At 69.2% G+C, this 45,721-nt stretch carries 44 protein-coding genes; 28 read left to right on the top strand and 16 right to left on the bottom strand.

Going from position 1 to position 45,721, the window contains the following annotated elements:
- Positions 1–288 precede the first annotated feature (288 nt).
- Positions 289–1,347 (top strand): bifunctional DNA-binding transcriptional regulator/O6-methylguanine-DNA methyltransferase Ada, encoded by a 1,059-nt coding sequence (gene ada / locus ABD767_RS08775; RefSeq protein WP_103044910.1) that lies wholly within the window; start codon positions 289–291, stop codon positions 1,345–1,347.
- 221 nt (positions 1,348–1,568) lie between these two features.
- On the opposite strand, the gene ABD767_RS08770 is transcribed toward ada, so the two are convergent.
- The 4 genes from ABD767_RS08770 to ABD767_RS08755 form a co-directional block, all read right to left on the bottom strand.
- Positions 1,569–2,318, bottom strand: coding sequence for an ATP-binding cassette domain-containing protein (locus ABD767_RS08770; RefSeq protein ID WP_103044911.1), 750 nt, complete (start codon positions 2,316–2,318; stop codon positions 1,569–1,571).
- Positions 2,315–2,995, bottom strand: coding sequence for an ABC transporter permease subunit (locus ABD767_RS08765; protein WP_103044912.1), 681 nt, complete (start codon positions 2,993–2,995; stop codon positions 2,315–2,317). Before ABD767_RS08765 ends, ABD767_RS08770 begins: the two co-directional genes overlap by 4 nt.
- A gap of 27 nt (positions 2,996–3,022) precedes the next feature.
- Positions 3,023–3,826: a transporter substrate-binding domain-containing protein gene (locus tag ABD767_RS08760; protein ID WP_103044913.1), complete on the bottom strand. Its 804-nt coding sequence runs from the start codon at positions 3,824–3,826 to the stop codon at positions 3,023–3,025.
- Positions 3,827–3,967: 141 nt separating this feature from the next.
- Positions 3,968–4,915: an inositol monophosphatase family protein gene (locus ABD767_RS08755; RefSeq protein WP_344869272.1), complete on the bottom strand. Its 948-nt coding sequence runs from the start codon at positions 4,913–4,915 to the stop codon at positions 3,968–3,970.
- A gap of 125 nt (positions 4,916–5,040) precedes the next feature.
- Between ABD767_RS08755 and ABD767_RS08750 the strand changes: the two genes are divergently transcribed.
- The 3 genes from ABD767_RS08750 to ABD767_RS08740 are packed head-to-tail and all read left to right on the top strand — an operon-like array spanning position 5,041 to position 7,392.
- Positions 5,041–5,847 (top strand): RNA methyltransferase, encoded by an 807-nt coding sequence (locus tag ABD767_RS08750; protein WP_344869270.1) that lies wholly within the window; start codon positions 5,041–5,043, stop codon positions 5,845–5,847.
- A gap of 36 nt (positions 5,848–5,883) precedes the next feature.
- Positions 5,884–6,675, top strand: a complete 792-nt coding sequence (gene cysE / locus ABD767_RS08745; protein ID WP_103044916.1) for a serine O-acetyltransferase — start codon at positions 5,884–5,886, stop codon at positions 6,673–6,675.
- A gap of 54 nt (positions 6,676–6,729) precedes the next feature.
- Positions 6,730–7,392: a nitroreductase gene (locus tag ABD767_RS08740; protein WP_344869268.1), complete on the top strand. Its 663-nt coding sequence runs from the start codon at positions 6,730–6,732 to the stop codon at positions 7,390–7,392.
- A 27-nt stretch (positions 7,393–7,419) separates the two neighbouring features.
- Here ABD767_RS08740 and mog read toward each other — a convergent pair whose 3' ends face one another.
- Positions 7,420–8,013, bottom strand: a complete 594-nt coding sequence (gene mog / locus ABD767_RS08735) for a molybdopterin adenylyltransferase (protein ID WP_344869266.1) — start codon at positions 8,011–8,013, stop codon at positions 7,420–7,422.
- Positions 8,014–8,034: 21 nt separating this feature from the next.
- The gene (gene yjgA / locus ABD767_RS08730; protein WP_344869264.1) at positions 8,035–8,664 is read right to left on the bottom strand and encodes a ribosome biogenesis factor YjgA; all 630 of its coding nucleotides are present in this window, start codon (positions 8,662–8,664) and stop codon (positions 8,035–8,037) included.
- An 85-nt stretch (positions 8,665–8,749) separates the two neighbouring features.
- On the opposite strand from yjgA, the gene pmbA reads away from it, so the two are divergent.
- Together pmbA and ABD767_RS08720 are read left to right on the top strand one after the other, a co-directional pair.
- Entirely contained in the window at positions 8,750–10,183 is a 1,434-nt protein-coding gene (pmbA, locus tag ABD767_RS08725; protein WP_344869262.1) for a metalloprotease PmbA, read from the top strand.
- The gene (locus ABD767_RS08720; protein WP_103044921.1) at positions 10,180–11,088 is read left to right on the top strand and encodes an EamA family transporter; all 909 of its coding nucleotides are present in this window, start codon (positions 10,180–10,182) and stop codon (positions 11,086–11,088) included. Before pmbA ends, ABD767_RS08720 begins: the two co-directional genes overlap by 4 nt.
- Before the next feature lie 35 nt (positions 11,089–11,123).
- On the opposite strand, the gene ABD767_RS08715 is transcribed toward ABD767_RS08720, so the two are convergent.
- The 8 genes from ABD767_RS08715 to ABD767_RS08680 all read right to left on the bottom strand — a co-directional run bounded on the left by ABD767_RS08715 (position 11,124) and on the right by ABD767_RS08680 (position 21,863).
- Complete coding sequence (locus ABD767_RS08715) at positions 11,124–12,215, bottom strand: tartrate dehydrogenase (protein ID WP_103044922.1); 1,092 nt, start codon at positions 12,213–12,215, stop codon at positions 11,124–11,126.
- 42 nt (positions 12,216–12,257) lie between these two features.
- A complete protein-coding gene (locus ABD767_RS08710; RefSeq protein ID WP_103044923.1) occupies positions 12,258–12,704 on the bottom strand; it encodes a GatB/YqeY domain-containing protein in 447 nt (148 codons plus the stop codon).
- Positions 12,705–12,796: 92 nt separating this feature from the next.
- On the bottom strand, positions 12,797–13,009 hold the full coding sequence (rpsU, locus tag ABD767_RS08705) for a 30S ribosomal protein S21 (RefSeq protein ID WP_103044924.1): 213 nt from the start codon (positions 13,007–13,009) through the stop codon (positions 12,797–12,799).
- Between the two features lie 145 nt (positions 13,010–13,154).
- On the bottom strand, positions 13,155–14,384 hold the full coding sequence (locus tag ABD767_RS08700; protein WP_103044925.1) for an aminoacetone oxidase family FAD-binding enzyme: 1,230 nt from the start codon (positions 14,382–14,384) through the stop codon (positions 13,155–13,157).
- Positions 14,381–15,772 carry a sodium-dependent transporter gene (locus tag ABD767_RS08695; RefSeq protein ID WP_103044926.1) on the bottom strand — a complete coding sequence of 464 codons (1,392 nt, stop codon included), beginning with the start codon at positions 15,770–15,772 and terminating at the stop codon, positions 14,381–14,383. Before ABD767_RS08695 ends, ABD767_RS08700 begins: the two co-directional genes overlap by 4 nt.
- A gap of 110 nt (positions 15,773–15,882) precedes the next feature.
- Entirely contained in the window at positions 15,883–17,439 is a 1,557-nt protein-coding gene (locus ABD767_RS08690; protein ID WP_103044927.1) for an efflux transporter outer membrane subunit, read from the bottom strand.
- The gene (locus ABD767_RS08685; protein WP_103044928.1) at positions 17,436–20,594 is read right to left on the bottom strand and encodes an efflux RND transporter permease subunit; all 3,159 of its coding nucleotides are present in this window, start codon (positions 20,592–20,594) and stop codon (positions 17,436–17,438) included. The genes ABD767_RS08690 and ABD767_RS08685 overlap by 4 nt, the downstream gene beginning before the upstream one ends.
- 15 nt (positions 20,595–20,609) lie before the next feature.
- On the bottom strand, positions 20,610–21,863 hold the full coding sequence (locus ABD767_RS08680; RefSeq protein WP_103044929.1) for an efflux RND transporter periplasmic adaptor subunit: 1,254 nt from the start codon (positions 21,861–21,863) through the stop codon (positions 20,610–20,612).
- 352 nt (positions 21,864–22,215) lie between these two features.
- On the opposite strand from ABD767_RS08680, the gene ABD767_RS08675 reads away from it, so the two are divergent.
- On the top strand, positions 22,216–22,890 hold the full coding sequence (locus tag ABD767_RS08675; protein WP_103044930.1) for a DUF937 domain-containing protein: 675 nt from the start codon (positions 22,216–22,218) through the stop codon (positions 22,888–22,890).
- A 96-nt stretch (positions 22,891–22,986) separates the two neighbouring features.
- Positions 22,987–23,433 carry a CBS domain-containing protein gene (locus ABD767_RS08670; protein ID WP_103044931.1) on the top strand — a complete coding sequence of 149 codons (447 nt, stop codon included), beginning with the start codon at positions 22,987–22,989 and terminating at the stop codon, positions 23,431–23,433.
- 44 nt (positions 23,434–23,477) lie between these two features.
- On the opposite strand, the gene ABD767_RS08665 is transcribed toward ABD767_RS08670, so the two are convergent.
- Together ABD767_RS08665 and ABD767_RS08660 are read right to left on the bottom strand one after the other, a co-directional pair.
- Entirely contained in the window at positions 23,478–25,013 is a 1,536-nt protein-coding gene (locus ABD767_RS08665; protein ID WP_103044932.1) for a diguanylate cyclase, read from the bottom strand.
- A gap of 87 nt (positions 25,014–25,100) precedes the next feature.
- Positions 25,101–26,075, bottom strand: coding sequence for a zinc-binding dehydrogenase (locus ABD767_RS08660; protein ID WP_103044933.1), 975 nt, complete (start codon positions 26,073–26,075; stop codon positions 25,101–25,103).
- Between the two features lie 168 nt (positions 26,076–26,243).
- Between ABD767_RS08660 and surE the strand changes: the two genes are divergently transcribed.
- The 20 genes from surE to ABD767_RS08560 all read left to right on the top strand — a co-directional run bounded on the left by surE (position 26,244) and on the right by ABD767_RS08560 (position 45,683).
- A complete protein-coding gene (gene surE, locus ABD767_RS08655; RefSeq protein ID WP_103044934.1) occupies positions 26,244–27,020 on the top strand; it encodes a 5'/3'-nucleotidase SurE in 777 nt (258 codons plus the stop codon).
- 14 nt (positions 27,021–27,034) lie between these two features.
- Complete coding sequence (locus ABD767_RS08650; protein ID WP_103044935.1) at positions 27,035–27,838, top strand: protein-L-isoaspartate(D-aspartate) O-methyltransferase; 804 nt, start codon at positions 27,035–27,037, stop codon at positions 27,836–27,838.
- 11 nt (positions 27,839–27,849) lie between these two features.
- Positions 27,850–28,779, top strand: a complete 930-nt coding sequence (locus tag ABD767_RS08645; RefSeq protein WP_103044936.1) for a peptidoglycan DD-metalloendopeptidase family protein — start codon at positions 27,850–27,852, stop codon at positions 28,777–28,779.
- Positions 28,779–29,807 carry an RluA family pseudouridine synthase gene (locus ABD767_RS08640; protein WP_103044937.1) on the top strand — a complete coding sequence of 343 codons (1,029 nt, stop codon included), beginning with the start codon at positions 28,779–28,781 and terminating at the stop codon, positions 29,805–29,807. The genes ABD767_RS08645 and ABD767_RS08640 overlap by 1 nt, the downstream gene beginning before the upstream one ends.
- A 160-nt stretch (positions 29,808–29,967) precedes the next feature.
- A complete protein-coding gene (gene scpB / locus ABD767_RS08635) occupies positions 29,968–30,732 on the top strand; it encodes an SMC-Scp complex subunit ScpB (RefSeq protein WP_103044938.1) in 765 nt (254 codons plus the stop codon).
- Positions 30,716–32,071 carry a pseudouridine synthase gene (locus ABD767_RS08630; protein ID WP_344869249.1) on the top strand — a complete coding sequence of 452 codons (1,356 nt, stop codon included), beginning with the start codon at positions 30,716–30,718 and terminating at the stop codon, positions 32,069–32,071. Before scpB ends, ABD767_RS08630 begins: the two co-directional genes overlap by 17 nt.
- A gap of 101 nt (positions 32,072–32,172) precedes the next feature.
- Positions 32,173–32,598, top strand: a complete 426-nt coding sequence (gene ndk, locus ABD767_RS08625) for a nucleoside-diphosphate kinase (RefSeq protein ID WP_103043828.1) — start codon at positions 32,173–32,175, stop codon at positions 32,596–32,598.
- Positions 32,599–32,655: 57 nt separating this feature from the next.
- Positions 32,656–33,777 (top strand): dual-specificity RNA methyltransferase RlmN, encoded by a 1,122-nt coding sequence (gene rlmN / locus ABD767_RS08620; RefSeq protein WP_103043829.1) that lies wholly within the window; start codon positions 32,656–32,658, stop codon positions 33,775–33,777.
- A gap of 31 nt (positions 33,778–33,808) precedes the next feature.
- A complete protein-coding gene (gene pilW, locus ABD767_RS08615) occupies positions 33,809–34,624 on the top strand; it encodes a type IV pilus biogenesis/stability protein PilW (protein WP_103043830.1) in 816 nt (271 codons plus the stop codon).
- Entirely contained in the window at positions 34,617–35,651 is a 1,035-nt protein-coding gene (locus ABD767_RS08610; protein ID WP_103043831.1) for a RodZ domain-containing protein, read from the top strand. Before pilW ends, ABD767_RS08610 begins: the two co-directional genes overlap by 8 nt.
- Positions 35,652–35,699: 48 nt before the next feature.
- Positions 35,700–36,935, top strand: coding sequence for a flavodoxin-dependent (E)-4-hydroxy-3-methylbut-2-enyl-diphosphate synthase (ispG, locus tag ABD767_RS08605; protein ID WP_425549907.1), 1,236 nt, complete (start codon positions 35,700–35,702; stop codon positions 36,933–36,935).
- A 120-nt stretch (positions 36,936–37,055) separates the two neighbouring features.
- Complete coding sequence (hisS, locus tag ABD767_RS08600; RefSeq protein ID WP_103043833.1) at positions 37,056–38,351, top strand: histidine--tRNA ligase; 1,296 nt, start codon at positions 37,056–37,058, stop codon at positions 38,349–38,351.
- Between the two features lie 14 nt (positions 38,352–38,365).
- Complete coding sequence (locus ABD767_RS08595) at positions 38,366–39,022, top strand: tetratricopeptide repeat protein (protein WP_103043834.1); 657 nt, start codon at positions 38,366–38,368, stop codon at positions 39,020–39,022.
- Positions 39,023–39,051: 29 nt separating this feature from the next.
- Positions 39,052–40,191, top strand: coding sequence for an outer membrane protein assembly factor BamB (bamB, locus tag ABD767_RS08590; protein WP_344869278.1), 1,140 nt, complete (start codon positions 39,052–39,054; stop codon positions 40,189–40,191).
- Positions 40,192–40,202: 11 nt separating this feature from the next.
- On the top strand, positions 40,203–41,549 hold the full coding sequence (der, locus tag ABD767_RS08585; protein ID WP_103043836.1) for a ribosome biogenesis GTPase Der: 1,347 nt from the start codon (positions 40,203–40,205) through the stop codon (positions 41,547–41,549).
- A gap of 97 nt (positions 41,550–41,646) precedes the next feature.
- Positions 41,647–41,892, top strand: a complete 246-nt coding sequence (gene hfq / locus ABD767_RS08580) for an RNA chaperone Hfq (protein WP_103043837.1) — start codon at positions 41,647–41,649, stop codon at positions 41,890–41,892.
- Positions 41,893–41,940: 48 nt separating this feature from the next.
- On the top strand, positions 41,941–43,113 hold the full coding sequence (hflX, locus tag ABD767_RS08575) for a GTPase HflX (RefSeq protein ID WP_103043838.1): 1,173 nt from the start codon (positions 41,941–41,943) through the stop codon (positions 43,111–43,113).
- Positions 43,114–43,169: 56 nt separating this feature from the next.
- Positions 43,170–44,558, top strand: coding sequence for an FtsH protease activity modulator HflK (gene hflK / locus ABD767_RS08570; protein ID WP_103043839.1), 1,389 nt, complete (start codon positions 43,170–43,172; stop codon positions 44,556–44,558).
- Positions 44,559–44,567: 9 nt separating this feature from the next.
- The gene (hflC, locus tag ABD767_RS08565; RefSeq protein WP_103043840.1) at positions 44,568–45,464 is read left to right on the top strand and encodes a protease modulator HflC; all 897 of its coding nucleotides are present in this window, start codon (positions 44,568–44,570) and stop codon (positions 45,462–45,464) included.
- A gap of 24 nt (positions 45,465–45,488) precedes the next feature.
- Positions 45,489–45,683 (top strand): DUF2065 family protein, encoded by a 195-nt coding sequence (locus tag ABD767_RS08560; protein WP_103043841.1) that lies wholly within the window; start codon positions 45,489–45,491, stop codon positions 45,681–45,683.
- Positions 45,684–45,721: the final 38 nt, after the last annotated feature.

The following is a 45,721-nucleotide window of genomic DNA, read 5'->3' as shown; positions in this document are numbered from 1 at the left end:
GTTGATGCAGCAGCAAGGAGCACGGGGATGAGTGCGCCCGAAAGCAGGGCGCGGGCCGCCAAAAGGGGCAAAACGCCCCGATCGGCGGGCAAAAAAATAGTTGCCCCTGCCGAAGTCAACTCAAATTGCATCATCTGAAAAATAGCCCAGACGTAGCACGCCTGGAGGTGAGTTATTCAGAGCATCCTTAACAGGCCCTAGAAGAATTCAGCCGCAAGAATCAGAGTGCTTGCGGTCGAACTCCGGCCTATCCTGACTCCCAGGATGCAAGATTGCAGGACACATGACATGAACACCCAGACCTACGACACCGCTGAAGCACGCTGGGCCGCAGTACAAGCACGCGACGTCGCTGCCGACGGCTGGGTCTACGCTACGCGCACCACGGGCGTGTACCGGCAACCTGGCTCCGCGGCGCGCCTGCCCAAGCGCGAGAACGTGGAATTCTTCGACTCGGCCGAGGCTGCCGAGGAAGCAGGCTACCGCAGGAGCCACCGAGCCCATGGTGATCAGGTCAGCGCCGCGGCTGAGCGCGCAGCACGAGTGGCCTGCGCCTGCCGCCTGATCGAGACCGCGCAGACACCACTTCCCCTGGCCGATCTGGCGGCCGAGATCGGTATGAGCCCATACCACTTTCATCGCATGTTCAAGGCCGAGACCGGATTGACGCCCAGTGCCTACGGCGCCGCCTGGCGCGCCCGCAGACTGCGTGAGGAATTGAGCAGCCCGCATGCATCAATTACCGACGCCATCTACGGCGCGGGGTTCAACTCCGACAGCCGGTTTTACGAGGCCTCCGGTCAGCGGCTGGGCATGCGCCCGCGGGACTGGCGCGAGGGTGGCGTCGGTGCGGTCATCCGCTTTGCCGTGGGCCAGTGCGCGCTGGGGGCGATCCTGGTGGCGCAGAGCCAGCGCGGCATCTGCGCCATCCTGCTGGGTGACGATCCGGATCGGCTCGTGCGCGAACTGCAGGACCAGTTTCCCAAGGCCGAGATCATCGGCGGCGATGCCGAGTTTGAGCAATTGGTGGCCGAAGTCGTGGGCTTCGTCGAAGCGCCGTCCATGGGGCTGCACCTGCCGCTGGACGTGCGCGGCACGGCGTTTCAGGAGCGCGTGTGGCGTGCCCTGCGCGAGATTCCGCCGGGCACGACGGTGAGCTACGCCGACGTTGCCGCGCGCATCGGCGCACCCAAAGCAACGCGCGCCGTGGCACAGGCTTGCGGGGCAAACCACATCGCCGTCGCCATCCCGTGCCGCCGCGTCGTGCGGCGCGACGGCCAACTGGGCGGCTACCGCTGGGGCGTGGAGCGCAAGCGCGAACTGCTGCGCCGGGAGTCAATTGACTGATGGCGCATCGGCCCATGACCCCATTCGGCGCCAAGCTCGACCGTCTGGACTGGGAAGACATCAACGTGCAACTCGATGCCGAGGGCCATGCCGTGCTGTCCGCGCCCGGCACCCTCGGCGGCCACCGCGGCAACGGACTGTACGGCCGCCTCGACTGCCGCGCGGCGCTGCAGGCCATTGCGCGCGGCGGCGTGATTTCTCCTGCGGATTGGAGACCGGGCTCAGCCCTGGGTGAGCGTGCGCACGAAGTCGCGGGTGCGGGCGTCCTGCGCGTTCTCGAAGATCGTGCGGGCGCCGCCTGCTTCGACGACGTTGCCGTCCTGCATGAACACCGTGTGGCTGGCGATCTGCGCGGCCAGGCGCAGGTCGTGGGTGGCCATCAGCATGGTCATGCCCTCGCGCGCCAGGTCGCCGAGCACCGAGACCACCTCGGCGGCCAGGCCGGGGTCGAGCGCCGATGTCGGCTCGTCGCACAGCAGCACCGCCGGCTCCAGCGCCAGCGCGCGGGCAATGGCCACGCGCTGCTGCTGCCCGCCCGAGAGATTGTTGGGCCAGGCGTCGGCCTTGTCGTGCAGGCCCACCTTATCCAGAAGCTGCAGCGCGCGTGCTCGTGCGCGCTCGCGCGGCCAGCGCTTGACGGTGACCAGTCCCTCCATCACGTTCTGCAGCGCGCTCTGGTGCGCAAACAGCTGGAAGTTCTGGAACACCATGCCCGTCTGCAGGCGGATGCGCTGGATCGCGTCCTGCGCCGGGCGCACGCCCGGGGTGAAGCTCAGGCGCTCGTCGCCCAGGGTCAGCGTGCCGCTGTCGGGAATCTCCAGCAGGTTGACGCAGCGCAGCAGCGTGCTCTTGCCGCTGCCTGACGGGCCGATGAGCGCGGTGACCTGGCCGGGGGCGATCTCCACGCTGATGCCGTGCAGCACCTCGGTGCCGGCAAAGGATTTGCGGATGTCCTGCAGGGCGATGGTCATCGCTGGCCCTCGGCAAAGATGGCGTGGCGGCTGAAATAGCGCTCCAGCCGTACCTGGGCCGACGAGAGCACCGAGCACAGCACCAGGTAGATCAGCGCGGCCTCCACGTAGAGCACCAGCGGCTCGTAGGTGACCGAGGCGATGCGCTGCGCGGCCTGGAAGATCTCGGGCACGGTGATGACGGCGGCCAGCGACGTGTCCTTCACCAGCGCGATGAAGGAATTGGCCAGCGGCGGCACGGCCACGCGCGCCGCCTGCGGCAGCACGGTGCGGCGCATGGCCTGCGCGCGCGTCATGCCGATGGCGTAGGCGGCATCCCACTGGCCGCGCGGAATGGCCTCGATGGCGCCGCGGATCACCTCGGCGTTGTAGGCGCCGACGTTGAGCGAGAAGCCGATGAGCGCCGCGGTGAGCGGATCCAGCACGATGCCCGCGCTGGGCAGGCCGTAGAAGATCACGAACAGCTGCACCAGCAGCGGCGTGCCGCGGATCAGCCAGATGTAGAAACGCACCAGCCAGACGATGGGCGCCGGGGCGAACAGCCGTGCCAGCGCCGCCCAGAAGGCCAGCAGCAGGCCGAAGGCGAACGACAACAGCGCCAGCGGGACGGTGAACTTGATCCCTCCGACCAGCAGTGGCCAGAGGGATTGCTGCATCAAATGGAGCCAGTCGGGCACGAATCCTCGGGAGTCGAAGCCGTGGACTCAGCGCAGCTTGGCGGAGAGGTCCTCGCCAAAGTAGCGCTCGGAAATCTGGCGGTAGCTGCCGTCGGCGACGATCTCGTCCAGCGCCTTGTCGATGGCGGCCTTGAGCGGCGCCTGGCCCTTGCGCATCAGCACGCCCGAGCGGCCGAACTCGGCGCTGTCGTCCTGCGCCACCACCTTCACCTTGGCCTGCGGCTGCTGCTTCTTGAAGTCCAGGTAGGACAGGTAGTCGTTGACGGTGGCATCCACGCGGCCCGCCAGCAGCAGCGCGATGGCGTCGTTGAAGCCCTGCACTGCCACCACCTGCGCGCCGTTGGCCTCGGCCAGCTTGGCAAAGTTGCTGCTGATGCTGTTGGCCGAGCGCTTGCCCTTGAGGTCGGCAAAGCCGTTGATTGCGTCGTTGTCGGCGCGCACGACGAGCGCTGCGGCCGAGGCGATGTAGGGCTTGGAGAAGTCGTACTTGGCCTGGCGCTCGGGCGAGATGCCCACCTGGTTGATGACCACGTCGTAGCGGTTGACGTTGAGTCCGGCGATCAGGCCGTCCCACTTGCCCTCGACGAACTCGGGCTTGACGCCCAGCTTGGCGGCGATGGCGCGGCCGATCTCCACGTCAAAACCCACCAGCTGGTTGTCCGAGGGCTGGTGGAAGGTGAAGGGCGCATACGTGCCTTCGGTGCCGATGCGGATCACGCCGGCCTTCTGGATGGCCGCCAGGTCGTCGCCTGCTGCGACGGCAGGCGCCTGGGCCAGCAGCGCCGCAGTGGCAATGCCGGCGGCCAGGCAGATTTTCTTGAGCAGCTTCATGGTGATTCCTCGCAGTGCGCGACAGCCGCGCGGTGAACCGGCAAAGTATGCGCGCTCTTGGGCAGGAGGGCCGCGCAGTGCATAGACCGTTTGGCAATGTGCTTATGGGCTGTGCACGCCTGCGCCGGGCAGGCCTGCGCGTCAGTCGGGCGCGCTCTCGTCGTCCTGGGGCTGATCGGCCTGGGCTTCATCGATGCTGGCGTCATTCGAGGTCTCGGCCGGCTGCGCCGCGTCTTTTTTGCGCTGCAGCGCCTGGCGCACCGTGGCTTTGTCGCCGGCGGTGGCGAACTTGCTGTATTTGCCCAGCAGCGTGACCAGCTGGCCGTAGATGCGCGGGTTGCCGGCCAGGCATTCGCGCTGCTCCAGGAAGTCGGCCTCGCCCGAGAAATTGCCCACCAGACCGCCGGCTTCGGTGACCAGCAGGCCGCCAGCGGCCACGTCCCAGATCGACAGGCCGGATTCGAAGAAGCCGTCGCTGAAGCCCGCGGCGACATAGGCCAGATCCAGCGCCGCGGCGCCCTGGCGGCGCAGGCCGGTGGTGCGCTGCATCACGTCGCTCATCATCAGGAGGTAGGTCTGGAAGTCGTCGCCTGGGCGGAAGGGAAAGCCGGTGGCGATCAGGCATTCGCCCAGCCGCGTGCGCTTGGAGACGCGGATGCGCCTGTCGTTCATGAAGGCGCCGCGCCCGCGCGTGGAGGTGAACAGGTCGTTGCGCGTGGGGTCGTAGACCACGGCGTGCTCGATGCGGCCCTTGAATGCCAGCGCGATGCTGACGCAATAGACCGGAAAGCCGTGGATGAAGTTGGTGGTGCCGTCCAGCGGGTCGATGATCCACTGATAGTCCGAGTGGCGCGAGCCGCGCTCGCTGCCCGACTCTTCGGCCAGGATGGCGTGGCCGGGGTAGGCGGTGAGCAGCGTGTCGATGATGGCCTGCTCGGCCGCCTGGTCGACCTCGGTGACGAAGTCGTTGATCTGTTTTTGCGATACGCGCACGGCCTCGACGTCGAGGGCGGCGCGGTTGATGATCGCGCCTGCGGCGCGGGCGGCCTTGACGGCCACGTTGAGCATGGGGTGTTGGCTGGACGACATGAATTGTGGGGGATGTGCGTAGCGGCGCTGCGGCCGGGGTTGCTGCCAGCGGCGATGCGCGGCGCAAAGGAGCGATTTTATCTGCATGGCCCCGGGCCTGCATGGGTGGCTGCGACAATCGGGCAATGCATACGCGCTTCATCCTGATTCAGACCAGCCATGCGGGCAACGTGGGCGCTGCGGCGCGCGCCATCAAGACCATGGGTTTTGGCGAGCTGGCGCTGGTGGCGCCGCGCTGGCCCAATGTGCTGCGCCGCGAGGAGACCATCCAGCGCGCAAGCGGCGCCACAGACGTGCTGGCCAACGCGCGCATCGTCGCCACGCTGGACGAGGCACTGGACGGCGTGAGCCATCTGTGCGCCACCGCGATGACGCCGCGCGACTTTGGCCCGCCCACGCGCACGCCGCGCGCGCACCTGCAGGCGCTGGTGCACCAGGAGCTGGCCGCGCGCGCGGCAGCGGCAGGCGGTGAAGCGGACGGCGAGGCGGCGCATTCGCCCCTGGGGCAGGGCATTGCCTTCCTGTTTGGCTGCGAGCGCTTTGGCATGGCCAATGAGGACGTGTACCGCTGCGACGTGGCGCTGTCGATTCCGACCAATGCGCAGTTCGGCTCGCTCAACCTGGGCGCTGCGGTGCAACTGATTGCCTACGAGTGGCGCCTGGCGCTGGAACTGCTGGAGCCGCAGGGCGAAGGGCCTGGCGCGTGCAGCGGCCCGCCAGCCGCGCGCGCCGACGCGGCGCAGCTGGCGGGCATGCTGGCGCACTGGCAGCAGGCGCTGGAGAGCGTCGGCTTTCTGGATCCGCAGGCGCCCAAGAAACTGATGCCGCGCCTGAACCAGCTGTTCAACCGCGCGCAGCCGACGCAGGAGGAAATCCACATCCTGCGCGGTGTCGCCAAGGCGATGATCGAGGCGGCGCAGCGAAGCCGCTAGACTCCGAAACCATTTTCCATCCATAACGACAACCCCATGTTTTCCCGCCTGCGATCGGACATCCAGTGCATTCTTGAACGCGACCCGGCCGCGCGCAGCCGCTTCGAGGTGGTGACCTGTTACCCGGGGCTGCACGCCATCTGGCTGCAGCGCGGCGCGCACTGGTGCTGGCTGCATGGCCTGAAGTGGCTGGGACGATTCATCTCGCACCTGGGACGTTGGTTCACCGGCATCGAGATCCACCCCGGCGCGGTGATCGGCGAGCGCGTCTTCATCGACCACGGCATGGGCGTCGTGATCGGCGAGACGGCGGTGGTGGGCGACGGCTGCACCATCTACCACGGCGTGACGCTGGGCGGCACCTCGCTGTACAAGGGCGCCAAGCGCCATCCCACGCTGGGGCGCGACGTGGTGGTTGCCGCCGGCGCCAAGGTGCTGGGCGGCTTCGAGGTGGGCGACGGCGCCAAGATCGGCAGCAACGCGGTCGTCATCAAGCCAGTGCCTGCGGGTGCCACGGCGGTGGGCATACCGGCGCGCATCGTTCCCTCCAAGGCGGGCCACAGCGCCGACGTGACCGAGCAGCACCGGGACGAGCCGCCCAAGTTCAGCGCCTATGGCGTGACCGCGCAGCAGGACGACCCGCTGACGCAGGCCATGCGTGGGCTGGTCGACAGCGCGGCGACGCAGGAGCACCAGATCACCTTGCTGTGGCAGGCGATCGAGAAGCTCTCGCAGGCCACGCACCAGGGCGGTGACTGCGTGCCCGGCGACGCCGCCCTGCAGGAGCAGTTCCCGGCCGCCAGGCTCAACGACATCATCGGCAAATAGTGGCTGCGGCGCGCGGGCGTGCTTGCGCGTTGTCGAACGACAGGAATTTTCCCCATGGACGTCCCCCAAGCCCTGCGCCAGCGCCGTTCGGTGCGCGCCTTCCTGCCTGAGGTACCGCAGGCCGCGCTGGTGCAGGCGCTGCTGCGCGAGGCGGCCCAGGCCGCGTCGGGCGGCAACCTGCAGCCCTGGCGCGTGCTGGCGCTGACCGGCGAGCCATTGCGGCAAGTGCTTGCCGCTGTGGCCCGTGCCGAGGCCGAGAACGGCCCCGCCAACCAGTCCTACCCGCCCAGCCTGTGGGAGCCCTACCGCACGCGCCGCTTTGCCAATGGCGAGGACTTGTACCGCACCATCGGCATTCCGCGCGAGGACAGGGCCGCGCGTCTGGAGCAACTGGCCAGGAACGCGGCGTTCTTCGGCGCCCCGGTGGGTATCTTCGTCTGCGTGGACGAGCGCATGGGCCTGCCGCAGTGGTCCGACCTGGGGATTTACCTGCAGTCGCTGATGCTGCTGGCAGTGCACCACGGCCTGGCCACCTGCGCGCAAGGGTTCTGGCGCCGCTACGCCGGCACGCTGCAGCAGGCGCTGGCGCTGCCCGAGCCCTACCACGTGGCCTGCGGCGTTGCGCTGGGTTATGAAGACAGGGCCGCGCCCATCAACACCCTGCGCTCCACGCGTGCGCCCTGGGAGGAATGGGCCGAACTGCGCGGGTTTTCTTGAATCTGCCTGTGTAGCGGACGGGACGCGTCAGCGCGCCGCGCTCTTGGGCCGGAAGGCCTTGCACACCGCGTCGCGCGTCTGCAGGTAGGGGCCGCCGATCAGGTCGATGCAGTAGGGCACGGCGGCAAAAATGCCGGGAACGAGCTGCTCGCCCGCACCGTCCTTGAGGCCCTCCAGCGTCTCGGCGATCGCCTTGGGCTGGCCGGGCAGGTTGATGATCAGGCTGCTGCCGCGTACCACGGCCACCTGGCGCGACAGGATGGCCGTGGGCACGAAGTGCAGGCTGATGCGGCGCATCTGCTCGCCAAAACCGGGCATCTCCTTGTCGGCCACGGCCAGCGTTGCCTCGGGCGTCACGTCGCGCGGCGAGGGGCCGGTGCCGCCGGTAGTGAGGATGAGGGAGCAGCCCATGCCCGCCAGCTCCACCAGCGTGGCGCTGATGCGCTCCTGCTCGTCGGGAATCAGGCGCGGCTCGAAGGTGATCGGGTTGTGCAGCGCTCGCTTGAGCCAGTCGTGCAGCGCGGGCAGGCCCTTGTCCTGGTAAGTGCCACTGCTGGCGCGGTCGCTGACGGAGACGATGCCGATGGTGACGGGCTCGGGGGTGGTGGCGGGCTGGGTCATGGCGTGTCTCCTCGTCGTCGGTCAGGTCTGTTGTTGGCGCTCCACTGTAATGTGTTCGCGCAGCATCTGGAACAGCTCGCGAAAGGCCCGGCTCTTGCGTGGCGCCAGGCCTTGCGAGACGCTGGCGCGCCCCTCGGGCGGCGCATCCTTGCGCGCCTGGCGGATCAGCGCGCGCAGCTGCTGGCTGTCGGTGCCGGGGTATTGCTCCATCCATTGCGCCAGCGCCTGGTCGTCGGCCAGCAGGCGCGAGCGCCATTGTTCGCTCAGATGCAGCACCAGGGTGTCCTCGGCGCTGCCGCTTTGCTGCTCGGCAAGCGCCGCGCGGATGGCATCGACCTGATCCTCGTCCAGCTTGCGCATCAGCTTGCCGATGAACTGCATCTGGCGCCGGCTGCCTTCGAAGTCGGTGATGCGCTTGTGCTGGGCCAGCGCGTCGAGCAGTTTTTCGGGCAGCTCCAGGCGTTCGAGCAGGTCGGCGCGCAGCTGCAGCAAGTCCTGGCCAAGGCGCTGCAGGGCGTCGCTCTCGCGCTTGAGGTCGGTCTTGCTGACCTCGGTGCCTTTGAGCTCGGCCTTGAGCTGAAGATCCAGCTCGCTGCCTTCGGCAACGAAGCGGCCTTTGACGTAATAGCCTTTTTGGGGTTTGCGGGACATGGCAGAAAGAAATGCGGTGCGCGGCCCGGGCAACGGGGACGGCGGGCGCAGCAGGTGCGAAGGGGCAAGTATCATAGCCGTCGCTATGAATCACACCGCTTCGCGCACGCCGCGCGCCTCCTCCATTTCTTCCGTTTCTTCAGACAGCGCGCAGGCGCAGACGGGTTTCAGCTATTCCCGTGTCTTTTTCGAAGACCTGGTCGACCAGGCGCTGGCACATGCCCGCAAGCTGGGCGCGACCGATGCGGGCGCCGACGCCTCCGAGGGCTGCGGCCTGTCGGTCAACGTGCGCAAGGGCGAGCTGGAGACCGTGGAGCGCAACCGCGACAAGTCGCTGGGCGTGACCGTATACATCGGCCAGCGCCGGGGCAATGCCAGCACCTCCGACTTCTCGCCCGAGGCGGTGCGGCGCACGGTGCAGGCGGCCTACGACATTGCGCGCTTCACCGCCGAAGACCCGGCCGCCGGCCTGCCCGATGCCGAGGACATTGCGCCGCAGGCCGAGCACCGCGACCTGCAGCTGTTCCATCCCTGGATGGTCGATGCCGAGGAAGCCGCGCGCCTGGCGCTTGAGTGCGAGGCGGCGGCGCTGGCCACGCATCGGCGCATCACCAACAGCGAGGGTGCGGGCGTGTCGGCGCAGCAAAGCCATTTCTTCAGCGCGCACACGCGCGGCTTTCGCGGCGGCTATGCAAGCTCGCGCCACAGCCTGTCGGTGGCGCCGATCGCGTCGCTGCCCGGGCGGCGCGGCCAGATGCAGCGCGACGCCTGGTACACCAGCGAGCGCGACGCCGCCGACCTGGCATCGCCCGAGGCCGTGGGCCGCTACGCAGCCGAACGCGCGCTCTCGCGCCTGGGCGCGCGCAAGATTCCGACCACCGAATGCCCGGTACTGTTCGAGGCGCCGGTGGCCGCCGGCCTGCTGGGCGCGTTCACGCAGGCCGTAAGCGGCGGCGCGCTGTACCGCAAAAGCAGCTTTCTCGTCGACGCGCTGGGCAAGCGCATCTTCCCGGCGCACATCGACATCCATGAAGACCCGTTCGTCATTGGCGGCAAGGGCAGCTCGCCGTACGACGACGAGGGTGTGCGCGTCGCGCCGCGCAAGGTGGTCGACGGCGGGCGCGTCGCGGGCTATTTCCTGTCGAGCTACTCGGCGCGCAAGCTGGGCATGCGCACCACGGGCAACGCCGGCGGGTCGCACAACCTGGAGCTGACCTCGCGGCGCACCCGCGCCGGTGACGACCTGGACGCGATGCTGAAAAAACTGGGCACAGGACTGTTCGTCCTCGAGCTGATGGGCCAGGGCGTGAACTACGTCACCGGCGACTACTCGCGCGGCGCCAGCGGTTTCTGGGTCGAGAACGGCGAGATCGCCTTTCCGGTCCAGGAGATCACCATCGCCGGCAACCTCAAGACCATGTTCAAGGGCATCGAGGCCGTCGGTGCCGACGTCTACGGCATGGGCGCCAAGCGCGTGGGCTCCATCCTGGTCAACCGCATGAAGGTGGCCGGCAGTTGAGTGCCGCCCTCGCGCGCGCCGACTGGATCAAGGCGCTGGCGGTCATCGTCGCCTGGGGGCTCAATTTCGTCGTGATGAAGTGGGGGCTGCTCACGCTCTCGCCACTGCTGCTGTCGGCGCTGCGCTTTGCCGGCGCGTCGCTGCCGCTGCTGCTGTTCGTGCGTCGGCCGGCCAATCTGCCGTGGGCCCTGTTGGCCGCCTACGGGCTGGTACAGGGCGTGGGGCAGTTTGGCCTGTTGTTCACCGGGCTGAAGGTGGGCATGCCCGCCGGCATGGCGTCGGTGGTGCTGCAGGCGCAGGCCTTCATCACCGTGTTGATGGCCGCGGCCTGGCTGCACGAGCGCCCCCAGCCCTGGCAGTGGTGGGGCATGGTGATTGCGGCGCTGGGGCTGGTGTTCATTGGCAGCGCGCATGGGGCGTCGATGCGCGACATGACGCTGACCGGCTTCGTGCTGACGCTGGGCTCGGCCGCGATGTGGTCGCTGGCCACGCTGATCACGCGCCACGCGGCGCGCCATGGCGACTACGACGCCGTGCCCTTCATCGTCTGGAGCAGTGTGTTCCCCATCGTGCCGCTGCTGGCGCTGTCGGCCTGGCTGGAGGGCGGCGTGGTCGCGGTGCAGGCGCAGCTGCTGGCGCTGGGCTGGCGTGAGCTGGGCGTGGTGGCCTATCTGGCCGGCGCGTCCACGCTGCTGGGCTATGGGCTGTGGACGCAGTTGCTGCAGCGCTATTCGGCCAGCACCGTGGGGCCGCTGTCGATGCCGGTGCCGGTCATCGGCCTGCTGGCGGCCATGCTGCTGCTCGGTGAGCGCCCCACGCAGCTGCAGTGGCTGGGCACGCTGGCGGTTCTGGCCGGCATGGCGCTGAACCAGCTGGGTGGGCGCTGGGTGGCGGCGCGGCGCTGATGCGCCCGCCTGCATCAGCCGAACTGCCCAGCCCTTTATGCCCCTCCGGCGATGTGCCGGGCAATCGCCTCGCCCACCTCGGTCGTGCCGGCGCTGCCGCCCAGGTCGGGTGTGCGCGGGCCGCTGCGCAGCACGGCTTCGATCGCGCTGACGATGGCGTCGTGCGCCGCGCGGCCCGCGCCCTGGCCGCCGGTCAGGTGGTCGAGCATCAGCGCGCCTGACCAGACCATCGCAATCGGGTTGGCGATGTTCTTGCCGTAGATGTCGGGCGCCGAGCCGTGCACCGGCTCGAACAGGCTCGGGAATTGGCGCTCGGGGTTGAGGTTGGCCGACGGCGCCAGGCCGATGGTGCCGGTCGTCGCCGGCCCCAGGTCCGACAGGATGTCGCCAAACAGATTGGTTGCGGCCACCACGTCGAAGCGCTCGGGCTGCAGCACGAAGCGCGCGGCCAGGATGTCGATGTGGTGCTTGTCCCAGGCGACGCCCGGGTAGTGCGCGGCCATGGCCTCGGCCTGCCTGTCCCACCAGGGCATGCTGATCGCGATGCCGTTGCTCTTGGTGGCCAGCGACAAGTGCTTCTTCGGACGGCTTTGCGCCAGGTCGAACGCGTATTTCAACAGCCGCTCGGCGCCCACGCGCGAGTAGACCGACTCCTGCACCACGATCTCGCGCTCGGTGCCCTCGAACATCACGCCGCCCAGCGCGGTGTATTCGCCCTCGGTATTCTCGCGCACCACCAGGTAGTCGATGTCGCCGGGCTTCTTGCCCGCCAGCGGGCAGGGCACGCCGTCGAACAGGCGCACCGGGCGCAGGTTGATGTACTGGTCGAACTCGCGGCGGAACTTCAGCAGGCTGCCCCACAGCGACACATGGTCGGGCACGGTGTCCGGCCAGCCCACGGCGCCAAAGTAGATCGCATCCATGCCCGATAGCTGCGCCTTCCAGTCGTCCGGCATCATCTGGCCGTGCTGGGCGTAGTATTCGCAGCTTGCCCACTCGAAGGCGTGCAGTTCCAGTGCCAGGCCAAAGCGCGTGGCCGCGGCCTGCACGGCGCGCAGGCCCTCGGGCATGACCTCGCGGCCAATGCCGTCGCCGGCGATGACGGCAATGCGGTGGGAGCGGGGCATGGGCGGTCTCCTCCTGAAATCGTTGTGGTTTGCTCTTGGGAATCAACCCGCCAGCGCTGCCTTGACTGCGGCGCTGGCCGCGCCCATGTCGGCCTTGCCGGCCAGGCGGGCCTTGACCGCGCCCATGACCTTGCCCATGTCGGCGGGCGACGTGGCGCCCAGCTCGGCAACGATGGCTTGCACCGCCTGGCGCACCTCGTCGTCCGACATGCGCGCCGGCAGGTAGGCCTGCAGCACGGTGGTTTCGGCCTTTTCCTGATCGGCCAGATCCTGGCGGCCCGCTGCCTCGAAGGCGGTGATGCTGTCCTTGCGCTGCTTGAGCATTTTGTCGAGCACGGCGATGACGGCGGCGTCGTCCAGCTCGATGCGCTCGTCCACCTCTTTTTGCTTGATCGCCGCCAGCAGCAGGCGGATGGTGGCCAGGCGCGCGCTGTCCTTGGCGCGCATCGCGGTCTTCATGTCTTCGGTTATCTGTGCTTTCAGGCTCATGGCGTGCTCCAAAGTGAATGCGGAAAACAAAAAACCCGCGCCAGGCGTCCCGAGCGCGGGTTGATTGGGGCGCAGTGAAACGCCGCGCTGTATCAGTACAGCTTCTTGGGCAGCTGCATGCTGCGCACGCGCTTGTAGTGGCGCTTGACGGCTGCGGCCTTTTTGCGCTTGCGCTCGGCCGTGGGCTTTTCGTAGAACTCGCGGGCGCGCAGATCGTTGAGCAGGCCCAGCTTTTCGATGGTGCGCTTGAAGCGGCGCAGGGCCACGTCAAAGGGTTCGTTTTCTTTTACACGAATGGTCGTCATCAGTGAAGGTATCCAGAAATGATTGTGCCGGCAGCGGGTTGGCAGGAAGATCGGGCCTGTCAGCCTTGCGCGGCGGTTGTGCCCCGTCTCGTAACTAGTATTTGGCCGGCGGGGCGATTGCCAGCAAAGTCGGGCATTATAACCGTCAAACTGTCTTTGGCAAGGCCTGCGCGCAGGCCAGGGCGCTGGCCCAGGCCCACTGGAAGTTGTAGCCGCCCAGCCAGCCGGTGACGTCGACCACCTCGCCGATGAAGTACAGCCCTGGTTGCCCCCGCGCCTGCATGTCCTGCTGCTGCAATGCCTGCACGTCCACGCCGCCCAGCGTCACCTCGGCCTTGCGCCAGCCTTCGGTGCCCGACGGCGTGATGCGCCAGTCGGCCAGCTGCGCCGCCAGCTGCAGCAGCGCCTTGTCGCTGGCCTCGTTCACCGGGCGCTGCCATGCCGGCTCTTGCGCGCACCAGGCGTCGGCCAGGCGCGCGGGCAGCCACTGCGCGAGCAGGTTGGCGATGTGTTTCTTTGACTGCGCCTTGGCCTGCAGCAACTCCTGCGCCAAGTCCACGCCCGGCGCCAGGTCGATGTGCAGCGCCTGGCCGGCGTGCCAGTAGCTGGAGATTTGCAGCACCGCCGGCCCGGACAGTCCGCGGTGGGTGAACAGCAGGTCTTCGTCGAACGCCATGCGCTGCTTTTTCTCGCCGCAGGCAATGCGCACCGGCAGGCTGACGCCGGCCAGCTGCGCGTAGGACGCCCACTGCTGGGCGTCGAAGGTCAGCGGCACCAGGCCGGGGCGCAGCGCGGTGACCGGCAGGCCGAACTGGCGTGCCAGGCGGTGGCCAAGGTCGGTCGCGCCGATCTTGGGGATGGACAGACCGCCGGTGGCGACGACCAGGCTGGGCGCCTCTGCCGGGCCGCGTTCGGTATCCAGTAAATAGCTGCCGTGGGCAGCGTCGAACGACACCTTCCGAATCTGGCAGGGCTGCAGGTGCTCGACGCGCCCGCGCGCGCATTCGGCCAGCAGCAGGTCGATGATGGCCTGCGCCGAGCCGTCGCAGAACAGCTGGCCCTTGTGCTTTTCATGCCAGGCGATGCCGTGGCGCTCGACCAGGACGATGAAATCCTGCGGCGTGTAGCGCGCCAGCGCCGAGCGGGCAAAGCGCGGGTTGGTGCCCACGTAGTGCTGCTGCGGCGCACGCGCGTCCAGCAGCCGGTTGGTGAAATTGCAGCGCCCGCCGCCGGAGATGCGGATCTTCTCGGCCACGCGCGCGGCGTGGTCGAGCAGCAGCACGCGCAGGCCGCGCTGGCCGGCGACGGCGGCGCACATCAGGCCGGCCGCGCCCGCGCCCAGCACGATGGCGTCATACCGCTGGGCTGCCGTCATGGCGCACCGCCCAGCATGCCCAGGCCAGCGAGCATGACGACCAGGATGAGCAGTGGCGTGACCCAGCGCAGCAGCCAGCCCAGGATGCGCGCCAGCGCGGCGTTGGCGGTCCGTCCCTGGCTGGACAGCGCCTGGGCGAAGGCGCGGTCGCCCCAGACCCAGCCGACGAACAGCGCCAGCGCAATGCCGCAGGTAGGCATCAGCAGGTTGGAGGACAGGTGGTCGGCCCAGTCGAACAGGCTGCGCCCGCCGGGGCGAAAGTGCGCCAGCAGGTTCAGGCTGAGCGCGCAGCCCGCGCCCAGCACCATCAGCACCGCCAGCGTGGCCAGGATGGCCGTGGGCCGGCGCCAGTGCAGGTGCTCGCACAGGATGACGACCGGCACCTCCATGATCGAGAGCATGGCGCCGGTGGCGGCGATGGCCGTGAGCACGAAGAACACGGCCAGCAGCACCGCGCCGCCGGGCATTTGCGCGAACACCGCGGGGATGGTGATGAACACCAGCGCCGGGCCGGCGCTGGGCGCAAAGCCCAGGCTGAACACGGCCGGGAAGATGGCCATGCCCGCCAGCAGCGAGACGCCCAGATCGGCCAGCATCACGCGGGTGGCGGTGGCCGGGATGTTCTGGCCGGGCGTGAAGTAGCTGCCGTAGGTCATCATCGTGCCGATGCCGATCGACAGCTTGAAGAAGGCCAGCCCCATTGCGGTGAGCACGACGGCGGGCGTGATGCGGCTCCACTCGGGCTTGAACAGAAAGGCCAGCGCCTGCGCCGTGCCCGGCAGCGTCAGGCTGTAGGCGCCCAGCAGCAGTAACAGCACGAACAGCAGCGGCATGAGCTTGCGGGTCATGGCCTCGATGCCGCCGCGCACGCCCATCAGCAGGATGGCGCTGATGAACACCAGCACCGCCCATTGCCACAGCACGGTCTGCAGCGGCGAGGCGATCAGCGCGTCGAACGTGGCCTGGGTGCGCCCCGGATCGGCGTGCAGCAGGTTGCCCGTCAAGGCCTTGAACATGTAGGCGAAGACCCAGGCGACGACCTCGGAGTAGAACGACAGGATGAGCAGGGCCGCGGCTACGCCGGCTACGCCGATCAGCCACCAGGGCAGGCGTGCATCCTCGGGCGTGAGCTGGCGCAGCGCGCTGATGGGGTTGGCGCGCGCCTGGCGGCCCATGGTGATCTCGGCAATCATCACCGGCAGGCCGATCAGCAGCGTGGCCAGCAGGTAGACCAGCAGAAAACCGGCGCCGCCGTTGGCGCCGGTGAGCGACGGGAACTTCCAGATGTTGCCCAGGCCCACGGCCGAGCCGAGCGTGGCGGCCAGGGCGCCGAAGCTGGACGAAAAACCGCCGCGAGGGGCGGCGGGGCGGGAACCGGTGGTGCGCATGGGCGGTGCGCCGGCGGGCGCTGGCAGGTGTCGGATGTCGGGCGGGGCGCAGGAGGCGCGAAAGGGGCGCCATTGTGCCCCAAGGCCGTGGCCGCGCCCCGTGGCGCAGTTCAATCCGCGCCGCTCGTGCCGTTATCCGCCCGTGGCTGCGCGGTGTCCGCGCCGCGCCACTGCCCGCCCAGCGCGCGGTATAGCGCGACGCGGTTGTCCTGCTCGGCCTGTTGCAGCGCGATCAGGCCTTGCTGGGCCGCGTACAGGCTGCGCTGGGCGTCGAGCACGGACAGGTAGTTGTCGGCGCCCAGGCGCCAGCGCGCTTGCGACAGTTCCAGCGCCTGCTCGCTGGCCGCCACCAGCGACTGCTGCGCCTGCAGGCGCTCGTCCAGCGTGACGCGGTCGGCCAGCGCGTCGCGCACCTCGCGGAATGCGCTCTGGATGGCTTTCTCGTACTGCGCCTGGGCGCTGTCGCGTGCCAGCTCGGCGGCGCGCAGGTTGGCGCGGTTGCGCCCGCCGTCCAGCAGCGGCAGGCGGATCTGCGGGGCAAAGCTCCAGGTGCCGTTGCCGCCGGCAAACAGCCGCGAGAGTTCGTCGCTGGCGGTGCCGGCCGAGGCAGTGAGCGTGATGCTGGGAAAGAACGCTGCGCGTGCCACGCCGATCTGCGCGTGGCTGGCCACCAGCGTGCGCTCGGCCGCCTGCACGTCGGGGCGCGCCAGCAGCACGCTGGATGGCAGGTTTGGCGCCACCGCGGGCAGCGCGGTGACGGGCGCGGTCAGCAGCGCCCGGTGCGCCTGCTCGGTCATCGCGCGGGTGGCCTGGTCGAGCGATGGGGCAGCCGGTGCCGGGACGTCTGCAGTGGCGCTGGGCGGCAGCCACTGCGCGGGCACCGGGCCGCCGGCCAGCAAGTCCAGCGCGTTGCGGTCGCGCGCCACCTGGGCCTGGGTGGCGGCCAAGTCGACGCGGGCGCTGTCCACCGTGGTCTGCACCTGCGCCAGCGTCAGCGCGGACGCTGCGCCCAGGCGGTGGCTTTGCTCCGTCAGCTGCAGTTGCTGCTGGCGCGCCTGCAGCGTGGCGCGGGCCAGTTGCAGGCGTCGGGCGTCGGCGTCCAGCGCCACCCAGGCCTGGGTCAGCTCGGCCACCAGCGCAATGCGCGCGCTTTGCAGGTTGTCCTGGCTGCGCAGAAATTCCTGCAGCGCCGCTTCGTTGAGGTTGCGCACGCGGCCCCAGAAGTCGATCTCGTAGCTGGCCAGGCCGATGCTGGCGCTGTACTGGCTGGTGGTGCTGGCGCGGCCTGCGGCGGTGAGGTCGTCCGCGGTGCGTGCGCGGCTGGCGCCGGCGCCAGCGCTCACCGTCGGCCACAGGTCGGCGCGCGAGACGCCGTACAGCGCCCGTGCGCGCTCGACGGCCAGCAGCGACTGGCGCAGGTCGCGGTTGTCGGCCAGCGCCTGGCCCAGCAGCGCGCGCAGGCGCGGTGGCTGCACAAAGGCCTGAGGGCCGGGCGCGGGTAGGGGCGCTGCGTTTGCGGGCTGCTTGGGGGCGCCTGCGTCCAGCCGTGCGGGCACGGGCAGGGCGGGGCGCTCGTAGTCGGGGGCCAGCGACATGCAGGCCGTCAGCAGCAGTGGCGCTGCGGCCAGCAGCGCCAGGCGGCGGGAGTGGGGGGGTGCGGTGGTCATGGCGTGGCGGGCGTGGCCGGGGTGTCTGCGGCGGCATCGGCAGCGCGGCGCGTGAACGCGCGGCGCACGACCAGGAAGAACACCGGCACGAAGAAGATGCCCAGAATCGTCGAGAACACCATGCCGCCGAGCACCGCGGTGCCGATGGCGTGGCGCCCGCCGGCGCCGGCGCCGGTGCCCAGCGCCAGCGGCAGCACGCCAAAGCCAAAGGCCAGCGACGTCATCAATATGGGGCGCAGGCGCATGCGCACTGCCTGCACCGTGGCGTCGATCAGGGAGAGGCCGCGCTCCTGCAGCTGCACCGCGAACTCGACGATCAGGATGGCGTTCTTGGACGCCAGCCCCACGGTGGTCAGCAGGCCGACCTGGAAGTACACGTCGTTGGCCAGGCCGCGGGTATAGGTGGCAATCAGCGCGCCGATCACGCCCAGCGGCACGGCCAGCATGACCGAGAACGGTACGCTCCAGCTTTCGTACAGCGCGGCCAGGCACAGGAAGACGAAGAGGATGGAGACCGCGTAGAGCAGCGGAGCCTGCTGGCCCGACTGGCGCTCCTGCAGCGACGCACCGGTCCATTCCATGCCGATGCCCGGCGGCATGGTGCGCATGATGCGCTCGATCGCGTCCATCGCGTCGCCCGAGCTGGCGCCGGCGGCGGTGCCCGCCTGCATCTCCAGCGCCGGGCTGCCGTTGTAGCGCATCAGCTGGGGCGAGCCGCTGGACCAGGCGGTGGTCGAGAACGCCGCCAGGCGCACCATTTCGCCCTTGTTGTTGCGCACCGCCCACCGGCCGATGTCCTGCGGCAGCATGCGGTACGGCGCGTCGCCCTGGATGTAGACGCGCTTGACGCGGCCGTGGTGGATGAAGTCGTTGACGTAGGTGCCGCCCATGGCGCTGGACAGCAGGCTGTTGACGTCGGCCGTCGCCACGCCCAGCGCCGCGGCCTTGCGGTCGTCGACCTGCACGCGCAGCTCGGAGGTGTCGTCAAAGCCGGTGGTGCGCGTGTTGATCAGCGAGGGCTCGTCCTGTGCCGCGGCGATCATGTCGTCCTTGGCCTTGACCAGCGCCGCGTGGCCCAGGCCGTTCAAGTCCTTGAGCACGAAATTGATGCCTGCCTCCGAGCCCAGGCCGCGCACCGGCGGCGGCAGCGTGACGAAGATGCGTGCGTCGCGGATATGGGCCAATTCCTGCGTCGCCTTGCGCGCGATCGCTTCCGACGACTGCTCGGCCAGCGGGCGCTCGTCCCACGAGGTCAGGCGCACGAACATGCTGCCCGAGCTCTGGTTGCCGTTGAAGCCGAAGATGGCGTTGGTGCTGAAGACCTCGGGCATGTCCTTGAAGTACAGCCGGATCTGGTCCATCACCTCCTGCAGGCGTGCGTCGGTGGCGCCCGAGGGCAGGGTGACGTTGACGCGCACGAAGCCCTGGTCCTCGTTGGGCAGGAACGACGTGGGCAGGCGGTGGAACATGAAGGCCACGGCCGCCAGCACCACGGCGAACAGCACCGTCATGCGGCCGGTGCGGCGCAGCAGGCGCGCGACCGAGCCCTGGTAGCGGTTGCTCGACGCGTCGAAGTGGCGGTTGAACCAGACGAAGAAGCGGTCGAGCAGGCCCAGCGGCCCGCGGCGCAGCGCGCGCTGGCCGTGGGCGTGCGGCAGGGGCTTCAAGATGGTGGCGCACAGCGCCGGCGTGAGCGTGAGCGCGACGAACACCGACAGCGCCATGGCTGCGACGATGGTGACCGAGAACTGGCGGTAGATGACGCCCACCGAGCCGGCAAAAAAGGCCATCGGGATGAATACCGCCGACAGCGTCAGGCCGATGCCGACCAGTGCCGGCGTGATCTCGGCCATCGACTTGCGCGTGGCCTCCTTGGCCGGCAGGCCCTGTTCGCTCATCACGCGCTCGACGTTCTCGACCACGACGATGGCGTCGTCCACCAGCAGGCCGATGGCCAGCACCAGCGCGAACATGGTCAGCATGTTGATCGAGTAGCCCAGCACCGACAGCACGCCCAGCGTGCCCAGCAGCACGACGGGCACTGCAATCGCCGGGATCAGCGTGGCGCGCAGGTTCTGCAGAAAGATGAACATCACCAGCGTGACCAGCACCATGGCCTCGGCCAGGGTCTTGAGCACCTCCTTGATCGAGGCGCGCACGAAGGGCGTGGAGTCGGAGCTGACGAAGCCGGTGATGCCGTCAGGGAAGTATTGCGACAGCTCCTTGATCTTGGCGGCCACGTCGTCTGCCACCTTCATTGCGTTGGCGCCGTCGGCCAGCACGATGCCCAGACCCGCGCCGGGCTGGCCGTTGAGGATGGAGCGCACCGTCAGGTTGTCCGCCGCCAGCACCACACGCGCCACGTCGGCCATGGTGACCACGGCGCCGCCGGGCGTTGACTTGAGCACGATGGCCTTGAACTCGTCCACCGTCTGCAGCTTGGTGCGCGCAGTGACCGTGGCGTTGAGCATCTGGCCGGCAACGGCCGGCAGGTCGCCCAGCTGGCCGGCCGAGACCTGGGCGTTCTGCGCGTTCAGTGCCGCCGCCAGGTCGGACGGCATCAGCGCGTATTTCTCCATCAGCGCCGGATCCATCCAGATGCGCAGCGCGTACTGCGTGCCGAAGACGAACACGTCGCCCACGCCGTCGATGCGCGCGATCACGTCGACCACGTTGCTGTTGAGGTAGTCGCCAATCGTCACCTGCGAGACGCTCGGGTCGGGCGAGGTGAAGACGTAGGTGACGAGGAAGTCCTGGCCGCCCTTGTTGATGAACACGCCGCGGCTCTTGACCGCGTCGGGCAGGCGGTTCATTGCGCCCTGCATCTTGTTCTGCGCCTGCACCTGGGCCACGTCGATGTCGGCGCCCGGTGCAAAGGTCAGCGTGGTGCGCGAACGTCCGGCCGAGTCGCTGGTCGAGCTCATGTACAGCAGGTTGTCCAGGCCCTTCAACTGCTGCTCGATGACCTGGGTGACCGAGTTCTCCACCGTCTCGGCCGATGCGCCGGTGTAGGTGGTGTTGATGGTCACGCGCGGCGGCGCGATGTCGGGGTACATCTCCAGCGGCAGCGTGAAGATGGACATGGCGCCGGCGAGCATGATGACGATGGCCAGCACCCACGCGAACACCGGGCGGTTGATGAAAAACTGCGCCATGGCGGGGAATCTTTCTCAGGCGGCGGGGCGTTCAGGCGTGGCGGTGCTCACAGGAGCCGCGGCCGGCTGGGGCGGTGCCGGCGGCTGCCACGGCACGGGGGTGACCGCGTCGCCGGCGCGCACGCGCTGCGAGCCGTCGACCAGGATGCGGTCGCCCGCCTGCAGGCCCGAGAGCACCTCCCAGCGGTTGCCCACGGCCGCGCCGGTGGTGATGCGCCGCTGCTCGATCCTGTCGTCCGGCGTGACCAGCAGCACCGAGGCGTTGCCCGCCGGGTCGCGCGTCACCGCCTGCTGCGGCGCCAGCAGCGCCGCCTCGTTCACGCCAGCCTCCAGCACCGCGCGCACATACATGCCGGGCATCAAGAGGCCGCCCGGGTTGGGCACGGTCGCGCGCAGCGTCACCGTGGCGGTGCCGGGATCGACCTGCACGCCGTTGAACTGCAGTCGCGCGCGGTGCGCGTAGCGCGTGCCGTCGTCGAGCACGATGGTCACGCGCGCGTCGTCCTGCCCCTCGCGCACGAAGCGCCCCTGCGCCAGCGCCTCTTTCAGGCGCAGCACCTCGGTGCTGGGCTGGACGATGTCCACGTACAGCGGGTCGGTCTGTGTCACCGTGGTCAGCGCCTGCGCCTGGTTGGCCGTCACGAGCGCGCCGGGCGTGACCGTGGAGGTGGCGGTGCGACCGGCAATCGGCGAGCGGATCTGTGTGTACGCCAGGTTGATCTGCGCGGTCTTCACCGCCGCCTGCGCGACGGCCACGTCCGACTGCGCCAGCTGCAGCGCGGCCTGGCCGTCGTCGTACTGCTGGCGGCTGATCGCGTCGATCCTGACCAGCTCGGCGTTGCGCTGCGCGTTGGTCTGCGCCATGCCCAGGTTGGCGCGCGCCTTGGACAGCTGCGCCTGCGCGCTGGCCAGCTGGGCCTCGTAGGTGGCCGCGTCGATCTGGTACAGCGGCTGGCCGGCCTTGACCGTCGCGCCCTCGGTGAACAGCCGCTTTTGCACGATGCCGCCGACCTGCGGGCGGATCTCGGCGGACAGAAAGGCGTTGGTGCGCCCGGGCAGCTCGGTCGTCACCACGTGGCGCTCGGTCTGCAGCGTGACCACGCCCACCTGGGCCGGCTCGGCCGCTTGTGGGCCGGTGTCCGGGCCGCCTGGCCCGCAGGCGGCCAGCGTCAGCACCAGTGCCAGAGCGCCCACGCGGGCGGCGGCGCAGCGCCAGGAAACAGAAGGGCAGGGCGGCGCAGCGCCGGTGCGACGGGATACGGAGGTCATGGTTGGGGCGATCGCAGTGACTGGGGGCGCGCGGCCCCGGCCCGCACTGTCGCACACTGCGTCGGCTTCGAGGCGGGGAAGCGGTTCTTCTTCATGATTCTTTACACAATTCGAGATGATTTTTTACATCGAAGGCCAGCGCGGCCGTGAACCGCGGTGGTACCCGGCAGCGCTGCTTTGTGCTTCGCGGCGCTTGTCTGCAATGATGCGTTTCGGGTTTGGGCGGCGCACGGCGCAACGAACCGCACGCGCAGGATTGTCAACCATGGTTGCAAAAGGCCGCATGCGGAGTCGGTGTGCCCCCGTGTAGCGCTAGGATGACCGGTTCTTCTATAAAGCACAAAGGCCAGCCATGACGACGCAGACTCCCGACTCCCCGTTGGTTCAGCAACTGATGGAGCAGCTGCAGGGTGCGCCGCTGCAGCAGATTGCACAGCAATTGGGCACCAGCGAGCAGCAGGCGGGTAGCGCCGCCGCCATGGCGCTGCCGGTGTTGCTGGGCGCGCTGGGGCGCAACACGCAAGATGCTCAGGGCGCGCAGGCGCTGCTCGGTGCGCTGCAGCGTGACCACACGCCAGCGGCCGGGCTGGCCGGCGCGCAGGGGGCGCTGGATCTGGGTGGGCTGCTGGGCGCCGTGCTTGGCGGCGCGCCTGCGGGCGGTGCCGGTACGGCGGGCGCCGGCGGCCTGGGCGCTGGCGCGGCCATTCTGGGGCACATGCTGGGCGCGGGCCGCGGCCAGGTCGAGTCGGGGCTGGGCCAGGCGACTGGCCTGGGCGCGCAGGCTGGCCCGCTGCTGCAGATGCTGGCGCCGCTGGTCATGCAGTTCCTGGGCCAGCGCGTGCAGGGCGGCGGGCTGGACGCCTCGGGCCTGGGCCAGATGCTGGGCCAGGAGCGCGCGCAGCTGCAGCGGCCGGGCTCTCCCGCCGGCGACCTGCTGGGTCGCCTGCTCGACCAGGACGGCGACGGCCAGTTCGGCATGGGCGATCTGCTCAAGATCGGTGCCGGCCTGCTGGGCGGGCGCAGGTAACCGGCACGGCCTTGGCAAGCGGGCGTTGCCCCTCTTGCCTGGCGCGCAAATTTGCGGCGACACTGGCAGGGTTTACCCACCGCCACGGAGCAGGCCATGACGACGGTTGCCGAAATTCTCAAATCCAAACCCAGCGCACAGATTCACAGCGTCGCACCGACCGATACGGTGCTGACCGCCCTGCGCCTGATGTCCGACAAAGGCATTGGCGCGCTGCTGGTGATGCAGGGCGAGCAGATCGCCGGCATCTTCACCGAGCGCGACTACGCTCGCAAGGTGGTGCTGCTCGGGCGCAGCTCGGGCGATACGCCGATCAGCGAGGTCATGACCCGCGCGGTGCGCTTCGTGCACCCCGACCAGACGGCCGAACAGTGCATGGCCCTGATGACAGACCACCGCCTGCGCCACCTGCCGGTGATCGACGCCGAGAACGGGGGCCTGGTCGGGCTGGTCTCGATCGGCGACCTGGTCAAGAGCGTGATCTCGGCGCAGCAGTTCATCATCGAGCAGATGGAGCAGTACATCACCGGCAGCCATCGGTGATGGGCGCTGCCTGGCGGCGGTACCGTAAGAGCGTAAACACGCTCTTACGCCGCCAGCACGCGGTTCTTGCCTGACTGCTTTGCCAGGTACATCGCCCGGTCGGCGCGCTCAAGCGCGCCGCTGCTGTCTTCGTGCGCCTGCATTTGCGCCACGCCGGCGCTGAAGGTGATGAGCACGCGCTCCCGGTTGGCCAGGAAGTAGCGCGTGGTCAGCTCGCGTTGCAGGCGCTGCATGGCCTGCACCGCCTCGGCCACCTGGGTGTCGGGCATCACGATGACGAACTCTTCGCCACCGTAGCGCGCCAGCTGGTCCTGCGGGCGCATCACGGTGCGCGTGGTGTCGACCAGGTGCTTGAGCGCGGCGTCGCCCGTCGCGTGGCCCAGGCGGTCGTTGAGCGCCTTGAAGTTGTCCAGGTCCAGCAGCGCCACGCACAGGGGCGCGTCGTTGCGCCGTGCGCGCGCCACCTCGCGTGACAGGGCTTCTTCCATGCCCTTGCGGTTGAGCGTGCCGGTCAGCGGGTCGTGGCGCGCCTGGGTGCTGGCGTCTTTCAGCGCCTGGCGCAATTGCACGATTTGCACATGCGTGGCGTCGGTGCGTTCGCGCAGGTCGTGCAGCTCGCCGGCCGCAACCTTGCTTTGCAGCGCCATGGCGCGCACCGCGGACATGACCTCTTCGAGCAGCGGCGTGATCTCGTGCAGCTGCGTGGCGTGGCCGATGCGCGCCGCGCACTGCTCCAACTGCGCGTGATGGGCCGAGCTGGAGGCGTCCATCTTGCTCAGCCGGTCGATGAACAACGCCAGCAGCTCCTTCATCTGCGCCTGCGCCTGCAGCTCGCGGTCGCGCGCCTCGGCCTGCTTGCCGATCACGTCCTTGAGGCGCTGCTGCACCTCATTGAGGCGGCGCAGCGACAGCGGCGGCGTGCTGGCCTGCTGCAGCGCCTGCGCCTGGCCCTGCATCCACTGGTCGTCGGGGCTGAGCAGCGCGATGTTTTCAAACACCAGCTGCAGCAGCTGTGCCAGTGCGGCGCGCACGCCGGCCTGATCCTCGGTGGCAAACGACAGGCGGTAGGCGAAGTTGTTGAGCAAGGGCTCCAGCGCCGTGGCCGACACCTGGGGCTGGCGCAGGTGCTGCGCCAGCTCGCGCGCCATCTGCAGAATGCGGGTGTCGTCCTCGCCCAGCGCCGGCAGGGTGTTCTCCACCAGGCGGGCGATCTGCTCGGCCAGCGTGGCCGGCAGCGACTGCGCCCGGGCCTCGGGGCCGGCGTTTGCCGCGGCGACCTCCACCGTCTTCAGCCCCAGGTTGGCGTAGCCGACCAGCGTGTTCTGCAGCATGGCCCAGCTTTGCGCGGCGACGGCGCTCTTGAACTGTTCGAGCAGGCGTTTTTGCGCTGCCGTCTGGCCCGGCAGCACGCTGTGGATCTGCGCCAGCTGTGTTTGCGGAAAGGCCGCTGCCGTGGCAGGTGCCTGGCCGGACACCTCGTGGTACAGCGTCTGGAAATTTTCGGGCGTGGGCACCATGCGGCGCGCCGCCAGCAGCTTCAGCGTTTCGCGCGCGAGGACGGAGGGTGGGGTTTCGGCCATGAAGGGGGCAGCTCAAAACGACAGGCGCCAAGTGTAGCGAGTGCGCCTGCCGTCAAGGCGGCGCCGCATCCCCCCTTCGGTTGCGCCTCAGTTGACCAGCACCAGCTTGCCTTTGACCGCGCGCGAGCCCATGCGTGCATAGGCCTGGGGCAGCTGCGCCATTGGCAGCGTGGCGTCGATCACCGGTTTGATCTTGCCCTCGCGGTACCAGCGCACCAGTTCGGCCATCATCGCGGCATTGGCCTGTGGTTCGCGCTTGGCGAACTCGCCCCAGAACACGCCGACGATGGACGCGCCCTTGAGCAGCGGCAGGTTCAGCGCTAGCTGCGGAATGGGGCCGGCGGCAAAGCCGATGACGAGGTAGCGCCCGCGCCAGGCGATCGAGCGCAGCGCCGGCTCGGCGAAGTCGCCGCCCACCGGGTCGTAGACCACGTCCGGGCCCTTGCCCTCGGTCAGCGCCTTGAGCGTCTCGCGCAGATCCTGCTGGCTGTAGTTGATCACGGCGTCGGCGCCCACCTGGCGGCACAGCTCGCATTTTTCGTCGCTCGACGCCGCGGCGATCACGCGCGCTCCGGCGGCCTTGGCGATCTGGATGGCAGCCGTGCCCACGCCGCCGGCCGCGCCCAGCACCAGCACGGTCTCGCCCGCCTTGAGCTGGCCGCGATCCATCAGTGCGTGCCAGGACGTGGCGTAGGTCATGATGAAAGCGGCTGCGTCGACGGCCGGAAAACCGTCGGGCAGTGCAATGCAGCGCCATGCGGGTGCGACCACGTGGGTGGCAAAGCCGCCCGTGCCCATCAGGCAGGCCACGCGCTGGCCGGCCTGCAGGTGCTTCACGCCTTCGCCCACGGCGCGCACCACGCCGGCAAATTCGGCGCCCGGCACGAAGGGCAGCGGCGGCTTGATCTGGTATTTGTTCTGCACGATCAGCAGATCGGGAAAGTTGAGACTGGCCGCCTCGATCTCGATCAGCACCTCGCCCGCGGCCGGTGCGGGCGTGGGCAGTTCGGTCCAGGTCAGGGCGTCGACGCCGGTGGGTTGGGTGCACAGCCAGGCATGCATGGCGGGGTCTCCTTGGATGTTCGTGTCGGACAAAGGCGGGCGCGGGCGGCGCTCATAAGAGCGTAAACACGCTCCAAGGCGGCAATGATAGGAGGGGCTCCATCCGCGGCTTTGTCCCTTGAGCGACGGCCGCGCCACCTACAATCGCGGCCACTGTCACCGCTACCCATGAATATTCTTCTGTCCAATGACGACGGCTACCAGGCGCCCGGCATCGTCGCACTGCACCAGGCGCTCGGCCGTTTTGCCGACGTGCAGGTCGTCGCGCCCGAGCACAACAACAGCGCCAAGTCCAACGCACTGACGCTGAACGCGCCGCTGTACGTGCACCAGGCGGGCAACGGTTTTCGCTACGTCAACGGCACGCCGGCCGACTGCGTGCACATTGCGCTGACCGGCCTGCTGGGCGAGCGCCCCGACCTGGTGGTCTCGGGCATCAACAACGGCGCCAACATGGGCGATGACACCGTGTATTCGGGCACCGTCGGCGCGGCCATGGAGGGCTATCTGTTCGGCGTGCCGGCCATCGCTTTCTCGCTGGTCGACAAGGGCTGGGGCGAGCTCGAGGCGGCCGCGCAGCGGGCTGCACAAATCGTAGAGCAGATGCACGCCCAGCAACTCGTCGGCGCCCAGCCCTGGCTGCTCAACATCAACATTCCCAACCTGCCGCTTGCGGCCATGCGCCCGCTGCGCCTGTGCCGCCTGGGGCGGCGCCATGCGGCCGAGCGCGTGATCGAGCAGGTCAACCCGCGCGGCGAGACCATGTACTGGATCGGCAGCGCCGGCACCGCGCTGGACGCTTCCGAAGGCACGGACTTTCACGCCACGGCCCAGGGCCATGTGTCGGTCACGCCGCTGAAGGTGGACATGACCGACTACGACAAGCTCGGCTACTGGGCGCAGACCGCGGCGCGCCTGGCCGCGGCCACGTCGGCGCAGGCCTAGGGGCGGGGGCAGTGATGCAGAAACGGCCAGGATTTCCCGCCCGCATCGACACGCTGGGCGGTTCGCCGGCGCGTCCCATGCTCTCCAAGATTCCGCCCGGCGCGCCGGGGCGGCCGGCGCGCGCCGGCGTACCCGTCCCCGCGCCCATACCCCAGGGGCTGGGGCTGGACTCGGCCGCGGTGCGCGCGCGCATGGTGCAGCGCCTGGCCGCGGGCGGCATCGCCTCGCCGGCGGTGCTGCAGGCCATGGGCGCGGTCGAGCGCCACCGCTTCGTCGACACCGCGCTGGTCAACCAGGCCTACGAGGACACCAGCCTGCCCATCGGCCTGGGGCAGACCATCTCCAAGCCCAGCGTCGTCGCGCGCATGGCGGCGCTGCTGCTGGCTGCGCCCTGTGCCCAGGGCGGGCGGGGGCTGGCGCGCATCCTCGAAGTGGGCACAGGCTGCGGCTACCAGGCCGCCGTGCTGGCGCGGCTGGCGCGCGAGGTGTACACCGTCGAGCGCCTGCGCGCGCTGCACGAGAAGGCGCGCAACAACCTGCGGCCGCTGCGCCTGGCCAACGTGCACCTGATCCTGGGCGACGGCATGCTCGGCTACGCCGCTGGTGCACCCTACGACGCCATCATCTCGGCCGCCGGCGGCGACAGCCTGCCCCAGCCCTGGTGCGATCAGCTGGCCGTCGGCGGGCGTCTGGTTGCGCCCACGGTGGGGCCGCACGGGCGCCAGGCGCTGCTGGTCGTCGATCGCACGGCGCAGGGCCTGCAGCAGCAAATGCTCGAAGCGGTGCATTTCGTCCCCCTAAAATCAGGGATTGCCTGAAGGAATTGTTTATGTTGTTTTCGCGTGGACTCGTGGCTTGGTGTGGTGCATTGCTGGTGGGCGCGGGCCTGGCGGGCTGCGGCACTTCGGTCAACCGCGCTCCGGTGGAAGACCGCAGCAGCGTGGGCGCGGTGGCGCCGGCCGCGGCCGATGAGACCAAGCCGCTGCCCGGCATCGAGAACGCGGGCAAGCCGGGCTACTACACCATCCGCCCGGGCGATACGCTGATCCGCATCGGGCTGGAAACCGGCCAGAGCTGGAAAGACCTGGCGCGCTGGAACGAGTTGGAGAATGCCGACCTGATCGAGGTCGGCCAAGTCATCCGCGTCGTGCCGCCGGTGGCCGCCACGTCGGCCGCCGTCGTGGCGGGCGACACCGGCGTCGTCACCCGCCCGGTCACCCAGTCCAGCCTGGAGCCGGCCGCCGCCGACAAGACGGCAACCGACAAGGCGGCAATCGACAAGGCGGCAATCGACAAGGCGGGCGCGCCGGCAGCTCCTAGTACCACGGTCACGGCAACCCCGGCGGCTCCGGCCGCCGCCAGCACACCCGCACCGGTTGCGGGCGGCCCGGACGAAATCCGCTTTTCCTGGCCCACGCAGGGCAGCGTGCTGGCGGGCTTCGACGAGTCGCGCAACAAGGGCCTGGACATCAGCGGCAAGGCCGGAGACCCCATCCTGGCCGCGGCCGACGGGCGCGTGGTCTACGCCGGCGCCGGCCTGCGCGGCTATGGCAACCTGATCATCCTCAAGCACAACAACACCTACCTGACCGCCTACGCGCACAACCGCGCGCTGCTGGTCAAGGAGGATCAGAACGTGCGCCGCGGCCAGAAGATCGCCGAGATGGGCAGCACCGACGCCGACCGCGTCAAGCTGCACTTCGAGATCCGCCGCCAGGGCAAGCCGGTCGATCCTGCGCGCTACCTGCCGGCGCGCTGATGGCAGTGGCAGGCGCAGCCGCCAAAGAACAGCCGCTGCCCGTCAGCGACGATGAGGCGGACGACGGCGGCGCCGACACCCCCGTCGACATCGGGTACGAGACCCGCAGCATCCAGGTGCCGCCGGCGCTGCACGGCGAGCGCCTGGACAAGGTGCTTGCCCAGCTGGTGCCCGAGTTCTCGCGCAGCTATCTGCAGCAGTTGCTGGCGCTGCAGGCGGTGCAGCTCAACGGGCTGGTCGCGGGCAAGCCGTCGCAGCGCGCGCGCTCGGGCGATGCGCTGGTGGTGCAGATGCGTCCCACCGAGCAAAGCCAGGCGTTTCGCCCCGAGGCGATGGCGCTGGACGTGATCTACGAAGACGCCCACCTGCTCGTCGTCAACAAACCGGCGGGGCTGGTCGTGCACCCGGCGCCCGGCAACTGGAGCGGCACGCTGCTCAACGGCCTGCTGGCGCGCGACGCGCAGGCGGCGCAGCTGCCGCGCGCGGGCATCGTGCATCGGCTGGACAAGGACACCAGCGGCCTGATGGTCGTCGCCCGCACTCGCGCGGCAATGGATGCGCTGGTGCGCCTGATCGCCGCGCGCGAGGTCAGCCGCCAGTACCTGGCGCTGGCCTGCGGGCGCTGGCAGGGCGCGCGCCAGCGGCGCATCGACGCGGCCATCGGGCGCGACCCGCGCAACCGCCTGCGCATGGCCGTGGTCGACCTGGCGCAGCACCCGGGCAAGCCGGCGCGCACCGACGCCACGCTGCTGGCCGCCTGCGACCAGGCCAGCCTGGTGCACTGTGCGCTGCACACCGGGCGAACGCACCAGATCCGCGTGCATCTGGCGCACCTGGGCCACCCGCTGGTGGCCGATGCGCTGTATGGCGGTCGGGAGCTCGCCGGCATGCAGCGCCAGGCACTGCACGCCTACCGGCTGGGCTTTGCCCACCCCGCCACCGGCCAGCCGCTGGAGCTGCGCGTGCCGCCGCCTCACGATCTGCAGCGGGCGCTGGCGCAGCTGGGCCTGCGCTACAATGCACCGTGATGGCGGCAAGAGCCGCTGGCAGCGGGCCAAGGTGCATGCAAACCTGGCATCGCAAGCGCTCAGCCTGCGGCTGATCACGGCGCTCCCCTGATTTCATACCAACCCCCCTGGTGATGCCCACGCCCATTGCGCGGCGCATCTTCGTCGACACTGCCAAGCCATGATTACGGTGGATGCCAAACGGGTGCTGGAGGCGGCCTTGCTGTGCGCCGGCCAGCCCGTGAGCGTGCGCGATCTGCGCACGCTGTTCGACGACGCGCTGGGGGCCGACACGGTCAAGCTGCTGCTGGCGCAGCTGCAGCAGGAATGGTCGCTGCGCGGCGTGGAGCTGGTGCAGGTGGCCAGCGGCTGGCGCTTCCAGAGCCGCCCCGAGATGCGGCGCTTTCTCGATCGCCTGCACCCGGAAAAGCCTCCGCGCTACACGCGTGCGGCGCTGGAGACGCTGGCCATCATTGCCTACCGCCAGCCGGTCACGCGCGGCGACATCGAGGAGATTCGCGGCGTGACCGTGAACAGCCTGATCATCAAGCAGCTGGAAGACCGCGGCTGGGTCGAGGTGGTGGGCCACCGTGACACCGTGGGCCGCCCGGCGCTGCTGGCCACGACGCGCCAGTTCCTCGACGACCTAGGGCTGGCCTCGCTGACCGGCCTGCCGGCGCTGGAGGAGGTTGCCGCGAGCGAGCAGGTGCTGGCGGCGTGGGGTGAAGCGGCTGGCGAAGAGGTACCGCCGGGCACGGACGGCGAGGCCGGGGCGAAGTCCCTGCCCGCGCAGGTGGGCCCACCCGAGGAAGTACGAGATGCCCTGGCTGCAGCCGAGTTGCAGCCGGGCGAGGACGATGCGGCGCACGCCCCGAGCGTGCCCGGCGACGATACACAGCCGCACGCAGGTGGCGGTGCAGGAGAGAGTGATGACGACCGAGCATGACCCGCAGAACCCGCCGGTGACGGCCCAGGTGCCCGCTATGCCCGAGGCGGCCCGGCCGCCCGCAAGCGCCGAGGCACAGCCCGACCCGGATGGCTCGCAGGCCGAGGCGCCGCGCGCCCCTGGGCCGGGCCGCGCGATGAAGGCGCGCCACCCCTACCGCAGAAAACATGTGCAGGACCAGGCGCCCGGAGGCGACGCGGCGGGACAGGATCCGCAGCGGGAAGCAGCGCGCGGACGCGGCCCGGCGCGGCCCGGCCAGCAGGACGACGGCTACCGCTTCGACGACGTGGTCTCGGGCAAGCTCGACGAAGACGACGCCGACGCCAGCGTCGCGCCGGCCAAGCGCGTGCTCAAGCCCCAGCCCGAGACGCCCAAGCTGCACAAGGTGCTGGCGCAGGCGGGCATGGGATCGCGCCTGGAGATGGAGCGCCTGATCCTGGAGGGGCGCATCTCGGTCAACAACGAGCCGGCGCACATCGGCCAGCGCGTGCAGTACGGCGATCAGGTCAAGGTCAACGGCAAGCCGATCCGCTTTCGCATCGACCCGCCGCCGCTGCGCGTCATCGCCTACCACAAGCCCGCTGGCGAGGTGGTCACCAACGACGACCCGCACAACCGCCCGACCGTGTTTCGCAAGCTGCCGCGCCTGATGCAGGGCAAGTGGCAGTCGGTGGGGCGCCTGGACCTGAACACCGAAGGCCTGCTGCTGCTCACCAGCTCGGGCGACCTGGCCAATCGCCTGATGCACCCGCGCTTCGGCCTGGAGCGCGAGTACGCGGTGCGCGTGCTGGGAGCGCTCAGCAACGAGGAAAAGCAGCAGCTGCGCGATGGTGTGCAACTGGACGACGGCATGGCCGCGTTCACCTCGATCGAGGACGGTGGCGGCGAGGGCGCCAACTGCTGGTACCGCGTGACGATTGCCGAGGGGCGCTACCGCGAGGTGCGCCGCTTGATCGAGTCGCTGGGCCACGCGGTGAGCCGGCTGATCCGCATCCGCTACGGCGCCATGCAGCTGCCGCGCGGCCTCAAGCGCGGCACCTGGATGGAGCTCGACGAGCGCGACATCCAGGCGCTGCAACAGGCCGTGGGCATGCCGGCCGCGCCGCGCCGCGCCGCCGAGCAGGGCAGTGGCCGCGGCGGCGCGCGCCCGGGCGGCAAGCGCGGGTCGCAGCAGCGCGCGCCCGGCGCCAACGCGCGCGGCGGTGACCGCAACAGCGAGCGCGGCGGCGCGGCCCAGCCCGACCCGATGAAGACTTCGGTGGGCTACATCGGCGCCGACAGCCTGATGCGCCAACGCCAGCAGCAGCGCAACAACCGTTCGCGCCGCGGCGGCCGGTAAGCGCCACCCCGGAGCCGGCATCGGGGCTATTGCGAAAAGTTAAAATCTCCCGTTTTGCCCAAAAAGCAAACCCTCTTTTCAAACCATCCACAGGAAAAACCATGGCTATCGAACGCACCCTCTCCATCATCAAGCCCGACGCCGTCGCCAAGAACGTGATCGGCCAGATCTACGCACGCTTCGAGGCCGCCGGCCTGAAGATCGCCGCCGCCCGCATGATCCACCTCTCGCGCGCCGAGGCCGAGCAGTTCTACGCCGTGCACAAGGAGCGTCCCTTCTTCAAGGATCTGGTCGAATTCATGATCTCCGGCCCGGTGATGGTGCAGGCGCTCGAAGGCGAGAACGCCATCCTGAAGAACCGCGAGCTGATGGGCGCGACCGACCCCTCCAAGGCCGAGGCCGGCACGATTCGCGCCGACTTTGCCGACAGCATCGACGCCAATGCGGTGCACGGCTCGGACGCGGCCGAGACCGCTGCCGTCGAAGTGGCCTTCTTCTTCCCTGGCCTGAACATCTACGCCCGCTGAGCGGGCGGGCGGCGCGCCGGGCAGGCAGCGCCGTGCGACATAGGAAAAACGAGCGCCATGACCACGAACTTGCTGGATTTCGACCTCGATGGCATGGCCGCTTTTTGCGAGCGGCTGGGTGAGAAGCGCTTTCGCGCCACGCAGCTGTTTCGCTGGATCCACCAGCGCGGGGTGGCCGACTTCGACCAGATGAGCGATCTGGCCAAGAGTCTGCGCGACAAGCTCAAGGGCTGCGCCCACGTGGCGGCGCCGCCGGTGATGAGCGAGCACGCTTCGCGCGACGGCACCGTCAAGTGGCTGTTCGACATGGGTGGCGGCAACGCCATCGAGACCGTCTTCATCCCCGAGGACGACCGCGGCACGCTGTGCATCTCCTCGCAGGCGGGCTGCGCGGTGGGCTGCCGCTTTTGCTCCACCGGCCACCAGGGCTTCAGCCGCAACCTGACCAGCGGCGAGATCGTCGCCCAGCTGTGGTTTGCCGAGCACGCGCTGCGCGCACGCCTGGGCCGCAGCGACCGCGTGATCACCAACGTCGTGATGATGGGCATGGGCGAGCCGCTGCAGAACTACTCGGCGCTGGTGCCGGCGCTGCGCACCATGCTGGCCGACCACGGCTATGGCCTGTCGCGCCGGCGCGTGACGGTGTCGACCTCGGGCGTCGTGCCGATGATCGACCGCCTGGCGCTCGATTGCCCGGTGGCGCTGGCCGTCTCGTTGCACGCGCCGTTCGATGCGCTGCGCGACGACCTGGTGCCGCTGAACCGCAAATACCCGCTGCACGAGCTGCTGGCCGCGTGCCGGGGCTACCTGCAGTACGCGCCGCGCGACTTCATCACCTTCGAATACTGCATGCTCGACGGCGTCAACGACCAGCCCGAGCACGCGCGCGCGCTCATCGAGCTGGTCGGCCCGCGCGGCAGTGACCCGGTGGCGTGCAAGTTCAACCTGATTCCGTTCAACCCCTTTCCCGCATCGGGCCTGAAGCGCTCGCCGCAGCCGCAGGTGGCGGCGTTTGCCCGCATGCTCGGCGACGCCGGCATCGTGACCACGGTGCGCAAGACGCGCGGCGACGACATCGACGCCGCCTGTGGCCAACTGGCCGGCGACGTCAAGGATCGCACCCGCGTGCACGAACGCATGGCGCGGCTGCGGATCGTGAAAACACGCAGCGCATCCTGACTGCAGGGTGCGCCAGACATGGGAGCAATGCATGAGTCGTGACGCAGCAACGCACCGCTGGCTGCTGGCCGCGGTGCTGGCCGGCGCACTGGCGGGCCTGGGCGGCTGCGCCAGCCAGATCGGGGGCGCCGGCGCGTCCGCGAGCGGGCAGGCCGCATCGAGCAGCGAGGCAGACATCCAGCGGCGCGCGCGGTTGCGCCTGGAGCTGGCGGTCACCTACCTGGAGTCGGGCAATCTGCCGGTGGCGATGGAAGAGGCCAACCAGGCACTGGCCACCGACCCGGGCTACGCCGACGCCTACCATGTGCGCGGCCTGGTCTACATGGCGCAGCAGGATCTGGCGCATGCCGAGACCGACCTCAAGCGCGCCCAGGGCATGAAGCCCAATGACCCCGACATCCAGCAAAACCTGGGCTGGCTGCTGTGCCAGCGCGGGCAGTACGCGCAGGCCAATGCCTTGTTCGAGCGCGCGCTGGCGGCGCCCGGCTATCTGCAGCGCAGCCGCACATTCCTGTCGCAAGGCATGTGCCACCAGCGTGCCGGCCAGCTGGCCGAGGCCGAGCAGGCCGTGCTGCACGCCTACGAGATCGACGCCGGCAACCCGCTGGTCGGCTATCACCTGGCATCCATCATCTTTGCCCGGGGCGACGCCCAACGCGCACGGTTCTACGTCCGGCGCATCAACAACAGCGAGGCGGCCAACGCCGAGTCGCTGTGGCTGGGCGTGAAGATCGAGCGCGCGCTCAAGGACCTGGTCGCGATGCGCCAGCTCGGCGACCAGCTGCAGCGGCGCTTCCCCCAGTCGCGCCAGACGCTGGCGCTGGAGCGGGGGGCGTTCGATGAGTGATTTCTCTCCGCTGCAGCAGGCGGCGGACACCAATGCCCCGGCGGCGCAGCCCACCGCCGGGCAGCTGCTGCGCCAGTACCGCGAGGCGGCGGGCGTGTACCTGCCGGCGCTCGAAGGCGTGCTCAAGGTGCCGGTGTTCAAGCTGCAGGCGCTCGAAGCCGACCAGTACGATGCGTTTCCCGACGCGGCCTTTCTGCGGGCGCTGGCGTCCAGCATGTGCCGTGCGCTTCAGGTCGATGCCGCGCCCGTGCTCGCGCTGCTGCCGCACAACCACCTGGCGCCGCTGACCGCGGGCGAGGGCATCAACGCCAGTTTCAAGGATCGCCACGAGCGCGCCTCGCAGGCGGCGCTGGGCCATTCGCCCAAGAACCGCATCATCGGTATCGCGGTCGCGCTGCTGTTGCTGGCGGCGCTGGTCGTGGTGCTGTTGCCCTCGTCGGTGCTCGAACGCATTGGCCAGTTGACCGGGCGCGGCGGCACGGACGCGGCGCAGGCCGTAACGCCGGCGCAACCCGCCGACATGCCGGCGGCGCCCGCCGAGCCGCCCGCTGAAGATCCATTGCCCGAGGAGTCCGGGCCTGAAGAGCCCGCTGCCGCGTCGACGTCGGCGCAAAGCGGCGGGCAGCCGCCAGAGACGGCGGCGCAGGCGACCTTGCCTGCGCTGGATGCCGTGCCCGTGGCGGCGCAAACGCCCACGCTGCAGACCGTGCCAGACGCAGTGCAGGCTGCCAGCACGTCCCCGGATGCGGTCATGGATACGGCTCAAAATGGTGCCATTGATGGCGTACCGGCCGGCGCGCTGGTGCTGCGTACCCGGGCATCGTCGTGGGTGCAGGTGCGCGACGCTTCGGGCGCCGTCGTGCTGGAGAGAATCATGGGCGCGGGCGACAGCGCCCAGGTGCCGGGCGACGCGCCGTGGAAGGTCGTCGTCGGCCGCGCCGACGCCACCGAGGTGCTGGTGCGCGGCAAGCCGCTGGATCTGGCCGCGCTGGCGCGCGACAACGTCGCCCGTTTCGAGGTGAATTGAATGAACACATTGAATGAAGCCTGGCTGGCCGGCGAGCAGCCGGTGGCCATGGTTGCCCCCGCCAAGCGCATGACGCGCCAGGCGCGCGTGGCCTGGAAGGAGCGCGTCGTCACCGTCGGCGGCGGTGCGCCGGTGCGCGTGCAGTCGATGACCAATACCGATACCGTCGACATCGACGGCACGGTGCGCCAGGTGGCGCAGCTGGCGCAGGCGGGCTCGGAGCTGGTGCGCATCACGGTGAACACGCCCGAGGCGGCGGCTGCCGTGCCCGCGATCCGCGAGCGTCTGGACGCCATGGGTGAGCTGGTGCCGCTAGTGGGCGACTTCCACTACAACGGCCACCGCCTGCTGACCGAGTTTCCCGAATGCGCGCAGGCGCTGTCCAAATACCGCATCAACCCCGGCAACGTCGGCAAGGGCGACAAGCACGACAAGCAGTTCGCCCAGATGATCGAGGCGGCCGTGCGCTGGGACAAGCCGGTGCGCATCGGCGTGAACTGGGGCAGCCTGGATCAGGAGCTGCTCACCGCGCTGATGGACGCCAACGGCCGGCGCGCCCAGCCCTGGGACGTGCGCCAGGTGATGTACGAGGCGCTCATCGTCTCGGCCCTGCAGTCGGCGCAGCGCGCCGAGGAACTGGGGCTGGACGGCAGGCAGATCATTCTGTCGTGCAAGGTCAGCGGTGTGCAGGATCTGATTGCCGTCTACCGCGGGCTTGCACAGCGCTGCGACTACGCGCTGCACCTGGGGCTGACCGAGGCCGGCATGGGCACCAAGGGCATCGTCGCGTCGACCGCGGCGATGGCCATCCTGCTGCAGGAAGGCATTGGCGAGACGATCCGCGTGTCGCTCACGCCCCAGCCGGGCGAGGCGCGCACGCAGGAGGTGGTCACCGCCTCGGAGATTTTGCAGTCGCTGGGCCTGCGCGCCTTCGTGCCCAGCGTCACCGCCTGCCCGGGTTGCGGGCGCACGACGAGCACCGTGTTCCAGGAGTTGGCCAAGCAGATCGATGACTATCTGCGCGCGCAGATGCCTGTCTGGCGCGAGAGCTACCCCGGCGTCGAGCGCATGAAGGTGGCCGTGATGGGCTGCATCGTCAACGGCCCGGGAGAGAGCAAGCATGCCGACATCGGCATCAGCCTGCCGGGCACGGGCGAGGCGCCGGTGGCGCCGGTGTTCATCGACGGCGCCAAGGCCATGACGCTGCGCGGCGAGCGCATTGCCGAGGAATTCCAGGCCATCGTGCTCGACTATGTCGAGCGCCGCTATGGCAAGCAGGGGTGAGCGGGCATGGCTTGCGGGCGCCGTGCGCGCCCGGGCGACTGCATCCCTTTCGTGACGGCTGCGGCCCTTGCCGGCGCTCTGGCGCCGGCGGCGCAGCCGCTTTGATTTGACAGAACCACCATGGCCAAGAACGAAAAAATTGCTGCCGTCAAAGGCATGAACGACATCCTGCCGGGCCAGTCCGAGCGCTGGCAGTGGCTGGAGGCGCAGATCCGCGAGCTGATGGACGGCTTTGCCTACCGCAACGTGCGCACGCCCATCGTCGAGCACACGCAGCTGTTCGTGCGCGGCATCGGCGAGGTGACCGACATCGTCGAGAAAGAGATGTACTCGTTCGAGGACAAGTTGAATGGCGAACGCCTGACGCTGCGCCCCGAGGGCACGGCCAGCCTGGTGCGCGCCACCATCGAGCACAATCTGCTGTACGACGGCGGCAAGCGCATGTGGTACATCGGCCCGATGTTTCGCCACGAGCGGCCGCAGCGCGGGCGCTATCGCCAGTTCCACCAGGTGGGCGCCGAGGCGCTGGGCTTTGCCGGCCCGGACGTGGACGCCGAGCTGATCCTGCTGGCCGTCGCTCTGTGGAAGCGCCTGGGCCTGACGCAGTGGCGCCTTGAGATCAACAGCCTGGGCCAGCCCGAGGAGCGCGCAGCGCACCGCGCCGCGCTGATTGCCTGGCTGGAGCAGCACCAGGGCGTGATGGACGAGGAGGCCAAGCGCCGCATGCACACCAACCCGCTGCGCGTGCTCGACACCAAGAACCCGGCGATGCAGGACATGGTCAACGCCGCGCCCAAGCTGCTCGACTATCTGGGCGAGGCGTCGCTGGCGCACTTCGACGGCGTCAAGGCCATCCTGGATGCCAATGGCGTTCCGTGGACGGTCAACCCCCGCCTGGTGCGCGGGCTGGACTACTACAACCTGACGGTGTTCGAATTCGTCACCGACCTGCTGGGCGCGCAGGGCACGATCTGCGCCGGCGGGCGCTACGACTACCTGGTCGAGCAGATCGGCGGCAAGCCGGCGCCGGCCGTCGGCTGGGCGCTGGGCGTGGAGCGGGTGCTCGAACTGGTCAAGGAGCTGGGCACCGACATTCCCGCGCCGCGCCTGGATGCCTACGCCATCGTGCCCGACGCCGCGGCCATGCCGCAGGTGCTGCGCACGCTCACCCGGCTGCGCGAGGCGGGTGTGCGCGTGCAGATGCACGCGGCGACGGTCGACGGCATGGCCGGCATGAAGTCGCAATTCAAGAAGGCGGACGCCAGCGGCGCGCACCATGCGCTGGTCTTTGGCGCCGACGAGCTCGCCCGCGGCGAGGTCACGGTCAAGGCGCTGCGCGACGGCCAGGGTGCGCAGACCGCGCAGCGCCTGGATGACGTGGCGGGCTGGGCCGCCACCCTACAATCGGCGCGCTGAACGAAAGCAGGAACATGGCACATTTCGACCTCGAAGAACAAGAGCAACTTGAACAGTTCAAACATTTCTGGAAAACCTGGGGCACGCTGATCACCTGGCTGGTGATCGTCGTGCTGGGCGGCTTTGCCGCCTGGAACGGCTGGCGCCTGTGGCAAAGCCGCCAGGCGCTGCAGGCCACTGCGCTGAGCGAGGCCGTCGAGCTGGCCGTGCAGGGCGGCGATGCGGCCCGCGTGCAGCAGGCCTTTGGCGACCTGCGCAAGGACTATGGCGGCACCGTCCAGGCGGCTCAGGCCGGCCTGATGGCGGCCAAGTCGCAGGCCGACGCCGGCAAGTGGGACGGCGCCAAGGCCACGCTGACCTGGGTGGCGGACAACAGCAGCGACAAGGGCTATGCCGCCGTGGCGCGCCTGCGCCTGGCCAGCGTGCTGGTGCAGGAAAAGGCCTACGACCAGGCGTTGGCCCAGCTGTCGGGCAGCTTCCCTCCTGAATTCGTCGCGCTGGTGGCCGACCGCAAGGGCGACGTGCTGGCACTGCAGGACAAGAAGGCCGAGGCGATCGACGCCTACCGCGTGGCCTGGAGGGCCATGGCGCAGGACGCCGAGTACCGCCGCCTGGTCGAAGCCAAACTCAACGCCCTGGGCGCGCGCGCCGACGCGGTCGCCGCGGGCTGAATCACGATAAAGGACTGCGCATGAAACGCATGCTGCGATGGAGTCGGCCCGCCTGGGCTGCGCTGGCGGCCACGGCGCTGCTGACGCTGGGAGGTTGTTCGCTGTGGGGCGGATCGTCCGCGCCCAAGCCTGCCGAGCTGGGGCCGAACGTGCCGGTGCTGGGCGTGCGCCAGGCGTGGACCGCGCGCATCGGGCCGCTGTCGGGCATGGAGCCGACGGTGCACGTGCAGGGCGACCAGGTGCTGCTGGCCTCGGCCAAGGGTGAGGTCGCGGCCATCGATGCGCGCACCGGCGGCGACGTCTGGCGCGCGCAGCTGGACACGCCGCTGGCTACCGGCCTGGGCAGCGACGGACAGGTCAGCGCCGTCGTCTCGCGCAACAACCAGCTGATTGCGCTGCAGGACGGCAAGAAGCTGTGGAGCCAGCCGCTGGCCGCGCAGGGCTATACCGCGCCGCTGGTGGCGGGCGCACGCGTCTTCGTGCTGACGGCCGACCGCACGGTCTCGGCATTCGATGCAAAAACCGGCTACCCGCTGTGGAGCCAGAAGCGCACGGGCGAGCCTTTGATCCTGCGCCAAAGCGGTGTGCTGCTGGCCGTGGGCGACACGCTGGTCGCCGGCCTGTCCGGGCGCCTGGTCGGCTTCAACCCTGATAACGGTGCGGTGCGCTGGGAGGCGCCGCTGGCCAGCCCGCGCGGCACCAACGACATCGAGCGCCTGGTCGAGTTGGTCGGTCCTGCCAGCCGCGTGCATGACAGCGTCTGCGCGCGCGCCTTCCAGGCGGCCGTGGGCTGTGTGGATGCGCAGCGCGGCGCCACCGTCTGGGCGCAGCCCGCGGCCGGCAGCGTCGGCATTGCCGGCGACGACAGCGCGCTGTACGGCACAGAAAGCAACGGCCTGGTGCAGGCCTGGAGCCGCGCCGACGGTGCGCGCGGCTGGTCCAGCGACCGGCTCAAATACCGCCGCCTCACGGCGCCGCTGCTGCTGGGGCGCTCCATCGTGATCGGCGACGCCGACGGCCTGGTGCACCTGCTTTCGCGCGACGATGGCACGCCGCTCAACCGCCTGTCCACCGACGGCTCGGGCGTGGCTGCCACGCCGGTCGTCTCGGGCAACACGCTGGTCGTCGTCACGCGCGGCGGCGCCGTCTACGGCTTCCGCCCGGACTGAAAAGGACTGGCATGCAACCCGTGATCGCGCTGGTGGGGCGGCCCAATGTGGGCAAGTCCACGCTGTTCAACCGCATGACGAAGTCGCGCGACGCCATCGTGGCCGACTACGCCGGCCTCACGCGCGACCGCCACTATGGCCACGCGCGCCTGGGCCGGCGCGAGTTCATCGTGATCGACACCGGCGGCTTCGAGCCCGATGCCAGCGGCGGCATCTTCAAGGAGATGGCGCGCCAGACGCAGCAGGCGGTGGCCGAGGCCGACGTGGTCGTCTTCGTCGTCGACGTGCGCGCCGGCGTCTCGGCGCAGGATCACGACATCGCCAACTACCTGCGCCGCCTGGGCAAGCCCTGCGTGCTGGCGGGCAACAAGGCCGAGGGCATGGAGAACCACGCCCAGCTGGCCGAGTTCTACGAACTGGGGCTGGGTGCGCTGCATCCGGTATCGGCCGCGCATGGCCAGGGCGTGCGCAGCCTGCTGGAACTGGCGCTGCAGCCTCTGAACCTGCCCGAGGACGACGACGACCCGATGGACGTGCAGGGCAGCGGCGCCATCCGCCTGGCAGTCGCCGGGCGGCCCAACGTCGGCAAGTCGACGCTGATCAACGCATGGCTGGGCGAGGAGCGGCTGGTGGTGTTCGACCTGGCGGGCACGACGCGCGACGCGATCACGGTGCCGTTCGAGCGCCAGGGCCAGCGTTTCGAGCTGATCGACACGGCCGGCCTGCGCCGCAAGGGCAAGGTGTTCGAGGCGATCGAGAAGTTCTCGGTCGTCAAGACGCTGCAGGCCATCGAGTCGGCGCACGTCGTCGTGCTGCTGCTGGACGCTACCGAGGGCGTGACCGACCAGGATGCGCACATTGCCGGCTACATCCTGGAGAGCGGCCGCTCGGTCGTCATCGCGATCAACAAATGGGACGCGGTCGACGACTATGGCCGCCAGCAGTTGCAGCGCTCGATCGAGACGCGGCTGGCGTTTTTGAAGTTCGCGCCGCTGCACTTCATCTCGGCGCAGCGCCGCCAGGGGCTGGCGCCGCTGTGGAAGTCCATCGTGCGCGCGCACAAGGCGGCGGTCTGCAAAATGCCCACGCCGGTGCTCACGCGGTTGTTGCTGGAGTCGGTGCAGTTCCAGGCGCCCAAGCGCGCCGGCGGCCACCGCCCCAAGATGCGCTACGCCCACCAGGGCGGCATGAACCCGCCGGTCATCGTGATCCACGGCAATGCGCTCGATCATGTGACCGACGCGTACAAGCGTTTTCTGGAAGGACGTTTCCGCAAGGAATTCGACCTGGTCGGCACGCCTTTGCGCATCGAATTGCGCACTTCGCACAACCCGTACACCGACGCGAAGAAGTCCTGATCACCTCCCGCGAAAGCCTATCCCCTGTGTGGTACGGGGTGGTTTTGCTGTGTTAAGGTGCCGCTTTACAACAACATTTCCGAACACGGAGAATATCGTGAGCAACAAAGGTCAACTGCTGCAGGATCCTTTTCTGAACGCCCTGCGACGCGAGCATGTGCCGGTCTCGATCTACCTGGTCAACGGCATCAAGCTGCAAGGCCAGATCGAATCGTTCGACCAATATGTCGTGTTGCTGCGCAACACGGTCACGCAAATGGTCTACAAGCACGCCATTTCCACCATCGTTCCGGGCCGCGCCGTCAATTTCTCGACGGCCGAGGCGCCCGAAAACAACGCTTGATCCGCGCCGCTACAGCGCAGCTGCCCATGCCGGCAAAGGCCCGCAGTCTTGCGTTCTGACGACACCACCGCTTCCGCCGATGCCACGCCCGTCGTTCTTGTAGGCGTGGATTTCGGCTTGCCGCATTTCGACGGCGAGCTCGAAGAACTGGGCCTGCTGGCGCAGACCGCGGGCCTGTCTGCGGTCGCCCGCCTGACCTGCAAGCGCAAGGTGCCCGACGCCGCGCTGTTCGTCGGCAGCGGCAAGGCCGACGAGATCAGGCTGCTGGCCGACATGCACGGCGCGCAGGAGGTCTGGTTCGACCAGGCGCTCAGCCCCGCGCAGCAACGCAACCTGGAGCGCCACCTTGGCCTGCCGGTGGGCGACCGCACGCTGTTGATCCTGGAGATCTTCGCGCAGCGCGCGCGCAGCCACGAGGGCAAGCTGCAAGTCGAGCTGGCCCGCCTGCAATACCTGAGCACGCGCCTGGTGCGCCGCTGGTCGCACCTGGAGCGCCAGCGCGGCGGCATTGGCGCGCGCGGCGGCCCGGGCGAGCGCCAGATCGAGCTGGACAGCCGCATGATTCGCGAGGCGATCAAGCGTACGCGCGAGCGCCTGGCCAAGGTGCAGCGCCAGCGCGGCACGCAGCGGCGCCAGCGCCAGCGCCGCGGTACGTTCAACGTCTCGCTGGTGGGCTATACCAACGCCGGAAAATCCACGCTGTTCAATGCGCTGGTCAAGGCGCAGGCCTATGCGGCCGACCAGCTGTTTGCCACGCTGGACACCACCACGCGCCAGCTTTACCTGGGAGGCGAGGCGGGCGTGGTATCGCTGTCCGACACGGTGGGCTTCATTCGCGAGCTGCCGCACGGCCTGGTCGATGCCTTCCAGGCGACGCTGCAGGAGGCGATCGACGCCGACCTGTTGCTGCACGTGGTCGACGCGTCCAACCCCGGTTTCCCCGAGCAGATCGCCCAGGTGCAGCAGGTGCTGGGCGAGATCGGCGCGCTAGATATCCCGCAGATGCTGGTCTTCAACAAGCTCGACGCGCTGGCGCCCGAGGCGCTCCCGGCCCGGTTGCACGACCGCTACGAGGTGGACGGACGCCAACTCGAGCGCATCTTCGTGAGTGCACGCAGCGGCCAGGGCCTGGGCGAGTTGCGCGCCCTGCTGGCTCAAGCCGCCACCCGTGCAGATGAATCTCCGCCCGCACAGCCCGAATTGCCCGGCGCCCAGCTGTGATTGGGCACAATGCCACCCGCCATTGGATGTCTTCGAATCAAGCAGAGACTTTGCGCATGAATTCTCACTACCTCAACTCCCGCTGGGCCGTGCTGCCCGCACGCCTGCGGGGGATGTTCAATCTCAATGACCCGCGCTGGGGACGTTCGGACGAGCAGGATCCGCAAGGCCAGCGTCCCGAGGAAACACCACCCCCTGAGCAACGCCCCTGGGGCGACGGCCCGCAGGGCGGGCGTGAGCGCGACCGCGCGTCGGGCTCGGGCGCCAATCCGCCCGATCTGGACGAGCTGTGGCGTGACCTCAACCGCAAGCTCGGGGGCCTGCTGGGCGGGCGCGGTGGGCGTGGCAACGGCTCGCGGCCGCCACAGGGGCCGGGTGGCGGGGGTTTTCAGCCCGACATGAAGAACACCGGCGTCGGCGTTGGGCTGGTCGCCCTGATTGCGGTGCTGATCTGGCTGAGTTCGGGTTTTTTCATCGTCCAGGAAGGCCAGCAGGCGGTCATCACGCAATTTGGCAAATACCACAGCACGGTGAACGCCGGCTTCAACTGGCGCCTGCCGTACCCGATCCAGCGCCATGAGCTGGTCTTCGTCACGCAGATCCGCTCGGTCGACATCGGGCGCGACTCCATCATCAAGGCCACCGGCCTGCGCGAGTCGGCCATGCTGACCGAGGACGAGAACATCGTCGAGATCAAGTTTGCGGTGCAATACCGCCTGAACGACGCGCGCGCCTGGCTGTTCGAGAGCCGCAATCCCGGCAACGCCGTGGTGCAGGCGGCTGAGACAGCGGTGCGCGAGGTGGTCGGCAAGATGAAGATGGACTCGGCGCTGGCCGAGGAGCGCGACCAGATCGCGCCGCGCGTGCGCGACCTGATGCAAACCATCCTGGATCGCTACAAGGTTGGCGTCGAGGTGGTCGGCATCAACCTGCAGCAAGGCGGCGTGCGCCCGCCCGAGCAGGTGCAGGCGGCGTTCGACGACGTGCTCAAGGCAGGACAGGAGCGCGAGCGCGCCAAGAACGAGGCCCAGGCCTATGCCAACGACGTGGTTCCGCGCGCCGTCGGTACCGCCTCGCGCCTGGAGCAGGAGGCCGAGGCCTACAAGGCGCGCATCACGGCCCAGGCCCAGGGCGATGCCCAGCGCTTCACCTCGGTGCTCAATGAATACCAGAAGGCGCCCCAGGTCACGCGTGACCGCATGTACCTGGAGTCCATGCAGCAGGTCTACAGCAACGTGACCAAGGTGCTGGTCGAGTCGCGCCAGGGCTCTAACCTGCTGTACCTGCCGCTGGACAAGATCATGCAGGGTGTGACACAGGCCGCGCCAGCCGCGCCCGAGCATGCCGCAAACAGCAGCGCGCCAGCGACGGGCAGCGCAGCGCCCGTGACCGTCCCCGCGCATCTGCGCGACGCCAGCCGCAGCCGCGAGCGCGAAACCCGATAGGAGCGAAGTGTGAACAGAATCGGATTTTTCCTCTCCACGCTGGTACTGCTCCTGGTAGTGGCCAGCTCCATGGTGTTCGTCGTCGACCAGCGCCAGTACGGCGTGGTCTATGCGCTGGGCCAGATCAAGGAAGTGATCACCGAGCCGGGGCTGAACTTCAAGCTGCCGCCGCCGTTCCAGAACGTGCGCTACATCGACAAACGCCTGCTCACGCTCGACAGCTCGGACACCGAGTCCATGCTCACGGCCGAGAAGCAGCGCGTGGTCATCGACTGGTATGTGCGCTGGCGCATCTCCGACCCGTCGCAGTACATCCGCAACGTCGGGCTCGACGAGAACGCCGGCGCGCTGCAACTCAACCGCGTGGTGCGCAACGCCTTCCAGGAGGAGGTCAACCGCCGCACGGTCAAGGAGCTGATCGCCACCAAGCGCGACGCGCTGATGGCCGACGTCAAGAAGGAAGTGCTGGCCGCCGTGAAAAGCGGCAAGCCCTGGGGAATGGACGTGGTCGACGTGCGCATCACGCGCGTGGACTACGTCGAGGCGATCACCGAGTCGGTCTACCGCCGCATGGAGGCCGAGCGCAAGCGCGTGGCCAACGAGCTGCGCTCCACCGGCGCGGCCGAGGGCGAGAAAATCCGCGCCGACGCCGACCGCCAGCGCGAAGTGACCATTGCCAATGCCTACAGCCAGGCGCAGAAGGTCAAGGGCGAGGGCGACGGCGAGGCAGCGCGCCTGTACGCCCAGGCCTTTGGGCGCGACCCGCAGTTCGCCCAGTTCTACCGCAGCCTGGAGGCCTACAAGGCCAGCTTCAACAAGAAGAGCGACGTCGTCGTGCTCGACCCGGCGTCCACAGAGTTCTTCAAGGCCTTGCGCTCGGGCGTGCCCGCGGCGCCTGGCAAGTAAGCGCAGAAGTCCGGCGCCAAGCCAATGCCGCCGATCGACAGCTGGTGGAGTGCGCTGGCCATGGTGCTGGTGATCGAAGGGCTGCTGCCCTTTGCCGCGCCGGCGGGTTGGCGGCGCATGTTCGCGCAGTTGCTGCAGCTGCGCGACGGCCAGATCCGCTTCGTCGGTCTGGCCAGCGTGCTGGCCGGCCTGCTGATGCTGTGGGTGCTGGCCGCTTGAGTGGCCGGCAGCGCCCGCCGCGGCCAAGCCGGTAGAAT

The organism is Comamonas faecalis (assembly GCF_039538025.1).
GTDB lineage: Bacteria > Pseudomonadota > Gammaproteobacteria > Burkholderiales > Burkholderiaceae_C > Comamonas_C > Comamonas_C faecalis.
The sequence above is the reverse complement of the archived record's forward strand: the minus strand, read 5'-3'. Positions and strand labels throughout refer to the sequence as shown.

Bases quoted from the DNA above. Each gene is read 5' to 3' on its own strand.
- ada (WP_103044910.1), top strand. From the start codon at position 289: ATGAACACCCAGACCTACGACACCGCTGAAGCACGCTGGGCCGCAGTA.
- ABD767_RS08770 (WP_103044911.1), bottom strand. From the start codon at position 2,318: ATGACCATCGCCCTGCAGGACATCCGCAAATCCTTTGCCGGCACCGAG.
- ABD767_RS08760 (WP_103044913.1), bottom strand. From the start codon at position 3,826: ATGAAGCTGCTCAAGAAAATCTGCCTGGCCGCCGGCATTGCCACTGCG.
- ABD767_RS08755 (WP_344869272.1), bottom strand. From the start codon at position 4,915: ATGTCGTCCAGCCAACACCCCATGCTCAACGTGGCCGTCAAGGCCGCC.
- ABD767_RS08750 (WP_344869270.1), top strand. From the start codon at position 5,041: ATGCATACGCGCTTCATCCTGATTCAGACCAGCCATGCGGGCAACGTG.
- cysE (WP_103044916.1), top strand. From the start codon at position 5,884: ATGTTTTCCCGCCTGCGATCGGACATCCAGTGCATTCTTGAACGCGAC.
- ABD767_RS08740 (WP_344869268.1), top strand. From the start codon at position 6,730: ATGGACGTCCCCCAAGCCCTGCGCCAGCGCCGTTCGGTGCGCGCCTTC.
- mog (WP_344869266.1), bottom strand. From the start codon at position 8,013: ATGACCCAGCCCGCCACCACCCCCGAGCCCGTCACCATCGGCATCGTC.
- yjgA (WP_344869264.1), bottom strand. From the start codon at position 8,664: ATGTCCCGCAAACCCCAAAAAGGCTATTACGTCAAAGGCCGCTTCGTT.
- pmbA (WP_344869262.1), top strand. From the start codon at position 8,750: ATGAATCACACCGCTTCGCGCACGCCGCGCGCCTCCTCCATTTCTTCC.
- ABD767_RS08715 (WP_103044922.1), bottom strand. From the start codon at position 12,215: ATGCCCCGCTCCCACCGCATTGCCGTCATCGCCGGCGACGGCATTGGC.
- ABD767_RS08710 (WP_103044923.1), bottom strand. From the start codon at position 12,704: ATGAGCCTGAAAGCACAGATAACCGAAGACATGAAGACCGCGATGCGC.
- rpsU (WP_103044924.1), bottom strand. From the start codon at position 13,009: ATGACGACCATTCGTGTAAAAGAAAACGAACCCTTTGACGTGGCCCTG.
- ABD767_RS08700 (WP_103044925.1), bottom strand. From the start codon at position 14,384: ATGACGGCAGCCCAGCGGTATGACGCCATCGTGCTGGGCGCGGGCGCG.
- ABD767_RS08695 (WP_103044926.1), bottom strand. From the start codon at position 15,772: ATGCGCACCACCGGTTCCCGCCCCGCCGCCCCTCGCGGCGGTTTTTCG.
- ABD767_RS08690 (WP_103044927.1), bottom strand. From the start codon at position 17,439: ATGACCACCGCACCCCCCCACTCCCGCCGCCTGGCGCTGCTGGCCGCA.
- ABD767_RS08685 (WP_103044928.1), bottom strand. From the start codon at position 20,594: ATGGCGCAGTTTTTCATCAACCGCCCGGTGTTCGCGTGGGTGCTGGCC.
- ABD767_RS08680 (WP_103044929.1), bottom strand. From the start codon at position 21,863: ATGACCTCCGTATCCCGTCGCACCGGCGCTGCGCCGCCCTGCCCTTCT.
- ABD767_RS08675 (WP_103044930.1), top strand. From the start codon at position 22,216: ATGACGACGCAGACTCCCGACTCCCCGTTGGTTCAGCAACTGATGGAG.
- ABD767_RS08670 (WP_103044931.1), top strand. From the start codon at position 22,987: ATGACGACGGTTGCCGAAATTCTCAAATCCAAACCCAGCGCACAGATT.
- ABD767_RS08665 (WP_103044932.1), bottom strand. From the start codon at position 25,013: ATGGCCGAAACCCCACCCTCCGTCCTCGCGCGCGAAACGCTGAAGCTG.
- ABD767_RS08660 (WP_103044933.1), bottom strand. From the start codon at position 26,075: ATGCATGCCTGGCTGTGCACCCAACCCACCGGCGTCGACGCCCTGACC.
- surE (WP_103044934.1), top strand. From the start codon at position 26,244: ATGAATATTCTTCTGTCCAATGACGACGGCTACCAGGCGCCCGGCATC.
- ABD767_RS08650 (WP_103044935.1), top strand. From the start codon at position 27,035: ATGCAGAAACGGCCAGGATTTCCCGCCCGCATCGACACGCTGGGCGGT.
- ABD767_RS08645 (WP_103044936.1), top strand. From the start codon at position 27,850: ATGTTGTTTTCGCGTGGACTCGTGGCTTGGTGTGGTGCATTGCTGGTG.
- ABD767_RS08640 (WP_103044937.1), top strand. From the start codon at position 28,779: ATGGCAGTGGCAGGCGCAGCCGCCAAAGAACAGCCGCTGCCCGTCAGC.
- scpB (WP_103044938.1), top strand. From the start codon at position 29,968: ATGATTACGGTGGATGCCAAACGGGTGCTGGAGGCGGCCTTGCTGTGC.
- ABD767_RS08630 (WP_344869249.1), top strand. From the start codon at position 30,716: ATGACGACCGAGCATGACCCGCAGAACCCGCCGGTGACGGCCCAGGTG.
- ndk (WP_103043828.1), top strand. From the start codon at position 32,173: ATGGCTATCGAACGCACCCTCTCCATCATCAAGCCCGACGCCGTCGCC.
- rlmN (WP_103043829.1), top strand. From the start codon at position 32,656: ATGACCACGAACTTGCTGGATTTCGACCTCGATGGCATGGCCGCTTTT.
- pilW (WP_103043830.1), top strand. From the start codon at position 33,809: ATGAGTCGTGACGCAGCAACGCACCGCTGGCTGCTGGCCGCGGTGCTG.
- ABD767_RS08610 (WP_103043831.1), top strand. From the start codon at position 34,617: ATGAGTGATTTCTCTCCGCTGCAGCAGGCGGCGGACACCAATGCCCCG.
- ispG (WP_425549907.1), top strand. From the start codon at position 35,700: ATGGTTGCCCCCGCCAAGCGCATGACGCGCCAGGCGCGCGTGGCCTGG.
- hisS (WP_103043833.1), top strand. From the start codon at position 37,056: ATGGCCAAGAACGAAAAAATTGCTGCCGTCAAAGGCATGAACGACATC.
- ABD767_RS08595 (WP_103043834.1), top strand. From the start codon at position 38,366: ATGGCACATTTCGACCTCGAAGAACAAGAGCAACTTGAACAGTTCAAA.
- bamB (WP_344869278.1), top strand. From the start codon at position 39,052: ATGCTGCGATGGAGTCGGCCCGCCTGGGCTGCGCTGGCGGCCACGGCG.
- der (WP_103043836.1), top strand. From the start codon at position 40,203: ATGCAACCCGTGATCGCGCTGGTGGGGCGGCCCAATGTGGGCAAGTCC.
- hflK (WP_103043839.1), top strand. From the start codon at position 43,170: ATGAATTCTCACTACCTCAACTCCCGCTGGGCCGTGCTGCCCGCACGC.
- ABD767_RS08560 (WP_103043841.1), top strand. From the start codon at position 45,489: ATGCCGCCGATCGACAGCTGGTGGAGTGCGCTGGCCATGGTGCTGGTG.